This window comes from Roseovarius sp. D0-M9 (genome assembly GCF_037083805.1).
In the GTDB taxonomy this organism is placed as follows: Bacteria; Pseudomonadota; Alphaproteobacteria; order Rhodobacterales; family Rhodobacteraceae; genus Roseovarius.
In genome coordinates, this window is sequence record NZ_JBAPKZ010000011.1 from 55,459 (window position 1) to 112,096 (window position 56,638).

The window sequence follows — 56,638 nt, forward strand, 5'->3', positions numbered from 1 at the left end:
CAACGCGCCACCCCGCACCCCGCGCCTTGTCGAGCAGCATTGGCAGCGTCGTCTCGAGCGGCGCGCGCGTCAGGTGATAGAAATAGGCGGCTCCCATCAGCCCTCCTCGGACATATCCGCAACCAGCCGATTGAGCGCCATCACGCCCCAACCCGTCGCGCCCTTGGGGGCATAATCGGTGTCGGACTTCACCGAGGCGACCCCTGCGATGTCGAGGTGGATCCAAGGCGTGCCCTCCTGAACGAAGCGCTGCAAGAACTGCGCCGCCGTGATGGAGCCTGCGGGGCGCCCGCCTACGTTCTTCATATCGGCGATCTGGCTCTTGATCTGGTCGTCATAGGACTGGCCCATCGGCATGCGCCAGGCGCCCTCACCCTCGGCGCCAGCGGCCTTGAGGAAATCCGCGCAGAGTGCGTCGTCATTGCTGAAAACGCCTGCATTGTCGTGCCCGAGGCCGATGATGATCGCGCCGGTCAGGGTCGCCAGATCGATCATCGCGCGCGGCTTGTAGGTTTCCTGCGCATACCACATCACATCTGCCAGAACGAGGCGGCCCTCGGCGTCGGTGTTGATGACCTCGACCGTATCACCCTTCATCGACGTCACGACATCGCCGGGACGCGTCGCGCGGTCCGAGGGCATGTTCTCGACCAGACCGACGAGGCCGACCACATTGGCGCGTGCCCCGCGCAGCGCCAGCGTACGCATCACGCCCGAGACGACGCCCGCGCCGCCCATGTCCATCGTCATGTCTTCCATCCCGGCGGCGGGCTTGAGGCTGATGCCGCCCGTGTCAAAGACGACGCCCTTGCCAACCAGCGCGAGGGGCGCGTCGCCCTTCTTGCCGCCATTCCACTCCATCACAGCGACCTTCGAGGGGCTGGCACTTCCATGCCCGACGCTCAGAAGGCAGCCCATGCCGAGCTTTTCAAGCGCGTCCTCTTCCAGCACGGAGACCTTCAGGCCAAGGCTTTCCATATCCTTGATGCGCTTGGCGAATTCGGTGGTGGTGAGGTGGTTGGCAGGCTCGCTGACCAGATCACGCGTGAAAAATACGCCCTCCGCTACCGCGCGGGCAGCCTCGGCCTCGGCTTTCACTTCATCTGGTTTCGAGACCATCAGCGTCACCTCGCCAAGGCTCTTTTGATCGCCCGTCTTGCGCGCGGTAAAGCTGTAGGCGCGCAGCACGATGCCCAGCATCAGATCGACGGGGCGGCGCTGCTGCGCGGCCAGAACGGTCATGCCGTCCTCGCCAAGCAGCTTGCCAAGCGCCGCGCCCGCCTTGCGCGCCTCGATCTCTTTCGCGCCGCGCTCGAGGCAGAGCACGTCGACCGCCTCGGCCTTGAGGCCCGCGGGCCAAGCCAAGGTCTTGACCTCGCCCGATTTCATCGCCTCGACCGCACCGCCCTCGATCATCCGCGCCAGCGCGCCGCGCGTCAGCTTGTTGATGCGGCGCGCCGCCTCGCCCAGCTTGCCGTCCTTGCCGATGACGACAGCGATCCGGCCAGTGGCGGAGGCCAAGGTGTCGAGGTCGGTCTGGATGATCCGGGTGGATGCGGGTGCAGTCATGATGCGGCTCCTGAAAGATGTGTGGCGGCGCGCCCAAGCGAGCGGCGCGCGCAGATATGTATCTGACCCGGACTCTGCGCATTTTGAGGGTGAGTGCAATGCCGCGCATTGCCCCCGGCGCATCCTCTTTAGCAGTTTTACCGGACCGCCGTTTCAGGTAGCGTGCACCAGATATTGTGTGAAGGGGATGCGACGTGGCCAGATTCGACAGATACATGCTGTCGCAATTCATGGTGCTCTTCGGCTTTTTCGCATTGGTGCTGGTGTCGATCTTCTGGATCAACAAGGCGGTGCGCATGTTCGACCGCCTCGTCAGCGACGGTCAGTCGTCCTGGGTCTTTGTCGAATTCACCGCGCTCACGCTGCCGGGCGTGATCGGCGTTGTCTTGCCGATCGCCGCCTTTGCGGGCGCCATCTACGTCACCAACCGGTTATCCACCGAGAGCGAATTGACCGTGATGCAGGCCACCGGCTATTCGCCTTGGCGCATGGCGCGCCCCGTGCTCTACTTCGGTGTCATCGTGGCGCTGATGATGTCGCTGCTGTCGCATGTGCTGATCCCGCTCAGCCTTCAGCAACTCGAGACGCGCCGCGCCGAAGTGTCGGGAAACATCACCGCCAAGTTGCTGACCGAGGGCGAGTTTCTACACCCTGCGGCAGGCGTCACCTTCTACATCCGCCAGATCACGCCGCAGGGCGAGTTGCGCGATGTCTTCCTTTCGGACCGGCGCCGGGCCGAGGCGCCGACGACCTACACCTCGTCCAAAGCCTATCTGGTGCAGGAAGGCGGTGGAACCAAGCTGGTGATGCTGAACGGGCTGGCACAGAATATCGCGGCGGATGGGCAGCGCCTCTTTACGACGCATTTCGACGATTTCTCTTACGATATCAGCCGCCTTGTCTCGACCAGCGCGCTCAACCTCGACCGTATTACCTTTGCGACGACGCCCGAGCTGATCCGCAACCCCGGTGCCGTGGCCGAGCGCACGGGCGTAACGCTTGGTGTTGCCGTGACCACATTGCATGCGCGATTTGCCCAGGCGATCCTGTGCATCGTGGCGGCACTGATCGGGTTTGCCACGCTCTTGCAGGGCGGGTTCAGCCGGTTTGGCGTCTGGCGGCAGATTCTGACCGCGTTCATCCTTCTGATCGGGATCAAGCTGATCGAAAGTGTCGTGGCGGGCCCTGTTCTGGCGGCACCGATGATGTGGCCCCTGCTGTATTTGCCATCACTGATCGGCTTTGTTACCGGGTGGATCCTGCTTTACTCTGCGGCACGACCCAGTCTTTTGCGGCGCCTGCGCGGCATCCGTCGCCGCCCTGCCACAGGGATCGCACCATGACGCTGCATTGGTATTTCGCGCGCAAGTTCCTGTGGATGTATCTGGGCATCACCGCCGTCTTCGTGGTCATCCTGGGCCTGATCGACATGGTGGACGAGCTTCAGGATTTTCCTGAGCTGAGCGTCTGGGACGTGGCCGAGATCGTGGCGCTGAACCTGCCCCATGCCAATTACGAGATCCTGCCACTGGTCATCATTCTGGCCTCCGTCGCGCTTTTCGTGCGCCTTGCCCGCTCGTCCGAGATGGTGGTTGTGCGCGCGTCGGGCCTGTCGGGATTGCGCGGGATGAGCGCGCCCGTGCTGATGGCCGCGCTGATCGGGCTTGTCTCGATCACGGTGTTCAACCCGCTGGTGGCGGCCTCGAGCAAGCGCTACCATGAGCTTGTTTCCACCTATAGCGGCTTTGGATCAAACATCCTCGCGCTTTCGTCCGAGGGACTGTGGCTGCGCCAGGGCAGCGCAGAGGGACAGACCGTGATTCACGCCGTCTCCGCCAGCGCGGATGTATCGGTGCTGAATGATGCCACCTTCATATCCTTTGCACCGGGCGGCCAGCCCGTCCGCCGCATCACCGCGCGCCGCGCGGCGCTGGGGGTCGGTGCGTGGGAGTTGGAAGACGTCAAGGTCTGGACCCTGACAACCGAGTTGAATCCCGAAGCCAGCGCGCAGCGGATGGATACGTTGTCCGTGCCCTCCGAGCTGACGCGCGAGGGCATCGTCGACAGCTTTGGCAAGCCCGAATACATACCGATTTGGGATCTGCCGGCTTTCATCGCACAGCTGGAGGCGGCCGGGTTTTCCGCACGCCGCTATGCCGTCTGGTATCAGATGGAGCTGTCACGCCCCATTTTCCTGATGTCTTTGGTGCTGATTGCCGCCGCCTTCACCATGCGCCACGTGCGCACGACAAATACCGGCGTTTCGGTCCTGGTCGCGATCCTGCTGGGCTTTTCATTGCATTACATCCGCAATTTCGCGCAGGTATTGGGTGAAAATGGCCAGATCCCCGTTGTCTTGGCGGCATGGGCGCCGCCGGTCGCATCGCTTATGCTGGCGCTTGGCATCGTTTTGCATATGGAGGACGGATGATCCGCGCGCGCGCCCTCACCACTGGCCTCATTGCAGGGATTGCCGCACTCGCGCTAACGGCCGGCCAGCCGGGCGCGCAAGAGCGGCGTCCCGAGGCGCGTCCGGGGTTCGAGGCGCGCACCGGCACGGAGCAGCCAGAGCCCGCACTCCTCGTCGCAGATGACGTGACGATCGACGGGGACCGCACGTTGACCGCCACGGGCAACGTCGAGGCGATGTTCGACGGCCAGCGTCTCAAGGCGCGCAGCATCACCTACGACCGCACCACCGATCAATTGCAGATCACCGGGCCACTGACGCTGGATGATGGCCAATATACTACCGTGCTGGCTGATGCAGGCCAGCTGGATCGCGACCTGCAAAACGGTATCCTGACGGGTGCGCGGCTGGTGATGGATGACCAGCTTCAACTGGCCGCCAATCAGATCAGCCGCACCGATGGACGCTATTCGCAGCTCTACAAGGCGGCTGTGACCTCCTGCCGGGTGTGCACGGAGGGTGACGCGCCGCTTTGGCAGATCCGTGCGCGCCGGGTGATCCATGACACTGAAACGCGGCAGATTTTCCTTGAAGGCGCGCAGTTTCGCGTCGGCCGCGTGCCGATCGCCTATTTCCCGCGCCTGCGCCTGCCCGATCCGACGGTCGAGCGTCTGACAGGTTTTCTGACGCCGTCGCTCTACAACTCCTCTCTGCTCGGGTTTGGTGTCAAGGTGCCCTATTTCATCCGCATCGGGGATGACAAGGATCTGACGCTGACGCCCTACTACGCGACCCAGACCCGCACACTGGAGTTTCGCTATCGCCAGGAGTTCCGCTCTGGCGGGATCGAATTCGAGGGCGCGATCAGCGACGATGATCTCGCGCGGCGCGACCGGCGGGCCTATATCTTTGGCCGCGGTGTCTTTGAGCTGCCACAGGATTACGTTCTGCAATTCGACATCGAGGCGGTCAAGGATGACGCATATCTGGTGGATTACGGCTATTCCAGCAAAGACCGCCTCGATAGCGAGCTGTCGGTCGAGCGGGTGCGCCGCGACGAGTGGCGCCGCGCGGCGCTGACCTATTTCCACACCCTGCGGCCCGGTGAGATCAACGCGACCCTGCCGACCAGCGTCGGCAACCTCGATTATGAGAAACGCATTTTTCCTGCGCGCCTTGGCGGCGAGCTGCACTTTGCCGCGCAGGCACATGGTCATTACCGCTCGTCCTCGCTGCGCACCGATGGGCCCGATATCGACCGCTTTGCCGACGGGCGCGATGTCGCGCGGCTGACGGCCAGCGCCGATTGGCTGCGCAGCTGGACGCTGGCGGGCGGACTGCGCGCGGCCTTCCAGACGGGCGTTGCGGTCGATCATATCAACGTGCGCGGGGCCGCAGCCACCTCGCGCAGCAATTTTACAGACGCCGTGCCAAGCGCCGCTCTGACGCTGCGCTATCCGCTGGCCAAGACAACGCCGCGCGGCACGGTTCACATGATCGAGCCTGTGGTGCAACTGGCGTGGGTCGGCGGCGGCACACCGAATATCGCCAATGACGAAAGCACGCGAAACGAGTTCGACGAGGGCAATCTTCTGTCCCTGTCGCGCTTTGCCGCCACGGATCGGCGCGAGCGCGGCGCCAGTGCCGCACTCGGCGTCAGTTGGACCCGATTTGCGCCGGGAGGGCTGCGCAGCACGCTCAGCCTGGGGCAGATCGTGCGCGAGAAGGCCCAGCTGGAGACGACCGGCACGCAGAGCTTCTCGGTCTCGTCGGGCCTGCAAGGCTCTACTTCGGATATGCTGATCGCGGGCCAGATCGCGACGCAGAACGGCCTGACCCTGACCGCGCGCAGCCTTTTTGATGGCGCGTTCGAGACGACCAAGGCCGAGGCGCGCGCTGGCTGGCGCAACGACGCGCTGGACCTTGGCGCCACCTACATCTGGCTTCGCTCCGATCCGCAGGAGGAGCGGCCCGGCACGATCTCGGAATGGGCCTTTGATGGCTCCTACCGCCTGTCGCGGCATTGGACAGGCAGCGCCGAATGGCGCTATGACGTGGCCAGCGACCAAAGTGTCAATGCGGGCGTCGGCATCACCTATACGAATGAATGCGTCGATGTTACGCTTTCGGCCTCGCGCCGCTTCACCTCTTCCACTATCCTCGAGCCGTCGACGGACATATCGCTGACTGTCGGCCTTCGCGGCTTCAGCGCCCGCGCCGAGGACAAAAGCTACGTTCGGGAATGCAAGAAATGACCTCACTGATCACGACCCTCCCCCATGCCATGCGTGCCATTGGCCTCGCCTTCGCCCTGTCGCTCGGCGCTTCGGCGACGCTGCCGGGTGCCGCCACGGCTCAAGGCCTCTTTGAACCTGTGGTCAAGGTCAACGGCGCTGCCGTCACGCGCTATGAGCTGAACCAGCGTGCCGAGCTTCTTAAACTTCTGCGCGCACCGGCCGATCCGACCCGCCTGGCACGCCAGCAGCTGATCGAGGACCGTCTCAAGGCCCAGGCCGCCGCAGCCCAAGGCATCACGGTCACGGATGATCAGATTCGCGCCGGGATGGAGAATTTTGCAACCCAAGGCGGCCTGAACGCCGATCAGATGATGGCCCTGCTGGAGCGCGGCGGCGTCAGTGAGCAGACTTTCTCGGATTTCATCCGCGCGGGCCTGATCTGGCGCGAGGTGACGCAAGCGCGCTTCGGCGCGCGCGTCTCGGTCACCGAAGACGATCTGGACCGCGCCCGCGCCGCGATGTCCGATGGCACCGGCGTGCGCGTCCTTCTGTCCGAGATCATCATCCCGTTTGAGGGGCCCGGCGAAGAGCAGGCCATGGCCAAGGCGCGCGAGATCGCCGACATCACCTCGACCGGCGCCTTCAGCGCGCAGGCGCGTCAATTCTCGGCCACCGCCACCCGCGACGAGGGCGGCCTGCTGCCATGGCAGCCCATCACGCAGTTGCCCCCGGTGCTGCGCCCGCTCGTTCTTGGCCTTGCGCCCGGCGAGGTGACCGATCCGCTGCCGCTCGACGGGGCAGTCGCCCTCTTTCAGCTGCGCGACATTCAGGAAACGGACGTGCCCGAGCCGTCCTATAGCGCAATCGAATATGCCGCCTATTACATCCCCGGCGGCCGCTCGCCCGAGGCGCTGGGCCGCGCGGTGCAGATCGGCGAGCAGACCGACACCTGCGACGATCTTTATGGCATCGCGCAAGGCCAACCCGAAAACGTGCTGGAGCGCGGCACAAAGGCACCCAGTGAAATCCCGAACGATATCGCCATCTCGCTTTCGCGCCTTGATCCGGGCGAAGTGTCCTACGATGTCACGCGCGCAGGCGGCCAGACGCTGGTCCTGTTGATGATGTGCGGCCGCAGCGAGACGATCGAAGAAGCGGGCGAGACTGCCGCGCTCCCCGATGACGACAGCATCGATGACGGCACCATCGACGTTGAAGGCGGTGAGGGCGGTGAGGCTGCAGGTGACAATACCGAACAGCTGTCGCAACAGATTGCCGCGCGGCGCCTTGAATCCTTTGCCAACGGATATCTGGAGCAGCTGCGCGCCGAGGCGCGGATCATCGAATACTGATGCCTGCGAGCGTCCCCTTGCCTATCGCCCTCACCTGCGGCGAGCCTGCGGGCGTCGGCCCTGAACTGGCACAAAAGGCGTGGAAAACGCTCGGGGCATCCCTGCCCTTTTTCTGGATCGGCGATCCGTCACACCTACCACAGGGCTGCCCCGTGCAGGTGATCGACCGGCCGGGTCAGGCCGACCCCGCCCAGGGGCTGCCGGTTTTGCCCCAGCCCATGCCAGGATCACTGACGCCCGGCATACCCAATCGGGACCACGCGCAAGGCGTCATTGAGGCCATCGCGCGCGGTGTCGATCTGGTGCGGGATGGTGCGGCGCTGGCGCTGTGCACCGCGCCCATCCACAAGAAGGCGCTTCAGGACGGCGCGGGGTTTGGCCATCCCGGCCATACCGAGTATCTCGCCGCGCTGACCGGGACGCCGCGCGTCGTGATGATGCTGGCGAGCGATCAGCTGCGCGTCGTGCCCGCGACGATCCATATTCCGCTGTCCGAGGTGCCCGGCAAGCTGACGCGCGAGTTGCTTATGGACACGATCCGCATCACCCACGCGGGCCTCAGACGCGATTTCGGCATCAGTGCACCGCGCCTGGCCATGTCGGGTCTGAACCCCCACGCAGGCGAAGGTGGCAAGATGGGGCGAGAAGAGCTGGACCTGATCGCGCCGCTTGTCGCCGAATTGCAGGCCGAGGGCATGAATATCATCGGACCGATGTCCGCCGATACGATGTTTCACGCCGCCGCCCGCAGCCGCTATGACGCGGCAATCGCGATGTATCACGATCAGGCGCTGATCCCGATCAAGACGCTTGATTTCGACCGGGGCGTAAACGTCACGCTCGGCCTTCCGATCGTGCGCACCTCGCCCGACCACGGCACCGCGCTGGATATCGCGGGGCGCGGCATGGCCAATCCCACCTCGCTCATCGAGGCGCTGAAGATGGCGGCGCGCATGGGCGCCGCGCGCCAGTCATGAGCATCGACGCGCTGCCCCCGCTGCGCGAGGTCATTGCCGCGCATGACCTCAGCGCGCGCAAATCGCTGGGCCAGAACTTTCTGCTCGACCTGAACCTGACCGCCAAGATCGCGCGGCTTGCGGGCGACATGAGCGGCTCGGATGTGCTGGAAATCGGCCCCGGCCCCGGCGGTCTGACCCGAGGCCTTCTGGCCGAAGGCGCGCGCAAGGTTCTGGCGATCGAAAAAGACCCGCGCTGCCTGCCCGCACTGGAGGAGATCGCAAGGGCCTATCCCGGCCGCCTGACCGTAATGATCGGTGACGCGCTCAGGATCGATCCGCTGGCGCATCTGACGCCGCCGATCCGCGTTGCCGCCAATCTGCCCTATAATGTGGGGACCGAGCTTTTGGTGCGCTGGCTCACGCCTGACCAATGGCCGCCCTTCTGGGACAGCCTGACCCTCATGTTTCAGCGTGAAGTGGCCGAGCGCATCGTCGCCGCCCCCGGCTCCAAGGCCTACGGGCGGCTGGCCCTGCTGGCCCAATGGCGCGCCGAGCCGCGCATCGTGATGTCCCTGCCGCCCGAGGCATTCAGCCCCGCGCCCAAGGTATCGAGCGCGGTGGTCCACCTGACCGCCCTGCCCCAGCCACGGTTTCCGGCGCAGCCCAAGCTGCTGGAGCGCACCGTTGCCATGGCGTTTGGCCAACGTCGCAAGATGCTGCGCGCGGCGCTCAAGGGGCTGGCCCCGGATATCGAGGACCGCTTGCTGGCCTCCGGCATCCAGCCGACAGACCGCGCCGAGACCATCGGGCTGGAGCAGTTCTGCGCCCTTGCGCGAACGCTGGAGTGACCTGCACCATCCTCCTGCCCGCTGCTGGCACCTCGTCGCGCATGGGCGGGCGTGACAAGCTGGTGGAGGATGTGGACGGCCAGCCCCTTTTGCTGCGCCAGACATTGCGGGCCTTGGCGACCGGCGCCAAGGTGCTGGTGACGACGCGCGCGGACCGCCCTGCGCGGATTGCGGCGCTTGAAGGGACTGGCGCGCATCTGGTCGCGGTCGATGACCCCGCCGAAGGGATCGCGGCATCGTTGCGCGCGGGGCTTGCCGCGCTGCCCGAGCAGACGGGCGCGCTAATGATCGTGCTGCCCGACTTGCCCGACATTGACTCAAACGACATGCAGACAATGCTGGCCGCCCACGCGGCGGCCCCCACCCGCATCCTGCGCGCCGTGGCCGAGGATGGCACGCCGGGCCATCCGACCGTTTTTCCGGCACGGTATTTCGCGCAGCTTGCTCAAGTGACGGGCGATCGGGGAGCTGCGCCGCTGATCCGCAGAGCGGGCTACCATCCCGTTACGCTGCAAGGCGCCCGCGCCATCACTGACCTCGACACGCCCGAGGCCTGGGCCGCCTGGCGCGCGCATCAGGACTGATCGCTAATGTTTCAAGACGAACGAAACAATCCCGGCCTTTCAGCCGGGATTGTCCGATTTTCTGGAACCATGATGGCCCCCGCCACTGGAGTCCAAGGGCCGACCCACCCTTGAAAGGATGGATCGGTCCGGCTGCAAAGGCTTACTTGGTCAGCAAACGCGCTTCATGCTTTTTGAGCGAACGGCGCGCGGCCTGATAGGCTTCGATGCCCTCGAGATCACGCAGTTCCGGGAAAAGTGCATAAATCTCGTCGCGCTGCTCGGTGCCCATTCCGTCAAGCGTCTGCTCGCCGGGCTGGAAGCTTTCGGTCCAGCTGCCATTCGACAAGACAACCTCGTGCTGATCGAACATGAAGTGGATATAGCTGACCGCGTGCGTATCCACCGCATCGACCCCTTCAAGGTCCGTCAGATGCTTGGCCGAGGCCAACACTTCGCGGTCCTCAAAATAGAGCGCCGTTTTCTCGTTGTTGATCAGCACCCTGTGGTTCGGGCTGACCAGCAGGTCACGCTCGGGCAGACCGCGGCCAAGACTACCGGCGCGGATCAGCACGGGCTTCAGATGCGGTGCCTGAAGCAGCTCGGACCCCACCAGATCGCGTCGTCCGATCCAGCGGATTTCCTGAAGACCGTTGTCGCGGGTGATGATGCGGTCACCAACCTGCAAATCCTCCACCAGACGCTCGCCCTTGGGCGTGGCAATCACGGTGCCGGGCGTGAAGCAGGGAATGATCTTCTCGATTTCCCGGAAGGTCATCGAGCCGGTGATCTCGCCGTCGGGACCGTCCCGGAAATTGATCGTGCCGCTGGTCGAGTTGCCATCAGGGTCGTCGGTCTCGTCCACGATCTCAAAATTGCCCACGCCCGTCAGGTCCAGCGTGTCGAAATCGTCACCATCCGAGCCGCCATCGACGACGTCGCCATTGCCATCCGCCGCCTCGTCAATGATGAACGTATCGCGTCCTGTGCCACCTGACATGCTATCCGCACCGGCGCCGCCGATCAGAAGATCGTCGCCGCCCTCGCCCAGCAGGGTGTCATCCCCTTCGCCACCGGTCAGCGTGTCATTGCCAGCCGTAACGACCGGAGATACGTCATAATAGACATCCGTGAACGAAACGCCCGTGGTATTTGGGCCATCCTGGCTGTGCTCGATCGTGATCTCGGACACCGGACCCGGAATATCCACCAGAACGGAATACTCAGCTGATGTTTCAAGCCCTTGGCCACCATTGCTGTCTGCGGTTTCTGCACCGGGGACCGCATCGTTGTCCAAAAGCGTGACATTTTCGCCAGCGGTCAGGTTCACCGTGATCGGGCCATCGGGCCCCATGGCCGTGACCGTTACGACAGCATCGGCGTCCACGTCATTGATGCGGAACGACACGTTCTCGACCGGGCGGGAATAGCCCAGAGAGTACGTGCTGCTGTTCCCTTCTCCTCCCAGAAAACTGTCCAGTGAACTGGTTGGATCGGCAGGCGCACCGTCGGTGTCGATACCGTCCACCAGTTGCGGAACAGTGGCAAAGACGGTCGGATCGTTCATCGTGTTCGTGCTTGAGAAGCTGACGTCGACGGATCCTGTGGTCATGGTGAAGTCGTTCAGAGCATCCTGATTGTCGATGCCGGGTGTGCCGTCTTCGCCATCAGGGTCAGGTGCCTCGCTCCAGCGCAGAACCTCGCGCGACGTTTCATTGTCGCTGGTGTCGCGGTCACCCACCAGCAGGTCGTCGCCCGCGCCGCCGTCCAGCGAATCGTCGCCCGCACCGCCAAAGACCTCATCATTGCCTGCGCCCGCAAAGACGACATCATCGCCGTCCCCGGCATTGACGATGTCATCGTCACCCGTCTCACCTGGAAGGGCGGCGTCACCGCCGTCGATCACATCACCTTCGGGATCATCCGCATAGGTGCTGTCGATCGTGTCGTCTCCGCTCGTTCCATCAACGACGCCTGCACCGGTGTCTGTTCTATCGATACCCATAACTCACTCCTCATATACGACCGTTGCCGGCGCGCCCGCGGATCGCGGTCGTTACAAAATGCCACCAGACGCTGACGCGCACGGACAGCGACCTGCACAAGACCGGCATGATGTGAATGAGGAAGGCGACTGATCGAACAGCATCGCCCCGCGGGAAGACCCCGCGACCGTGAGTTTAATTGCGATACCGCCAAGCAGCAGCGATACGGCGTTCACACGTTTCCACATTCGCAAGAATGCGCGGTTCGTGTGGTCGCCCCCGTGACCACAGACATTGCCCCCCAGTTGGGCAACTTCGTTGTATGCCACCGGCAAGGGGCAACAAAGAGGAATTTGAAGAAAATATGGTTTGACCTTGGTCGAATCCGGTCACATCTGCCCCAGGCAAGGCGCAAAACAGGCGTGAGCGGTTCGTATTGTTTCTTTCCGCGCGTTGCAGTCAGATGCTGCTATCCCTCACAAAACAAGGGACTTTGCACTCATCATGCTGGCGCAGTGGCCAAATTTCGCATTCCGATTGTTTCCCGAATCACATTTTTGCTGCCGCACGGCGGGCATCAATTGTGTCGAACTTCAGGCGCAGCCTCTGTCGCCAAAAGTTGGTCAATCGGCTCAAGTTGAGGGTTTTGACGCGCCGCGGGAAACTCGGCAGTTCGAATCGGTGTCCAGTGATCAAATCCGCAGCGCGTCCAAGTTGGAAAAACCTTGGGCACACAATGCTAACCGGCCCGAGGATGCGCGCAACGCCTGAACTCAGGCGCATGAATTACAGCTGCTGCGCAATCAGCCAATCCTGGAACACGCCGATATCGGGGCTTTCTCTCAAGCTGTCGTATCGAACCAGAAAGAACTTCTGCAACATCGGGATTTCGAACGGAACGGGCGCGATCAGCGCGCCGCTGTCCAGATAGCTTCTGGCAAAACTGCGGCTGACGATAGCCGAGCCATGCCCGGAGGTCAGGATCTGAAGCGCGATCAACGACGAGTCGGCCTTCATCCAATGGATCGGGACCGGCAGATCAAGCCCATGGTAATCCGACAAACGCCCCCAATCGGATTCGGAGCCGACGATCTGCACCACACTGGCGGCTGCCAGACCTGCAATCGACAGGTCCTTGCCCAAGGATGCAGCGTGGTCAGCATGGCACACGACCACCGCATCATCGACCTGAAGCGGCACGATATCACGCTCTGGCCAGTCGCCGTCGCCATACCGGATGTCCAGATCAATACCGGCATCTGTCTGTCGGTCGGACCAGATCGTGGTAAAGAGTTCGATTTCGATCTCGGGATGAAGCGCGCGGAACGCATTGATGCGCGGCGCCAGGACCAGAGCGGCAAAGGAGATTGACGACCGCACACGAATGGTCGACTTGCGCTGCATGCGAAACAGCCCGTCCGTTGCCTTTTCCATCTCGCGAAAGGATGTCCGGATCGGCTGCGCATAGGCCTGCCCGACATCGGTCAGGGCCACACCCTTGGGCAACCGCTTGAACAACTCGGCGCCCAATTGCTTTTCCAGCAGCCGTATCTGCTGACTGACCGCTGCTGGCGTCAGGTGAAGCTCGTCCGCCGCAGCCGTAAATGAGCTGTGACGCGCCGCGGCATCAAATGCACGCAGCCAGGTGGCATGGGGCAGTCTTCGCATTCGTGCGTCCCTTCTCAACTCTCGACATGACCATTCACCCTGCCGCGCTCACGTCTAACGACCCAAAAATTATAAGGTCTCGGCGGTGAAAGTCGTTGTTTGTTAAACTGCCGTTTTTGTCCCTTTATCGCGAAATGTTCAGGCGGGAAATGCAGATGGATGAATTTGACTATATTGTCGTTGGCGCCGGATCCGCCGGCTGCGTGATGGCCGATCGCCTGTCCGCCGATGGACGCCATAGCGTCCTTTTGCTGGAGGCGGGCGGCGGTGACGCGCGCATGTGGATCAAGATCCCTATCGGCTATGCAATGAACTTTGCCAATCCCAAAGTGAATTGGGGCTATGTGACCGAAGAGGACGCTGGTCTTGCTGGCCGCAAGGTCTATTGGCCGCGCGGCCGCGTCATCGGGGGATCAAGCTCGATCAACGCCATGGCCTACGTGCGCGGCCTGCCGCGAGATTTCGACGATTGGGAGGCTGCGGGCGCAACGGGATGGGGCTGGCCCGAGGTGCAAGGGGCCTATGATGGCATGGAGACACGCGCGGGCGCCGACCCTCGGCCGGAGAAAACTGCCAGCGGGCCGGTGTGGGTGCAGGACCTGTCCGATCAGATGCACCCGTTCTCGCAGACTTTTCTGGACGCGGGCCGCTCTGCCGGATTCTCCCAAGTGCACGACATGAACCAGCTCGGCGCCGAGGGACTGGGCTTTTATCACAGCACCGTGCGCGCAGGGAAGCGGTGGTCCGCCGCTGACGCCTTCTTGCGGCCCGCCACCCGGCGAGACAACCTGCATGTTGTCACGAGGGCGCATGTGACCGGGCTGGAGTTCGTCGGCGCGCAGGTGACCGGGCTTTCCTATAGACGCGGTGCACAAATCCGGCGCGTCCGGGCCCGCCGGGAAGTGATTTTGTGTGCCGGGGCCATCAATACACCGCAGTTGCTTCAGTTGTCGGGCATTGGTCCGGCCGATCTGTTGAAGTCACATGGGATCGAAGTGCGGCGAGATTTGCCACATGTCGGACAGGGACTTCAAGATCATCTGGCGGTTGCCTATCAGTTCCGGGCGCGTGTGCCGACGCTGAATTCGCTTTTGGGCACACCCTTTGGGCGGCTGCGCGCCGCGATGCAGTATGCCTTGACCTGCAAGGGCGCGCTTTCTGTTCCCGTCAACCAGGTGGGGGGATTCGTGCGCTCCTCCGCGCAAGAGACGGCACCCGATGTGCAGCTCTTTTGCAATCCGGCCTCATACGAGGTAAACAGCGCCGGCAAGGTGGTTCTGGACAAAGAGCCCGGCTACCTTCTGTCTGCGCAGCCTTGCCGCCCGACCAGCCGAGGGCACGTGCGGATCGCCTCGGCGTCCCACCTCGATGCGCCAATCATCCAGCCCAACTCGCTTGCCACAGAAGAAGACAGGACAGCCGCCGTGAAGGCAAGCAAGGTCATCCGAAGCCTTGCCCGCACCCCGGAGCTGCAAGCGGTGACCGCCGCGCCCAAATGCCCGGAGTTCGACACGATGGATGACGCCGCGCTCCTCGAAGCCTTTCGCAGCCGTGCCTCGACCGTGTATCATCCGTCTTGCACCTGCCGCATGGGGCACGGCCCGCAGGATTCGGTGCTCGACGCCCGCTTGAAGGTGCATGGTGTGCCGGGACTGCGCGTGGTCGATGCCTCGGCCTTTCCCAACATCACGTCGGGCAACATCAATGCCCCGACGATGATGCTGGCGATGCGGGCTGCAGGCATGATCCTGCAAGACGCAAGCTGAGCTTGCCGAACAACGAACGCCAGCCCCGCACCACGGGCGCATCTGCCGCGCGGGGCGAGAATTGACACGTCAATCCACAGAAGGCGCCGGCACATCCGGCGCCGCCAAAGGAGAAACACCATGATCACATTGGACAAGTTCTACATCGACGGAGGCTGGGTCGCCCCTGCCTCGGACGCGACCATGCCGATCCTTTCCCCGGCGACCAACCAAAGGGTCGGCACGCTTTCCATGGGTAACGAGGCAGATGTGGACGCCGCCGTTCAGGCCGCCAAACGCGCCTTCGAGACGTTTTCGATGACCTCTAAGGACGAGCGCCTCGCCCTTCTGCGCCGACTGGCCGAGGTGACGCGGGCACGCATGGACGATCTGGCCCACGCGATGACCACCGAGATGGGCGCGCCTGCCACCATGTCGCGCGAGGTGCAGGCCGATGCGGGCATCGGCCATCTGGAGGCCTTCATCGACGCGCTGGAGGCGCTGGACGAGGAAGAGACCCTGCCAAATGGTGACATCCTGAGCCGCGAGCCGATCGGCGTTTGCGGGCTGATCACCCCTTGGAACTGGCCGATCAACCAGATCGCGCTCAAGGTGGTGCCCGCGCTGGCCGCTGGCGCGACCTGCGTGCTGAAACCATCCGAGCATACGCCGCTATCAGCGCAGGTTTATGCCGAGATCGTGCATGAGGCGGGATACCCGGCAGGGGTCTTCAACCTCGTTCAGGGCGACGGCCCCACGGTGGGTGCGGCGCTGTCGCGTCACCCCGATGTGGCGATGATGTCCTTTACCGGCTCGACGCGCGGCGGAAGTGCGGTGTCTCGCGATGCCGCCGATGACTTCAAACGCGTAACGCTGGAGTTGGGCGGCAAGTCACCGAACCTGATCTTTGCCGATGCCGACCTTGATAAACGCGTGGCCGAAGGCGTGGACGCGTGTTTCTTCAATACCGGCCAGTCGTGCGATGCGCCCACCCGCATGCTGGTCGAGCGCAGCGTTTATTCGCGCGTGCTTGAGCTTGCCGAGGCCGCCGCAAAGGCCACCGTCGTGGGCGATCCCGAGCAGGAGGGCGACCACATCGGGCCCCTCTTTGACGAGATCCAGTATGACCGGGTGCAGGCGATGATCGACAAAGGCATCGACGAGGGCGCGCGCCTTCTTTCGGGCGGCCCGGGCCGCCCCGCGGGTTTGCCCGAGGCATTGCAGGCGGGCTGGTTCGTGCGCCCGACCATATTTTGCGATGTCACCCCCGAGATGGTGATCTGGCGCGAGGAGATCTTTGGCCCGGTGCTGGTCATCACCCCCTTCGACACCGAGGAGGAGGCGATCACGCTGGCAAATGATACCGATTACGGACTGGCCGCCTATATCCAGACCGGCAGCGAGGATCGTGCCCGCCGGGTTGCGCGCCGCCTGCGTGCGGGCGCCCTCCATATAAATGGGCGCGATGCGGATTACGGATCACCCTTCGGCGGGTTCAAGCATTCCGGCAATGGTCGCGAAGGCGGGGTTTACGGCCTCGAGGACTATATGGAAATCAAGGTGCGCCCTCCCTTCGCGGCCTGAAACCCTGCGCTTTTGGCAACGTAACGACGAAACGGCGCGGATCCCTCCGCGCCGTTTTTGTTTATCTTCTGGCCCTGTGGCAGGCTTGGGTATTTGCGCATCAAAGGCTTATGCCCTCAGGCGCGCGCCTGTGCGTCCTCCTCCACGGTCTCGCCGGTATAGCCCTGCTTGGCCAAAACCCGGTAGGTGCTGCGCAGCGCCCCGCGATCCGTATAGCACCCGCGCAGATGGCGGCTGCCGCTGTCGGCCACATAGCCTTCGCGCCCGTGAACGATGCGGTGATTGTCAAAAACCACGCAATTGCCGGCCTCCGAGCGGAAGCGCATCAGGAACCGTTCCTGCTGCATCATGCGGATGAACTTGAGAAACGCTGGGTAATAGCTGTCCAGCACCTCCTGCGGCAGGTCCATGTTGTCCTGCAAGTGCTGGGATATGGTGACGCCCGTCACGTTGCCGTCCAGATTGGTCTCGATCACCCTCTGGTGCGCGCGGTAATCCCAGTTTTCGTGGCGGTAGAAGAACGGAATGTAGTGGCCCGCCAAAAGCGCGAAGGCCTCGGGATCCTCTTCGCGCAAGGCCTCGGCAACGGCGGCACCATCCACGAACAGCGACAGCCCCCCCTCGACGGTGTTCTCCATGCAATGCAGGAACTGAACGCCCGGCGCGGTTTCCTCGCCCGGCAGATCGGTGTGCATTTCCAGCGGACCCGCCGTAAAGGCCAGATTCGTCGGCTCGATCTCGACCCGGACGTCAAAGAACAGCCCTTCCGCCGATGGCGTGATGGGGCCAACGGCCTTCACCAGACGCGGCAGGCTCTCGCTTGAGTTTTCCATGCCGGTGACAATCGCGATACCGTCTTCGATCAGGGCGCGGGTCAGCCTTGCGCAGCCTTCCTTGGTGCCTGTCACGGCGTCCTGACTGACGCGCGTGATATTCGGCAGGTGATCGTTCAGCCACAATTTGCGGGGGATCTCGGCCGGATCATGGGGACGGCCCTGCGCCGCGACTTGCTGCAACAGGGCAAGCGGCACGCGGCTGGCCTGCGCCTCATCCTGCCAGCCGATCACGACCATGTCGTCATCCACCATGGCCGATGTGGCACGCGGCGCTGATGACAGCTCTGACGCGTCGAATACCCGCTCGCGCGTTTGCGGGTCGATACAGGACACGCAGGCGTCGCGCAGCCAGTAGTAATTGAAATAGGTGGCACTGTCGGGTAGCCCGACCACCATGCCATTTTCCTTAAAGTCGAATGTGACATCGTTCATTGGTGCATCATCCTTATGGTATAGAAAGAAAGGTTCAAGGAAGCATCGCCCCCTGCGGGCCGCGCCGCGCGCCCCCGGCGAAATCGGACAGAATGGCAATTCCGCCGCTGCCGGGGACACGCGCGGTGCGAGCGCAGGATGCGAGGCTCTCCATCGGTTCAGCCCGCGACGACAGGCTTTGGGCGGCCGGTGGGAAACACCTCATAGCCGGGCTCTTCGGGTTCATCATCGACAAGTTCGGAGGGGAAGCCGGGCGCCTCGATCGACAGCCCTGTGGCATCCTCTAGTCGACGGATGATGTTGGGCGACAATTCACGCTCGCCATAGCGCGCTATGCCGTCCTCAAAGATACTGACCAACAGCGGGCTGATCTCGAGCGGCACATTCGCCGCGTCTGCGATCTTCTGGAAGAGGCCAATGTCCTTTTTCACCAGATCCATCGTGAAGGAGACGTCCCGCGAGCCATTCAGGATCAGCTGACTTTCGGTTTCATGCACGAACGAGGTGCCCGATGAGATTTTCATCGCCTCGAACGTGGTGTTGAGGTCCATGCCCGCCGCCTTCATCGTTACCAGCGCCTCGCAGCACGACAAGAGGTTCGCGGTCGCCAGATAGTTCGTCATAACCTTCAAAACCGAAGCGGTGCCAATCTCGCCGGTGTGCAACACCCGGCGGCCCAAGGCGGTCAGCACCGGCAACATGCGGTCGAACGTGGCGCGATCGCATCCAGCAAAGATCGAGATGTTGCCGGTATCCGCCCGGTGGCACCCGCCCGAGACCGGGCATTCTATGGCAGACCCACCCTGGGCCGAGACAAGCGCGGCAAGGCGTTTGACTTCGTCGGCGTCCGTGGTCGACATCTCCAGCCAGATCTTGGTGTCATCCACCGCAGGCAGCATCTCGACCACCACCGCGGCAGAGGCCGCCGGCGACGGCAGGCATGTGATCACCGCGTCGCAGGCTTGCATGAGGGCCAATGGTCCCTCGACGGTCTTGGCCCCCTTTTCGACGAAGGAGGCGACCAGTTCACTGTTCAAATCATGAACCGTAAGGTCAAACCCGTTGCGAAGCAGGCTCCCGGCCAGCTTGCCGCCGACATTGCCTAATCCGATAAATCCGATCTTCATTCTCTGGCCTTACACGCTGTGAATTTCTCTACATCCCGCAGCATGGCGTAATCGCATCGGCGCGTAAAACAACGGCTTTGCACCCTAAGGGGCCGGTTCTGTTGACCATGCGCCGTGAAGGCGGCCAGGTATTATTCGAGCGGGGTCGGATCGCTCCACTGGCGCGATCATGGCAATGCCCTGCCCGGCCCTCGGACTTGGTCACGCCGGCTCCGCCAACGGATTGCCGGAGTGGGTGAAACCGCAACGTTCAGGGGGGATCACCGGCGCAGTTGAGGTCTGGCGCAGGCGGAGGTCCGGCACGCGGCGGGCGAGCTGTTATCGCGCTGGGCCACATCCACGACCAAAGGCGCGATCAAACGCCAACCTTTAATTTTCATTCATGAATTTTGGTGGTCCCAGCTGGATTCGAACCAGCGACCTCTCGCTTCGGAGGCGAGCACTCTATCCAGCTGAGCTATGGGACCGCTCTGCCCGCTCATAACCCGCCCCAAAACCAGTGTCCAGAAAAGAAGTTTCGGGCCCGTTTCAGGGGTATTGGCGGCTAGCGAGGATGGATTATGGGACACTTTAGTCGGCGGGCACCCCTAATCCCGCCGCAACCGACATATCCCGCCCTTTCCTACGCGGTGTCAGGCAAAAAGATCGTGGCAAAGCTCCAGAGCATCGACCAGCGCGTCCACTTCGGCCTCGGTGTTATAAACCGCAAAAGACGCCCGGCAGGTCGCCGCAAGGCCCATGTGATCCATCAGGGGCGCCGCGCAATGCTGCCCCGCGCGCACGGCCACGCCCTTTTTGTCCAGAATGGTCGAGATGTCATGCGCATGGCCCGCACCGTCCATGGTAAAGCTGAAAATGGCCGCCTTGTCAGGGGCATGGCCCTGAACCTGCAACCAGTTCAGCCCGCCCAGACGCTCGGCCGTGTAGTCACGCAAGCGATCCTCATGGGCGGCAATATTCTCCATCCCGATGTCCATCATGTAATTCAACGCCACGCCAAGTCCGATCGTCTGCACGATGCCGGGTGTGCCCGCCTCGAACTTCATCGGGGCGTCGTTGTAGGTAACGCTATCCTTGGTGACTTCGCGGATCATGTCGCCGCCGCCCATGAAGGGCCGCATCTCGTCCATCCGATCGCGCCGCACAAAAATTGCGCCCGAGCCGGAGGGGCCATAGAGCTTGTGCCCCGTGATGGCGTAGAAATCACAGCCCAGATCATCCACATCGACGGGCATATGCACAGCCGCCTGACTGCCATCGACCAGCACGGCCACACCCTTGGCCCGCGCCGCGGTGCAAATCGCCTTTACATCAACTTTGGTTCCCAGGACATTGGAAAGATGCGATATTGCCACCAACTTGGTGCGCGGCCCGATGGCGTCGATCACCTTTTGCGGATCAAGCGCACCGTTCATGTCCGTATCGACCCATTTCAGCACGGCCCCCTGCCGCTCGCGCAGAAAGTGCCACGGAACAATGTTTGCGTGATGCTCCATCACGCTCAGCACGACCTCGTCGCCCGGTTCGAACCGCGGCATCGCCCAGCCATAGGCGACCATATTGATCCCCTCGGTCGTGCCGGAATTCAGCACGATCTGGCTTTCGTCTGCGACATTCAGAAAGCGGGCGATGATACCGCGCACGTTCTCATATTTCTCGGTTGCCAGATTGCTCAGATAGTGCAAGCCCCTGTGAACATTCGCATATTCATGGCTGTAGGCCGTGTTAACGGCGTCAATCACGGCCCGCGGCTTTTGCGCCGAGGCGCCATTATCAAGATAGACCAGCGGCTTGCCGTTCACCTCGCGCGACAGGATCGGAAAATCCTCGCGCAGCTTTTCGATATCGAGCATCACGCCCCTCCCATGACCAGCGGGCCAAACACGCTGAGGACGGTCGACAAAGCGACCAACATCCCCAGAAATCCAAGAATGATCACGCCTGCCGCCTTGAAAATATTGCCAAATTCATGCGCCCGGTCGACAAAGATGACCAGGATCACCATGCCCCAGACCGAGGCGACGACCACAAGGATAAGGCCCGCCAGCGGCAGGGCGACCATCAGCACGACCAGCACCAGTTGAACGATCAGCCGCAACATCTGCATCCATGCCACAAGGGCCAGTATGTGGCGCGTCTCGCCCTTGCCGCCCATCTTGCGCCCCACCCACGTCAGGGTCAGAACAGTCAGAATCAGCGCCCCCAACAGGAATGTCGTGAAGAGCAGTGGCGATTGCAGCGCTGCGGGCATCATCATTTCGGGCGCACCCTCCTGAGGGCCGTCACCTACCTGCATCACCAGCGAATAGACGATGCCATTCAGCACCCCCATCAACGCCAGTGCCATCCACAGCCAGTCGCGTGGCAGATCGAGCGCCAGAATGCGGTTCGCGGCCTCGCGCGGCGCGGTCAATGTCTGGCGAAATAGATCAATCGCAAACGCGGTATTCATGTCCGGCCCCATTCCGCCTCTTTCAGCCCCAGCCCCCAGAAGGCGGCAAAGGCGGTAAACCATATCAACCCCACCGCCGTCAGACCCGGCCCCGGACCGATAAATCCCGCGACGAGACCATGAAGCAAGACCAGCGGGCTTGTCGCGAGCAGCGCCCAGAAGAGCGCCATGCGCGCCCCAAATCCGGTGCCGCGCCCCCCGAACAGCCGCGCAATCCAATGGCTGATAAGCGCGATCGCGTAAAGGATAAGTGGCGCGATAAACGCCCAAGCCAAGAGCGCCCCGCCCAAAAGCGGATTAAGCTCCTGCTCGGTCAGATAGGCCTCGCGGGCAAGGCGCGGCCACTGCGCGATGAACATCACGATGCAGCCCGCCATCAGGATTGCCAGCGCGCGATCCTCGCGCTGGCCCATGTCAAGCAAGCGCCGCATCACGGCACGCGGGCCGCGATACGTCGCCGCTATGTCGCGCGTCACAGCCATCAGCCGCGCCGACGCTCCAGCCAGCCTTCCAGCAGTGCCTTGATCTCGTCCTGCAGATCGGTGTCTGCAATCTCGTCCACCGCCTCGGCGAGGAAGGCGAGCGTCAGAAGATCGGTTGCGATGCCCTTGGGCACGCCTCGCGCGCGCAGATAATACATCGCATCCTCGTCGATCGCCCCCGAGGTCGAGCCATGCGAGCAGATGACATCATCGGCATAGATCTCAAGCTCGGGCTTGGCGAGGAACTGGCTGTCCTCGTCCAGCAAAAGAGACTGGCTGATCTGATAGCCATCGGTCTTCTGCGCGCCGGCCTTGACCAGGATCTTGCCCTGAAAGACGCCCGTCGCCCCGTTGCGCAGCACCTTCTTGTAGACTTGGCGGCTTTCGCAGCGCAGCGCGTCATGGGTCACGAAAACGGTATCGTCGTCATGAAAATCGCCATCTCCCATCGAGGCGCCAGCGACATGCGCGGATGCGTCATCGCCCAAAAGCTCGATGATGCATTCATTCCGCGTCAACGCACCGTTGGCGGTCATGGTGAACGACTTGAACGCGCTCTCGGTGCCGAGACGGGCAAAGATATGTGTCGCCGCGCGGCGCTGATGGTCGCGGCCTTGGGTGCGCACATGATGGAAAGCGGCGCCATCGCACACCTCAACCTCGAGCACGTCGTTAAAGCGCGCAGCGGCAGGCCCATTTTCGAGCAGTGTCAACTCGGCGCCTGCATCCAGCTTGATAACATGGTGGAGCATCACATCCGAAGTGTCTGATTCGTGACGATAAATCAGGTTTATGGGCTTGGACGCCTTTCCAGTGACATGGATCAGCACGCCGTCCGTTGCAGCAGCACTGTTCAGCGCCGCCAGAGGACGCTCGACCGGCGATTGCCCGCGTGTTTCAAGCACGCCGTAGAGATCGCGCGCCCAGTGGATATCCGCGCTCGATGCCTCTGCCAGACGCTCGATCTTGACGCCCTCGGCAGCCAGATCGCTGCTCTCCTGCGGATCAAAAACACCATCGACAAATACGATCTTGACCCGGTCGACATCGCCGAAAATCTCTTGCTCATCGGCGTGAAACGCCTCGGCGCGGGGCGCTTCGACGTCGGTCAGCGTATCGGGACGGGTGAATTTCCAATACTCGTCACGGCGCTGGGGCAGGCCCATCGTCTGCACGCGGGCCAACGCATCCTTGCGCGCCGCCGAAATCCAGCCGCCCCCACCGGGCAGCGTCAGCGCGGCAAGCCGCGCATCGGTCACGGTCTGTTTGGGGTTTGACAGCGCCATTACGCCACCTCCGCCAGGATATCCGTATAGCCGTTCTTCTCGACTTCCATGGCCAACTCCGGGCCGCCCGTCTTGATGATGCGGCCATCTGACATGATGTGCACCACGTCCGGCGTGATGTGATCCAGCAGGCGCTGATAGTGTGTGATTACAAGAAAGCCGCGCCCTTCGCTGCGCAATGCGTTGACGCCTTGCGCGACCAGTTTCATCGCATCGACGTCAAGACCCGAGTCGGTCTCGTCAAGGATGCACATCTTGGGCTCAAGTAGAGCCATCTGAAGGATTTCATTGCGCTTTTTCTCACCGCCGGAAAAGCCGACATTGACCGGGCGCTTGAGCATATCAGCGTCGATCTGAAGCTCCTTTGCCTTGGCTCGGATCAATTTGAGGAACTCTGCGGCGCTCATCTCCTCTTCGCCGCGCGCCTTGCGCTGCGAATTGAGGGCGGTGCGCATGAACGTCATGTTGCCCACGCCGGGAATTTCGACCGGGTATTGAAAGGCAAGGAACAGACCGGCCGCCGCGCGCTCTTCGGTCTCCATCGCCAGAATATCCTGACCTTCCAGCGTTGCGGTGCCCTCGGTCACCTTATAGCCATCGCGACCCGACAGAACGTAGCTGAGCGTCGATTTGCCCGACCCGTTCGGCCCCATGATCGCATGAACCTTGCCCGCCTCGACGGTCAGATCGACGCCTTTGAGGATTGTCTTTTCCTCTTCTTCAAGGTCGACACGCAGGTTTTTGATCTCAAGCATTTTTTGTCCTTTCAACTCTATCCTTGATGGGTCCCGTCAGGGCCGCATCATCATCTTTATAATCGGCAGCAGGCGATCAGCCGGAACTGCCATCGGGGCGACCTCGAACTCGGCCATGCGGCCGATCATGTGAGGGCTGCCCAGAAACTCTTCGATCGCGTGGTATCCCGTGCGCCGCTGGTAGTCATCAACCAGCATCACGACAGGCCTTGCGGTGCAAAACGCCGTTGCCATGGCGCAGCCCGAACGAAACCGGCCATCCACAAGCACCACATCAGGCTGCACGAAGTCCTGCTGTTGCCAGATCGCCAGCGGGTAGTCGGGATAGCGGCGCCACGCCCCATCGCCGATCGGACGGCCCCACTCGCCCGTCTTGCCGACATTGGACCAGATCACATCGACTTTCGTGCCACTGCTCGGCGGGTTTTCCGACAGCCAGATTTGCATCATGTCGGCCCAGTTCTTGTCACTCTCCACCGAAAACACACGCTTGTCCCGCATTTCGGACGCCAGCACGGTCGAGCCGCCGCTGCCATACTCCAAGATCACATCCGCCGCATCATACGCCGCACGTACACGCGCGCCCTCGGCCTCGGGAAGGGTCAACTCCGGGCGCTGAACACGGGTCTGGGTCATTGCGGCCCTCCCGCCGCCACCGCGTCCGGTGTCAGCACGTAGTTGCAGTTCTTGCGGCTGTGCCGAACCGTCTGGGCAATGGAGTAGCCCTGCGCCAAGCGCCACGCCTCAAAGGCATTCGCGTTCTCTTCATCGACCTCGATCAGTATCACCGGACGATGCTGTGCAATGGTTTGTCCCAGCCCGGAAAGAACTTTCATTTCCATGCCTTCCACGTCGATCTTGATGAGGTCCGGCGTCTCTCCCTCGAGCAGATCGTCGCCGGCATGGACCTCAAGATCACCCTTGCCCTCAAACATTCTGGTCGCGCCCAGATTGCGGTCGTGCCGCTTCATGCCGTAGCCACTGGCCGAGCGATCAGACAGGCCAACGCCCAGAAGGCCCATGTCGATCACGCCCTCCAACCGGTTCACCAGCACATTTGCCATCAGCGGCGCCATGGCCAGCGGATTGGGCTCGATCACCACGACACGCTCGGCCTTCATCCGGGTCGCAAAGAACAGCGCATGATTTCCAACATTAGCCCCGATATCAATGATATGCGCGCCACTCCTCACGTAATACGCCAACGCTGACAGTTCTTCGCTCTCGAAAAACTCAGCCCTGCGCCACGCGTTCTGAATCGGATCGCGCGCCATGTTCAGGCACAGACTCAGACCCATCTTGGCGACATGCAGCACTTCGAAGGGCGGGAAGGCGACCGGCAGGCCGGACGCCATCGCATCGCGCGCGGCCGCGACGTCGAAGTAGGACGCATCCGTCAACTCGGGCAAGGGCAGCACGACATCTGTCATCGTGCTGCCCCGCCCGTGCGTTTTATGACCGGCCCAGAGCGCAAAGGTCTACCCGACCGAACCTTCGAGCGAGATCGCAACCAGCTGCTGCGCTTCCATGGCGAACTCCATCGGCAACGCCTGAAGCACATCGCGGCAAAAGCCGTTGACGACCAGCGCAACGGCCTCTTCCTCGTCCATGCCGCGCTGGCGGCAATAGAACATCTGGTCGTCATCCACCTTGGATGTCGTCGCCTCATGCTCGACGCGCGAGGAATTATTCTTGACCTCGATGTAAGGCACCGTGTGGGCGCCGCATTTATCGCCGATCAGCAGGCTATCGCACTGGGTATAATTACGCGATTCCTTGGCTTTGGGGTGCATGCTTACCAGACCGCGATAGGTGTTTTGCGCACGCCCCGCACTGATCCCCTTGGACACGATGCGCGACTTGGTGCGCTTGCCCAGATGGATCATCTTGGTGCCGGTGTCGGCCTGCTGCATGTTGTTTGCGATGGCGATCGAATAGAACTCGCCTTGGCTGTCGTCGCCGCGCAGGATGCAGCTGGGATACTTCCACGTCACGGCGCTGCCGGTCTCGACTTGCGTCCACATCACCTTGGCACGGTCGCCGCGGCAATCGGCACGCTTGGTAACAAAGTTGTAGATGCCGCCCTTGCCGTTTTCATCGCCCGGATACCAGTTCTGAACAGTCGAGTATTTCACCTCGGCATCTTCCTCGACAATGATCTCGACGACAGCCGCGTGCAGCTGGCTTTCGTCGCGCTGGGGCGCGGTGCAGCCCTCAAGGTAGCTGACATAACTGCCCTTGTCGGCGATGATCAGCGTGCGCTCGAACTGGCCGGTGTTCTCGGCATTGATGCGGAAATAAGTGCTCAGCTCCATCGGGCAGCGCACGCCGGGCGGCACATAGACGAACGAGCCGTCCGAGAAGACCGCCGAATTGAGCGTTGCATAGAAATTGTCATTCACCGGCACGACCGAGCCGAGGTATTTCTTGACCAGTTCGGGGTGCTCGCGAATGGCCTCGGAGATCGAACAGAAGATCACACCAGCCTCGCGCAGCTCCTTCTGGAATGTCGTGCCGACCGAGACACTGTCAAACACCGCGTCCACAGCCACCTTGCGGGCCTCGGCAGGCATTTCGCCCGCGCCCTCGACACCGGCCAGAACAGCCTGCTCCTTCAGCGGGATACCCAGCTTGCTGTAGGTTGCAAGCAACTTGGGATCGACTTCGTCCAGCGACTTCGGCTTGACCATCATCGACTTGGGACGCGCGTAATAATACTGGTTCTGAAAGTCGATCTCGGGATAATCGACCATCGCCCAGGTCGGCTCCTTCTTGGTCAGCCATGTCTCATAGGCGCCCAGACGCCAGTCGGTCATCCAGCTGGGCTCCTCGTTCTTCTCCGAGATCAGCTTCACGATATCGGGTGTCAGGCCCTTCGGCGCGTATTCCATCTCGATATCGGTCGACCAGCCATGCTTGTAGGCACCGCCGACTTCGCGGACACGGTCCACCGTCTCCTGATCTACGCCCTCCTTGGCCACGTCCTTGTGGGCCGCGGTCGCCTTCGGTGCATCATCAAGTACTGTCATGTCATCGTCTCCCCGTCTCAAAATTCAAAGCGCACCCGTCCGGGCGCGATGTTTGTCCAGATGCGCAAGCCAGACCTCGGCAAAACGCGCAACCTCTTCTTCCGTCGTCTGCGGCCCAAGTGACACGCGAATGGCGCATGCCGCCTCATCCTCGCCATGACCCATCGCCCGAAGCACGGCGCTTGCCCTGACCTTCCCGCTCGAACAGGCCGATCCCGCCGATACGGCAAACCCCGCAAGGTCCATCGCCATCACTTGCGTCTCGCCCTTCCAGCCCGGCGTCAGCATGCATGAGGTGTTGGGCAGGCGCGCAGAGCCTTTCCCGACAAAAATAGTCTTATTCCCAGCGGCTGCAATGGTCTTTTCTAGAATGTTTCTAAGTTTCTCGACACGCGCCATCGCGCCGTCCGCCAAATCACGTGCCGCCGCCTCGGCTGCCGCGCCGAATCCGGCGATGCCAATGATGTTTTCCGTGCCCGAGCGGCGCCCCATTTCCTGCCCGCCGCCCTTGATCTGCGCGGGCACATCCGTGCCGCGCCGCACCACCAGCGCGCCGATGCCTTTCGGCCCGCCCAGCTTGTGCGCCGAGATCAGCGCCATTTGCGCCCCGCTCCAGTTGAAGGCAAGCGGCAGCTTTCCAAAGGCCTGGGTCATGTCACTGACGGCCAGCCCATCCGGCAGCGATTGAACGATGCCGGTCTCGGAATTGGCCAACTGCACCGCGCTCTGCGCCGGATCGGGCGCATGCACCATACCCTCGCGCGACACTTCCAAAGCGCCATCCGTCCAGGCGGCCACGGCCTCATGCTCCACCGCCGCGCCGCTGAGCGCGCGCCCCGCGCAGGCCAGCGCCGCGGCCTCCGTTGCGCCGGACGTAAAGATCACATCGGCCCCATCCGCGCCCATGGCGGCTGCCACCTGTGCCCGCGCGCGCTCGACAAGCCCCTTGGCCGCGCGACCTTCGGAATGCACACTGGATGGATTGCCCATCACATCCATCGCGGCAATCATCGCCTCCCGCGCCTCAGCTCGCAGCGGTGCGGTCGCATTGTAATCGAGATAAACCCGCCGCTTCATTGCGCCCTGCTTTCATTGTTCCAAAAATACTCGCGCCGCAGGCGTCCGAACGGCAGCCACCAGACCGCGGCCCCGTCTTTGAGGCGCGCCCTCATTCCTCGTCCACGACGGCAAATAGCGACGGCACGGCCGGACAGGGCGCAAGGGTGTTGCTGACCACATCGCTCAGCCGCGTCTGGTGCAGATAGACGTAAACCTGCGCGCTGAGCCCCTCCCAGAGCCGGTTGGTCATCGACTGCGCGCGACTGCCCGAGGCGCCGCCAGAGGCGCCTGCCCCCTTGTGCATCGCATCCACCGTCTCATCCACGGCCGCCAGAATCTCGGACACGCGGATCTCTGAGGTGGGCCGCGCGAGGCGATAGCCGCCGCCCGGACCACGGACGGACGTCACCAGATCCGCGCGCCGCAGCTTGACGAAAAGCTGCTCGAGATAAGGCAGCGATATGCTCTGGCGGCGAGACACCTCGCCCAAAGTGACCAGCGTGCCCTCCGGCTGAAGCGCGATATCCGACAGCGCGACCATCGCGTAGCGCCCCTTGGTGCTCAGTTTCATGACGCTCCCTCCTCCGGGTGGCCTTCGAAGACATTGACCTTGAACGCGCCTGCGCTTATCACGCGCCAAGCCCGTCCGGTCGTCCGGCGATGCGCATCCCTGCGACTGGCCGATACTTTAGAATGGTTCTAAGGCGCGCAGGCACTCCCGTCAACGGAGATTGCCACGCCCCCGCGATCCGCGCAGCAAGGAACGCTGAATGCCCGAGGTTATCTTTCCCGGCCCCGAAGGCCGTCTCGAAGGCCGCTATCACCCGCAAAAGGAAAAGGACGCACCGATCGCCATCGTGCTGCATCCGCATCCGCAATTTGGCGGGACGATGAACAACAAGGTTGTCTACAACCTGCACTACGCCTTCTACCGGATGGGCTTTACCGTCCTGCGCTTCAACTTTCGCGGTGTCGGGCGTTCTCAGGGCGAATACGACCAGGGCGTGGGCGAGCTGAGCGATGCTGCCTCGGCGCTTGATTACCTGCAAAGCATGAACGCCAATTCCAAGCATTGCTGGGTCGCGGGCTTCTCATTCGGCGCATGGATCGGGATGCAGCTCCTGATGCGCCGCCCTGAAATCACCGGCTTCATCAGCGTATCGCCCCCGGCGAACATGTATGATTTTTCCTTCCTCGCACCCTGCCCCTCTTCGGGCCTCATCATCAACGGCGCGGCAGACCGCGTGGCGCCCCCTGCCGACACGGTCGCCCTCGTGAACAAGCTGCACGACCAGCAGGGCATCACCGTCCAGCACGACGAGGTCGAGGGTGCCGGACATTTCTTTGAGGATCCGCATATGGATCCGATGATCGAAACGGTCACCGCCTACGTCAAGCGCCGTCTGACCGAAGGCACGCGCTAGGCCATGGGCGTCGCCGAGGATCTGGCCGACCAGTTGGCCATCGATGCGCTGAAGGCCGAAGAGATCACCGGCGACGACCGCATCGTCGACGAGCTTGCGGCCATGATGGGCGCGACCTCGCAAACGGCCGAAGAAGCCTTCCTGACCGCCGTGCGCGTGCGCCGCGCCAATGCCAAGGCGCGCAAGATGCTGACCGAGCGACTGCGCGCCTTCAAGGCAGCCCAGGAGGGTCAGACGCAATCCGAATGAGCGCCTGCGGCGTGCTGGTTTTTTTTGATTGGCGCACTCTGCACGGGATTTGCGTTGGCCGATGGCCTCTGAGAGCTGCACCGCCGGAGCCTCCGGCGGGGATACTTGAGGCAAGAAGAAACACTGCCGATGGAAAGTGAGGCAGGGCCGGTCTGATCCGGCCTATTTTCTATTTGGCGGCCTTGGTTTTGTTCACGGTTTTGTTCACGGCCTTTTGCGCGAGGTCGCGGGCGATGGCGAAAGCGCCCTTGATCTTGTCGCTGTCCTTGGCCCAATCGCGGCGCACGATGATCTTGTTATCCTTGATCTTGGCCAACCCGTTCTGATCCTTGATGAATTCGACCAGCCCTTCGGGTGAGACGAATTTGTCGTTGTGGAACTGGATCGTCGCCCCCTTGGGGCCGCCGTCCAGCTTGGCAATGCCAGCCTTGCGACACATGCCCTTGATGCGCACGACGAGGATGAGCGTGTTGACCTCTTTGGGGAGCGGCCCGAAGCGGTCGATCAACTCGGCGGCGAAACCTTCCAGCTCGACCTTGGTGTCGAGGCTGCTGAGGCGGCGATAGAGACCAAGACGCACGTCGAGATCGGGGACATACGTCTCGGGGATGAGAACCGGCACGCCCAGATTGATCTGCGGCGCCCATTGGCCGTCATCGGAAAGCACGCCATCGGTATCGCCCGCCTTGATCTTGGCCACCGCTTCTTCCAGCATGGATTGGTAGAGTTCATAGCCGACATCGCGCATCTGGCCCGATTGCTCTTCGCCCAGAAGGTTGCCGGCGCCGCGGATATCGAGATCCTGCGAGGCCAGTGTGAAGCCTGCGCCGAGCGTGTCGAGACTGCCCAGAACGCGCAGACGCTTTTCTGCAGCGGGGGTCAGTTTCAGGCGCGGCTTGGTCGTGAGGTAGGCGTAGGCCCGCGTCTTGGAGCGCCCGACCCGGCCGCGGATCTGGTAGAGTTGGCTGAGGCCGAACATATCGGCCCGGTGAATGATCATCGTGTTGGCCGTCGGAATATCGAGGCCCGATTCGACGATGGTCGTCGCGAGCAGCACGTCATACTTTCCGTCGTAGAAGGCGTTCATGCGCGTATCGAGCTCGCCCGCCGCCATCTGGCCATGGGCGACGACATAGCTGACCTCTGGCACCTCATTGTCCAGAAATGCCTCGATTTCCGAGACATCCGAGATACGCGGCACGACGAAGAAGCTTTGACCACCGCGATAATGCTCGCGCAAGAGGGCCTCGCGGATGGTGACGGTGTCAAACTCGCTGACGTAGGTGCGAATCGACAGCCGATCCACCGGAGGCGTACCGATGATACTGAGGTCGCGCACACCCGAAAGGCTGAGCTGCAGCGTGCGCGGGATCGGCGTGGCCGTGAGGGTCAATACATGCACGTCGCTGCGCAGCGCCTTGAGACGTTCCTTGTGCGCGACGCCGAAGCGCTGCTCTTCGTCGATGATGAGCAGGCCCAGATTCTGAAAGCGCACGCCTTTGGCCAAAAGCGCATGGGTGCCGACGACGATGTCGACCTGCCCCTTGCCCAGCCCGTCCCTCGTCGCTGCCGCATCCTTGGCGCTGACAAATCGCGACAGGGGGCGCACGTTGATGGGAAAGCCGCGGAAGCGCTCGGCAAAGCTCTGGTAGTGCTGGCGGGCAAGCAGGGTCGTCGGCGCGATCACGGCCACCTGCATGCCCGACATCGCGGCGGCAAAGGCGGCACGCATGGCCACCTCGGTTTTGCCAAAGCCGACATCGCCGCAGATGAGGCGGTCCATCGGGGTGCCCGCCTGAAGATCGACCATAACGTCCTCGATCGCGCGCAGCTGATCGTCCGTTTCCTCGTATGGGAAGCGGGCCGAGAATTCCTCCCACGCGTGGTGCTCGGGCTCGAGCACGGGGGCCTTGCGCAGCGCACGCTCGGCCGCGATGCGGATCAGGCGGTCCGCCATCTCGCGGATGCGTTCCTTGAGCTTGGCCTTCTTGGCCTGCCACGCCCCGCCGCCCAGCTTGTCCAGCAGCCCCTCTTCGTGGCCATAGCGGCTGAGCAGTTCGACATTCTCGACCGGCAGGTAGAGCTTGGACGCCTCGGCATATTCCAGCACGATACATTCATGCGCCGCGCCAAGCGCGCTGACGACCTCGAGGCCCAGATACCGACCGATGCCGAAATCGACATGGACGATCAGATCGCCGGGGGTCAGGCTGTTGGCCTCGCTCAGAAAATTCTCGGCGCGGCGGCGGCGTTTGGGGGCGCGGATCAGGCGGTCGCCAAGAATGTCCTGCTCGGCGATGACCGTTAGGTGGGATGTGCCCACAGGCCCCTCGAAGCCTGCATCAAGGCCCCAGACGGCCAGATGAAGTCCCGTTTTTCCAATCCGCTCGGCCGAAGTGACGGTGACGGGGCCAATCAGCCCCTCATCTTCCAACAGGCCCTCCATCCGCTCGCGCGCGCCCTCGGAGTAGCTGGCCAGCAGGACGGGGCCTTTGGTCATCCTCGCGTCAATATGATCCTTCAAGGCACCGAAAAGGCTTATTTTCTCCTGTTGGCGTTCGGGAGCAAAATTTCGTCCGATGCGCCCGCCTGCATCCGTCACGCCCGCGCCCGTGGCCTGCGGCAGCGCCCGCAGTTGCACGGCGCGGTGCGGCGCGATCGCCTCATCCCATGCTGCATCGTCTAGGTATAGAAGGCCCGGCTGCACCGGCTTGTAGACGCTGTCGCCGCGCCCCTTTGCGGTCATGGCGTGGCGGCGCGCCTCGTATTGGTCGACGATGCTGTCCCAGCGCGCGGCCCGCGCCGGCGTGATGCCATCATCCATGAGGACAGGCGCGTCCGGCAGATAGTCGAACACCGTTTCCAGCGTCTCGTGAAAGAAGGGCAGCCAATGCTCGGCTCCCTGTGCCTTGCGCCCGGCGCTGATCGCCTCGTAAAGCGGATCGTCCGTGCCCGCCGAGCCAAATTCGATCCGGTAATTCTGGCGAAAGCGCATGACCGCCGCCTCGTCGAGGATCACTTCCGAGACGGGCGCCAGCTCGATCATCTCCAGCTTTTCCGTGGTGCGCTGGGTGACCGGATCGAAATGACGCGCGCCATCCAGAACATCGCCAAAGAGATCGAGGCGCACGGGGCCGCCATCCTCGGTGCTGCCGGTGTTCGAGCTGCGCGGGGGGTAGATGTCGATGATGCCGCCCCGCACGGCGTAATCGCCCGGCTCGGTCACGGTCGGGGTCTGGCTGAATCCCATGCGCACCAGAAAGGCGCGCAGCGCTGCCTCGTCGATGCGCTGGCCGACCTTTGCAGTAAATGCCGACCCCGCCAGCACCTTGCGCGCCGGGATGCGCTGCATTGCCGCGCTCAGCGTGGTGAGCAGGATAAATTGCGACGGCATCCCGTGCGCCAGCCCCGCCAGCGTCGCCATGCGCGCGGCCGAGATGTCGGGATTGGGCGACACGCGATCGAAGGGCAGACAATCCCACGCCGGAAACTGAACGACTGGCATACCGGGTGCGAAGAACGCCAGCGAGGAGGACATGGCCGCCATCCGCTTGTCGTCGCGGGCAATGTGGATCACCGGGCCGGAGGCGCGCTGAACCTCGTCCAGCACGAGACGCGCATCAAAGCCTTCAGGCGCGCCTGCGACGGTGATCGTTTTGGATTGAATTTGAATGGTCATATCATCATTGCTGCCTGTAGTGCGGGGCACCTGCCCCGGCCTCGCGCGCCGCGCCCCTCATGCCATCAGCCAAGGATCGACGATGTCATGTTCTGATACATGCCCCAGATGGCGGTGCAAAAGATCGAGATCATACCGATCACCTGAACCAGCAACCGGTGACGATTGAACTTGGAGATCAGCGCATCGCCGGTCAGCCCCTGCGCGTCGATCTGAGTGGCAGTGCGCACTGAAAGGATCCAGACCAGCGACATGGGCATCAGCATCAGGAAGACCGCCTGCGCAAATTCACGTCCATAGACCCAGCCTAGGAGCAGCGCACCCGTCAGCAGGAAGAAGATCAGCCCCGTCGACAGCAGGCCCGACTCGCGCACGATGTAGAGGATACGGCGGCTGTTGATCGAGGCCAGATGATTCATGTCGTCGATCGCCTGCGGATGGCCCTTGCGCGCCCGCGTGATCATGTCCCACGGCACGCCCAGCAGATAATGGCTGGCAGATGACCACAAGACCGCCAGCGCGATCCAGAACCAAAGGTTGCTGAAACTGCGCATGTCGATCAATTCGAAAACGGTTGAATACCAGTCCACGCCTGCTCCGTCTTGCCAAGTTCGGCCCCTCTTAATGGGTTTGGCCACAAACCGGAAGCGCCCGTTTTCTACCGCGTCAAAGCGCCCCCACGGGGGCAGCGCGGCGGCTTTGAGGCGGTATGCCCGACCCCGACCTGCCGTCTTGAGGTCTTGAGGTCTTGAGGTCTTGAGGTCTTGAGATGGCGCGTCATACGTGCAACCTACCACGCAACATATTCCGAGCCAGGTCATGCCCATGCAGCCCATCCAAGCCCCGTTTCCCGCCGCCCGCGCGCGCCGTATGCGCCGCACGCCCGGCCTGCGCGCGCTGAGCGCCGAAAATTCGCTGTCGGTGGGTGACCTGATCTGGCCGATCTTCGTCCGCGATGGCGAGAACGTCGAAGAGCCGGTCGCCTCGATGCCCGGGGTCAATCGTCTCAGCGTCGACCGCGTCGTGCTGGCCGCGCGCGAGGCTGCGGATCTCGGCATCCCAGCGATCTGCCTTTTTCCCTATACAGGCCCCGAGAAGCGCACCGAAGACTGCGCCGAGGCATGGAACCCCGACAATCTGAGCAACCGCGCCACACGCGCCATCAAGGCGGAGGTCCCCGAGATCGCCGTGATGACCGATGTCGCGCTCGACCCCTATTCCGACAGCGGGCACGACGGCTTCGTGCGCGGCGGAATCATCGTCAACGACGAGACGGTCGAGGCACTGGTGAAACAGGCGCTTGCGCAGGCCGAGGCAGGCGTCGATATCATCGGCCCCTCGGACATGATGGACGGGCGCATCGGCGCGATCCGCAGCGCGCTTGAGGCGGCGGGACATAGCGACGTGATCCTGCTGAGCTATGCCGCGAAATTCGCCAGCGCCTTTTACGGGCCGTTCCGCGATGCGGTGGGCGCGTCGGGCGCGCTCAAGGGCGACAAGCGGACCTACCAGATCGATCCTGCCAATGCGGACGAGGCGATGCGCATGATTGCCCGCGATCTGACCGAGGGCGCCGATGCCATCATGGTCAAGCCGGGCATGCCCTATCTGGATATCTGTCGCCGGGCCAAGGACACCTTCGGCGCGCCGACCTACGCCTATCAGGTCAGCGGCGAATACGCGATGATCGCAGCCGCAGCGCAGAACGGCTGGATCGACGGGGAGCGCGCCATGACCGAGAGTCTGATGGCCTTCAAACGGTCCGGTTGCGATGGCATCTTGACATACTTCGCGCCCACCATGGCGCGCCTGCTGCGCTAGGCGGCGCCTTGCCCCGCGCGATAATTTGCCCATCTTGCGCGCGCGCGCGTGACAATGCGCGGCGCTCCGCCTATAGTTTTGCCAGATCGGCCATCAAAAGGCCGGCGACATTCAGGCAACGGACAGGCATAAATCCATGAGCATTCTCACCAGACGCGGCTTCACCCTGGGCGCGCTCGGCAGCGCCGGGCTTATGACAGCTGCCTGTGGCAACGGCATCGGCAGCCGCGGGCCTCAGGAAATCGATGCGCGCGTTGATACCACCGTGCGCTATCTCTACGACAGCTACCCCGGCACGCAGACGCTCTCCGAAAAAGCGGCCGGCATGCTGGTTATGCCGCTCATCACCGAGGCCAGCCTCGGATTTGGCGGTGGCTATGGGCGCGGGGCATTGCAGATCGACGGTCAGACCGTCGATTACTATTCGGCCACCAAGGGCAGTGTCGGCCTACAGATCGGCGCGCAGCAGTTTGCCCATGTGCTGTTCTTCATGACCGGCGCGGCGCTTGCCAGCTTCCGGCGCTCTTCGGGCTGGGCCGCAGGCGCGGATATCGAATACGTCTTCAAGGACACCGCCGAGAACCTGCGGGCCGAGACGACCACATCGATCTCGCCGGTGATCGCCGTGGTCTTTGGTCAGGCGGGCCTGATGGCGGGCGCCTCGCTGGAAGGCATGAAATACACGCGCATCATTCCATGAATGCCGCGCGCCGGGGGCGCAGACCTCCCCCGGCGCGCACCGCATCAATGCAGGGTGAATTCACCCGTAACGTTGCGCCATTCACCCGGCGAGATCATCTTGCGGTGGGTGAAACGCACCGAATGCAGCGGGCCGTCAATCTCGCGCTGCCAGAATTCGACGAACTGAAACAGACGCGGATGATCGGGGGCGATATCGTAATCCTGCCAGACGTAACTGTTCAAAACGTGGACATAATCGGGAAACCCGTAAAAGAATTCTGCGGTGGTAAGCCCATACCCTTTCAGCATCATTTCCGTCTCGGTCATCGGCATTTTCCATGCTCCTTGCTTGGCTGGAGCGCCGCGCCTTCGACTTGAAACATCAGGAATGGCTTGGCGCGCGCATCGTTCGTCGTTTGCACTGCGCTCCGCCGAAATCCGCGATCAGGCTCTTCGGCGAAACGCCTTGCTGGAATCATCATGCCTCAGGAAAATTACTTTTCAACAAAAACAAGTTGTTAGCAGGCCCGCCGCATGGCTGCCAAATGCCGTGACCATGCGCCATTGCACCCTGTAACGGCGCGGTGATATACCTTTTGCGACAGCATTTAGTTTGACGCGACAGGATGGGCTCCGACTTGACCGATACGCCGCAACCCCCCGAAGACATGGAAGAAAACCGTCCCGAGCGTCCGCCATACGATGGCCCGCGCGTCTCGATCACGGACGAGATGAAGACGTCCTATCTGGACTATGCCATGTCGGTTATCGTCAGCCGCGCGATCCCCGATTTGCGCGACGGGCTGAAGCCTGTGCATCGCCGGATCCTCTATGCGATGTTCGAGGGCGGCAACACACACGACAAACCCTATCGCAAATCGGCGCGCGCGGTCGGCGACGTGATGGGTAAATACCACCCGCACGGCGATAGCGCGATCTACGACGCGCTGGTGCGGATGGCGCAGGACTTCTCGATGTCGCTGCCGCTGCTCGATGGTCAGGGCAACTTCGGCTCGATGGACGGAGATAACGCGGCCGCAATGCGCTATACCGAGGTGCGCATGGACAAGCCTGCGGCCTATATCCTCGCCGATATCGACAAGGATACCGTCAATTTCCAGGACAATTACGATGGCAAGGACCGCGAGCCCACAGTTCTGCCCGCGCGCTTTCCCAACATGCTGGTCAATGGTGCGGGCGGTATTGCCGTCGGTATGGCGACCAACATCCCCCCGCATAACCTGGGTGAGGTGATTGACGCCACGCTTGCCCTGATCGAGGAGCCGGACCTGTCCAGCGAGGACCTGATCGAATATGTGCCCGGACCCGACTTTCCGACCGGGGGCATCATGCTGGGCCGCTCGGGCGCGCGGAAGGCGTATCTGGAGGGGCGCGGCAGCGTCATCGTGCGCGCCAAGACCCGCACCGAGGAAATCCGCAAGGATCGCTGGGCGATCATCATCGACGAGATCCCTTACCAGGTGAACAAGGCCACCATGATCGAGCGCATCGCCGAGGCCGCCCGCGAAAAGCGGATCGAGGGCATCGCGCATGTGCAGGACGAAAGCGACCGCAACGGCGTGCGCGTGGTGGTCGAGCTGAAGCGTGACGCGACCGCCGAAGTCGTGCTGAACCAGCTGTTCCGCTTTACGCCCATGCAGACGTATTTCGGCTGCAACATGCTGGCCCTCAATGGCGGGAGGCCCGAGCAGTTGACGCTGCGCCGCTTCCTGACCTCCTTCATCGACTTCCGCGAGGATGTCGTCGCGCGCCGCACCGCCTATGAGTTGCGCAAGGCGCGCGAGCGCAGTCACATCCTTTGCGGTCTGGCCGTTGCAGTCAGCAATGTGGACGAGGTGGTGGCCACCATCCGCGCCTCTGCCGATGCCGCCGATGCGCGCGCCAAGCTGATGGAGCGTCGCTGGCCTGCGGGCGATATCCTTGAATATATCGCGCTGATCGACGACCCGACCCATACGGCCAATGACGACGGCACCTACAACCTCAGCGAGGCGCAGGCCCGTGCCATTCTGGAACTGCGCCTTCAGCGCCTGACCCAGCTTGGCGTTAAGGAAGTCACGGACGAGCTTCAGGAGCTGGCCGGCAAGATCAAGGAATACCTCGCCATTCTCGCCAGCCGCGAGCGGATCATGCAGATCATCGCCGATGAGCTGACCGAGGTGCGTAACCTTTTTGCCGTGCCCCGTCGCACCCAGATCGTCGACTGGTCCGGTGACATGGACGACGAGGACCTGATCGAGCGTGAGGACATGGTCGTCACCGTCACCTCCGGCGGCTATATCAAGCGCACCGCGTTGGCCGACTTCCGCAGCCAGAAGCGTGGCGGCAAGGGCGTGGGCGGCATGGCGACCAAGGACGAGGATGTGGTCACCACCCTCTTCGTCGCCAATACCCATACGCAGCTGCTCTTCTTCACGACCGATGGCATGGTCTACAAACTCAAGACATGGCGTCTGCCGCAAGGGGGCCGCACATCCAAAGGCAAGGCGATCGTCAATATCCTGCCGATCCCCACCGGCGTCTCCATCGCCGCCATCATGCCGGTCGACCGGGAAGAGGCGGAATGGGACGATTTGCAGGTGGTCTTTGCCACCTCAGCAGGCACCGTGCGCCGCAACAAGCTGTCGGATTTCACCAACGTCCGTTCGAACGGCAAGATTGCCATGCGCTTCGAGGAGGAGAACGCCGGGATCACGCTGATCAACGCGCGCATCGCCTCCAATGATGACGATGTGATGCTGGTGACCTCATCGGGCCGCGCCATACGCTTTCCGGCCACTGATGTGCGCGTCTTCAACAGCCGTGCGTCGCTGGGCGTGCGGGGCATCCGTCTGACGGGCGACGACTCTGTCGTCTCCATGTCCATCATTCCGCATTTCGATGCCTCCTCGGACGAGCGTGCCGCCTATCTCAAGATGCGCCGTGCGATGGCTGGTCTGACCGATGAGGAACTGGAGGCCGCCGATGACGAGGGTGATGCAAACGCCGACATCAGCCAGGAGCGTTATGCAGAAATGGCGGCGGCCGAAACACTGCTTCTGACCATTACGGCGCAGGGCGCGGGCAAGCTCAGCTCGAGCCACGACTACCCCGTGCGCGGGCGCGGCGGCATGGGCGTGGCGGCGATGGACAAGGCAATGCGCGGCGGTGCGCTCGTCGCATCCTTTCCGGTGACACTGGAGGATCAGATCATGCTGGCCACCTCCAAGGGCCAGTCGATCCGAGTGCCGGTGCAGGGCATTTCCTTCCGCTCGCGCAGCGCAGGCGGGGTCAAGGTCTTCAACACCGGAAAGAATGAGATCGTCGTCAGCGTGGCCTGGATCGCAGAACAACCCGAGGATGAAGACGGAGCGCCGGACATCGCGGCGGACGGGGCCGCGCCCGGCGCCGAATGAGCCGGCCCGGTCGTGGCACGATCCTGATCGCGGGGCTGACCAGCGCCGCGATCCTTGCCGTTTCGGGCATTGCCGTCTGGCGCCATCTGGGCGGCGCAGCCGGCGACACCCCGGCGCAACGCAGCGCCGTGATCGCGCCCATTGCGGAGGTGCTCGATGCGGCGCGCGATCATTCTGACAGATGTGCCGCTGAATTTTCGGCCCTGATCACAGCCGCCAGCGCGACCGACGACGCCATGGCCCGGCTGGAGAGTTGTGGCGAGACGGCCCGCGCGCTGGCCGAGCGCGGCTACGTCTCCCTCGATACCGTGCCCCAAGCGGGCGAGGCACCCGATAGCACATCGCCGCGCCGCGCTGAATATCTCGACGCGACTGGATCGCTGCTGAGCATGTATGAACTGCAAGGCGATGATTTCGACGTGGTCTATGACATGATGGCGCGCGCACGCGCCACGGGCGCGACCCTTTCGTCCCTCTCCGCAGATGCAGGGCATGTACTCAACAGCGGTGCACCCGACGTGGAGGCCGCGCGCAAGGAGGCTACCCGCGCCGAGGCGGCCTATCGCAAGGGCGGCTGACGCGCTTCACCCCGCAGGATAAAGCGCGCCGAATTTCTGCTCGAGATAGCGCATCAGCGGCGCCTCGGACGGTTCGAACCCGCAGGCACGCGTGATCAATTCGCGCGGAGTATAAAGCCCGCCGTGCTGCTGCACATTCTCGCGCAGCCAGCCCATCGCGCTGCTCATGTCGCCCTGCGCCAACTGGCTATCGAGATCCGGCACGGCCTTATGCAATGCTTCGGCCAGACAGCCCGCATAGACATTGCCGAGGCTGTAGGTCGGGAAGTAACCAAAGAGGCCGACCGACCAATGCACATCCTGCAAACAGCCCTGCGACGCGCGCGGCACCTCATAGCCGAAATCCCGCAAGAAGCGCGCGTTCCATGCCTCTTCCAGATCGCCGGGCGCCAGATCGCCTGACACCAGCGCTCGCTCCAGATCAAAGCGCATCAGGATATGGAGGTTGTATTGCACCTCATCGGCCTCGGTGCGGATGTATCCGCGGTGCAGGCTGTTGACCGCCGCGTAAAACGCGTCCTCGCCGTCAATGCCGAAATCCCCGAAAGCGTCCGTCATCTGCCCATAGAGCCAGCCGGTAAAGGCGCGGCTGCGCCCCAGCTGGTTCTCGACGATGCGGCTCTGACTTTCATGGACGCCCATCGAGACCCCGGCGCCAAGGGGCGTCAGCGCATAGGCCGGATCAATGGACTGCTCGTAGATCGCATGTCCGGCCTCATGCATGGTCGAATAGATGCAGTTGAAGGGATCATCGTCACTGGTGCGCGTCGTGATCCGCACATCATCCCCTGACCCGCTGGAGAAAGGATGCACCGCCTTGTCGATGCGCCCCCGCGCCATGTCATAGCCGCACACACGCGCCAACTGCCGCGCAAGACGCATCTGCGTCTGAACATCGAATGCCCCTGACACCTTTGGCGCAGCGGCCCCGCCCAAGGCAGACTCCCGCAGGGCGATCAGGCCGGGGCGCAGCGCGCCGAACATCGCATCGAGGTCGGCGGCCTTTGCCCCCGGCTCGTAGTCGTCCAGCATCGCATCATAGACATCGCCGCCATCGGCCAGCGCGGCCCCCTCCTCGAGGCGCAAGGCGACCACTTCGGCCAGGACCGGCGCGAAGGCCGCAAAATCGTCTGCCGCGCGCGCCTCGGCCCAACGGCCCTGACTGAGCGCTGTCAGCCGGGCCAAAGCCGATGCCAGTTCCGAGGGCACACGCTGCGTACGCTCGTAGCTGCGGCGGATATGGCGGAGCTGCGCCTCGCCGGCCTGATCCAGCGCCTCGCCACTTGCCGCCTCGAGCCAGTCGCCAACCCGCGGATCAATGCGCCGCGCATGCAGCACCTCGCTCAGGGCCCCCGCCTCTTCCGAGCGCTGCGCGGCAGCGCCGCGCGGCATCATCGTCTCTCGGTCCCAGCTGAGCCGTCCGGCCACCTGCGCCAATGCCTCGGTCTGGCGCTGATACGTCATCAGCTCTTCAAACGCGCCCATGTTTAGATCCTCTTACAGATTGTGCCTGCGGATAGCCCGCATGGAAACGCGCCCGAATGATGAGTACCCAGAGGATGACCGCCAGGAACTGGTGCAGGATCGCGACTTCCCACGGGGCTGCCAGAACCACCGTCACGATGCCCAAGGCAATCTGCGCAACGACGGCAACAAAGGCCAGCGTGAAGGCACGCTGCGTCGCGACATGCGCGCTGCGCCGACCGCGGATGAGCGCCATCACCGAAAAGGCCAGGAGCGCATAGCCCGTCATGCGGTGCATGAATTGCACCGTTCCCGGATTTTCAAAGAAATTCCGCCACCATGGCTCGAACTGCATCATTTGCTGGGGCCAAAGGCCGCCGCCCATCAGTGGCCATTCGGTATAGGTACGTCCCGCATCGATACCGGCCACCAGCGCGCCAATGAGTATTTGAAGAACAGTGAAATGCATCCATCCTGTGCCAAGGGCAAAGAGCTTGCCCTCACGCGCGCGCCGGGCCTGCATGATCTCGCGCTCGGGGCGCGATAACAGCAGCGCATACCATGTGATCAGGCCAAGGATGACGAAGGCGAGGCCCAGATGCGTCGCCAGCCGGTAAGAGGCCACGTCCAACCGTCCATCGCCGAGGCCGGAATGCACCATCCACCAGCCCACAGCGCCCTGCGCGCCGCCAAGCGCGCCCAAGAGCAACAGGCGCCGCGTCCAGCCCACCGGGATCTGCCGCGCCGCCAGGAAGCCGAAGAACCCGACAGCCCAGACAAGACCAATCACGCGGCCAAGCTGGCGATGTCCCCATTCCCACCAGTAGATCACCTTGAAGTCTTCAAGGCTCATCCAGTTGTTTTGCAGCTGAAATTCCGGGATCTGCTTGTAGAGGTCGAACTCTGCCTGCCAGTCAGCAGTGTTCAGGGGCGGGATCGCGCCCGTGAGCGGGCGCCACTCGGTTATCGAAAGGCCACTATCTGTCAGCCGGGTCAGGCCGCCGACAGCGATCATCACGACGACCAGCGCAAAGAGCGCCATCAGCCAAAGGCGGATGCCCCGCCGCGCGCCGCGCCGTCCCTCGTCGATCATACCGCCACGCGGCTTTGAATCTGGTTCCCCGCTGGCCCGAGCACCCGTTCCACCATCCGTATCGACATCCTGAAAAATGCTGCGTTTTTCAGCCATTTCCGGCGCTCCTCAAGTATTCTTCGCGGTGCAGATTAGTGCCCGCCCCCTGCCCCTTCAAGCGCCGCCGTCCCCGCGATGCTTCCAGCGGACCATCTGCCGCATGATGCCATGCAAAAGCCGCGTGTCGGCCTGTGTGAGGGGCATCCGGCTCCAGAAGTTGCGCAGCGTCTGCCGCATGCTGCCAGACTTGTGATCGGGATAGAAAAAGCCAGCCTCCTCCATCCGGTCCTCATAGTGGGCGGCCAAGGCTTCGATTTCGGTCTGGCTGGCCCATTCAGTGTTATGCATGTGAACGCGCGCCTCGGGCACGGCCGCGGCGGCGCGGCGCCACTCATAGGCGGTCAGCAAGACGCATTGCGCAAGGTTCAGGCTGGGGAAGTCTGGGTTCACCGGCACGGAAATGATCGCATTCGCGCGTACCACGTCCTCGTTTTCAAGGCCCGACCGCTCGGGGCCGAACATCACGGCCACCTTCTGGCCCGAGGCAATGCGGCGCGCGGCATCCTGCATTGCCCCCTCCGGGCTCAGCACCGGCTTGGTCAGCTCGCGCCCCCGGGCGGTCGTCGCATAGACATAGTGGCAATCCTCAAGCGCGGCCGGCAGATTCTCCACCAGTTGCGCCTCGTCCAGCAGGCGCCCCGCCCCGCTTGCCATCGCGCGGGCCGCAGGATTGGGCCAGCCATCGCGCGGCGCGACGACGCGCATCCGATCGAGCCCAAAATTCCACATCGCGCGCGCCGCCGCGCCGATATTCTCGCCCATCTGCGGGCGCACCAGCACAAAGGCGGGCTGGGGTGTGTCCGTGGGCATGGCAAGAACCTCTCAACTGGCGCCTGATACCGCGCTCCCCCCCGCTTGAAAAGGGCTGCGGCTTCATCTTGGTTGAAATACTCCCGCGCGGAGCGCGCCTGCCTTCCCAGCCCTGTGGCGCTGCCCGATCAGCTGCGCTATAGGGTGCGGCCAAGACAGACCGAAGGAGCGCGCCATGAGCGACCAAGAGCAGCCGCAGATCTACCTGATCACACCGCCCGAATTCGAGCTGAGCCAGTTCCCGGACCAGCTGGCCGCGGTGCTTGACGCGCATGAGGTCGCCTGCCTGCGCCTCGCGCTCGCCACCCATGACGAGGACCGCATCGCGCGCGCCGCCGATGCGTGCCGCGAGGTTGCGCATGCACGCGATGTCGCCGTCGTCCTGCAAAGCCACATCGGGCTGGCCGAGCGGCTTGGCCTTGATGGTGTCCACCTGACGGATGGCGCCCGTTCGGTGCGCAAGGCGCGTAAGGCGCTGGGGACCGATGCCATCGTCGGCGCCTATTGTGCCCAGACCCGGCACGAGGGGATCAGCGCAGGCGAGGCTGGCGCCGATTACATCGCCTTTGGCCCGGCGGGCGCCAGCCCTCTCGGTGACGGCGCGCAAGCCGAGGATGATCTGTTTCAGTGGTGGTCCGAGATGATCGAGATCCCGGTCGTTGCCGAAGGGGCGCTCGATGCCACGCGCATCGGCCAATTGGCGGCCTTGACCGATTTCGTCGGGATCGGTGACGAAATCTGGGGCTCAGAGGATCCCGCCGCCGCGCTTGGCGCGCTCATCCGCGCAATGGGCTGATCAGGCCTATCCGCGCCGCTCTGCCGGCATGCCCGTGCGCACGATCCTCTCGGCCTCCTGCGCCAGTGCCTTGCGGTTGGCGAAATCGGCCACTTTCAGCGGCGCATGATAGGTCAGCCGGGCGACACCCCCTCGGCGGGCCGTCAGCACGGCGGCAAAATGCGGTGCGAAATCCATATCTCCGAACCAGCCGTAAAACGCCGGATCCGCCCCCTTGGGGGCATCGTAAACGACAGTCACCGGCTGGATATGCGCCGCTTCACGCAGGCCGGGCGCAAAGAACGCCTCAAAGAGCGTCGCCTTGAACGCAAGAACGCGCAGCCCGTCGGTCGATGTGCCTTCGGGGAAAAACAACAGCGGGTGTCCCGCGCTCAGCCGCGCCCCCAGTGCGGCGGTCTGGGCCTGCGCCTCGCGCGCGGCGCGCCGGATGAAGAGCGTGCCCGCCGCGCGCGCCAAAAAGCCGATCACCGGCCACCCGGCGACCTCGGACTTCGAGATGAAAAACACCCGGTGGCGCGCGTTCAGCACGAAAATATCCAGCCAGGAGGCGTGATTGCCCACCACCGCGCCCGGCAGTGTCATGGGCTTTCCGTGCATTTCGGTTCGGATGCCCAGAACGAAAAGGCAGATGCGAAAGAAGGCTTGTACGACGTAGGGTGAAAAGGGACGTGCCTGGCCGTAAAACACCCGCTCAACCCCGCGCAGCAGCAGTTGCAAGGGCAAGAGCACGGCAAGGGTGCAGATCAATGCGATCATGCGCAGCGCGCCACTAAGGCGCCCTGCCCAGCTCCGCCGCGGCACAGGGATCATGTCGGGGCGCGGCCAGTTCGGAACGTTCACCCGCGGCCCCCGCCATAAAGCGCGCGGTGCCCCACGCTAAGCCGGGCCGTATCCATCATCAAGCAGACATCTACCGTGTTGAACTCATGGTCGATATAGGCCCCATCGCCGACATAGCCGCCAAGGCGCAGATACGCCTTGATCAGCGGCGGCACCTGTAGCATCGCCGCGCGCCGGTCGAGCGCGTCAGGCGCGATCAGGTTCATCGGCTGATGCACCAGCGAGCGCGCGCGCAACTCTGGCGGCGCAAGATACCGATGATGCAAAAGCGACAGGGGCGCCGCCAACGCGCCCGGATCGGTCCCGTGAAAGCTGGCCACACCAAAGAGAACCTCGATGCCGTGATCGGCGACATAGGCCGCCAGCCCCTGCCAAAGATGCAAGAGCGCTTGGCCGCCTCGGTAGCGCACGTCGACGCAGGAGCGCCCAAGCTCCAGCAATGGGCGACCGCTGCTGCGCAGCGCGCTCAGGTCATATTCACCCTCGGAATAGAATTGCCCGGCCCGTGCCGCCTGATCGGCGCGCAGCAGGCGATAGACACCGATCACCTGATCGGCCTCTTCCCCCGGCAGCGCGCGATCGAATAGCAGCAGATGATCGAACCACGCGTCGAACTGATCCACTTCAAGGGCAGCCTCGTGATCGACCATCGGTCCGCCGCCGCCCAGTTCCTCGACAAAGATGCGATAGCGCAACCGCTGTGCTGCGCGCACATCATCCGGACCGACCGCGAGGCGGACGTGGAAGTCGGGGTCTTTGCAGGGTCTGACCCCAGAGAGTGACCCGGATACAGACCCGGATCTGGTCACGGCTGACGGCATGGATCCTCGGCGGGGTTGCGTGGGCATTTTCGGTATCCTGTTCTACGGCTCGCGCAGCGCAATGGCAACAAAAGCCGCCGCACCTGCACAGCAGACGCGACTACACCTCAGGGTTGCGCAGATCCCTAGAGTGGTTAATCATTTCGTAACCATCATCGTGGATCAAAGACAGGCAGCAGCATCACGCGGCTGGTATCGACCACCACCTTTCCGGCATCAGGGAAATTCACAGTGACCTTGCCCCCCACGTTTGATTGCACCTGCCCGACGCCCCAATCGGGCTGGCTGGGTGCCTCCACTCGCATGCCGGGCTCCAGATACTCCGCAAAACCATTCACCTGCGTGCCTCGCTCGAAAGGATCCTCATGACCCAGCCTAACCGCAATCTCGGCGCGCTGATAGGCTCGCGTATCTGCCACGACCTCATCAGCCCCGTTGGTGCCATTTCCAACGGGCTCGAGCTTCTGGGCCTCGCTGGGGCGCCGGACGGACCCGAGATGGCCCTCGTCGCCGATAGCGCGGCCAATGCCAATGCGCGATTGTGCTTTTTTCGGGTGGCTTTCGGTCTTTCGTCTGACGGGCAGAGCATGCCTGAGCGCGAAATCTCCGGCATTCTCGCTGGCGTCTATACGGCCAAGACGCGCTGCGACTGGAGGGTGACAGGCGCCTTGCCGCGCAACATGGCGCAGGCGGCCTTCCTTGGTATCTTGTGCGCCGAGCAGGCGATTCCCTTTGGCGGCGAGATCCGCATCGAAGGAGACGCCGAGGGCCTGCGTGTGACCGCCCGAAGCGCGCGCGTGGACCCAAAGCCCGAGCATTGGAAATGGCTGACCGCGCCTGAGGCCTGCCATGCCAAAGATCTGGACGATCTGCCGGCCGCACAGGTGCAATTCGCCCTTCTTCCCAGCCTGCTGAGCGAGATGAACCGGCGCGCCGACGTGCAGATGAACGGCAGTGTCTCCCTCAGCTTCTAGGGGCGCACCACCCCGTCGCTGCTGACGAGATATTTGAAGCTTGTGAGCTGCGCCGCGCCGACAGGCCCGCGCGCATGCAGCTTGCCGGTGGCGATACCGATTTCGGCGCCCATGCCGAATTCGCCGCCGTCCGCGAACTGCGTTGAGCTGTTGTGCATCAGGATGGCGCTGTCGACCTGTGAAAAGAACGCCTGCACCGCAGCCGGATCCTCGGTAATGATGCAGTCGGTGTGATGCGAGCCGTGCTCTTCGATATGGCCGATGGCAAGACCCAGATCACCCACGACGCGCGCGGCTATAACGCTGTCCAGATATTCATGCCCCCAGTCGGCGTCGGTCGCAGGGACCGTGCCCTCGATCGCGCTCAACGCCGGATCGGCGCGCACCTCGACACCTGCCTCGATCAGGGCTCGCACCAGATCGCTGCCCAGTCCGCCCACCAGATCGCGGTGGATCAAGAGGCACTCGGCCGCGCCGCAGATGCCCGTGCGCCGGGTCTTGGAATTGAGCACGACGCGCATCGCCTTTTCCGCGTCGGCAGAGGCATCGACATAGATATGCACGATCCCCTCCAGATGGGCGAACACCGGCACGCGCGCCTCGCGCTGAACGAGGCCGACCAGTTCCTTGCCGCCGCGCGGCACGATCACGTCGATGCTGCCGGTCATGGTCAGCATCTCTTGCACGGCGGCGCGGTCGCGCGTGGGTACCAGCTGGATCGCCTCCTCGGGCAAGCCCGCCTCGCGCAATCCTTGTTTGAGACAGGCGTGGATGGCGCGGCTGCTATGATAGCTCTCGGAGCCGCCGCGCAAGATGCAGGCATTTCCGGCCTTGAGACAAAGCGCGCCCGCATCCGCCGTCACATTGGGGCGGCTCTCGTAAATGACACCGACAACGCCCAGCGGTGTGCGCACGCGCCGGATGTGGATGCCACTGGGCTGGCTCCATTCGGCCAGCACCTCGCCCACGGGATCGGTCTGATCCGCGATGGCGCGCAGACTGCCGGCAATGGCGCGGATGCGGCCCTCATCCAGCAGCAAGCGGTCGATCATCGCATCGCTCAGCCCCTTGTCGCGGGCCGCTGCCACATCCTTGGCGTTCGATTCTATGATCGCCGCGTGGCGCGCCCAGACGGCATCGGCGGCACTGCGCAGCGCCATGTCCTTGCGGTCTGCGTCAGTCACGGCCAATTCGGTCGCCGCGGCCCGGGCGCAGGCGCCGATGCGGGCCATAAGGGCGGGAATATCGACGGTGTCTGCCATGAGTGTCGCTCCTTGGCGGATAGAGTGAGGGCCGGTTTCGCAGCGGCGTCAGAATGCCATGTCGTCACGGTGAATCAGCGCAGCCCGCGCAGGATAGCCCAGAACAGCCTCGATGGCATCCGAGCGCAGGCCCTTGATGCGAGCGGCATCCGATGCGTCATACCGCGTGAGGCCGAGGCCAAGGATGGCGCCAGACTCGCTCATGATTTCAATGGCATCACCACGCTGAAAACTGCCCAAGACGCCCGTGACCCCGGCGGGCAAAAGGCTGCTGCCTCTTTCAATGGCGCGCGCGGCGCCCGCATCGACGGTGAGGCGGCCCTTGGCCTTCATTGCGCCGATCCACGCCTTGCGGCGCTGCTGAGGCGTGCCTTGGGCCGTGAACCATGTAGCATTCGCCCCCGCCTCCAGCGCGGCGAGTGGGCGCAGCACATCGCCTTGGGTGATCGCCATGTCACAGCCTGCGGCCATCGCCGCGCGGGCGGCCATCAGCTTGGTCTTCATCCCCCCCTTGCTGAGGCCCGAGACGGGATCGCCTGCCATCGCCTCGATCTCGGGGGTGATCGCATCGATCGTGTCATAGCGGTGCGCGCCCGCGTCCAGCGCAGGGTTGCCTGAATAGAAGCCGTCCACATCGCTGAGCAGGATCAGTTGATCCGCGCCCGCCGTCACTGCCACCTGCGCGGCCAGCCTGTCGTTGTCGCCATAGCGGATCTCGTCAGTGGCGACGGTGTCATTCTCATTGACGATGGGCACCGCGCCGAGGCGCAGCAACTGCTCCAGCGTTGCGCGGGTGTTGAGGTATCGCCGCCGATCCGCGCTATCCTCGAGCGTCAGCAGCACTTGCGCTGCGGTCAGCCCGCGTGCCGCCAGCGCAGCCTCATAGGCGCCCGCCAGCCGGATCTGACCCACCGAGGCGGCAGCCTGGCTTTGCTCCAGCGTCAGCGCCCCGGCGGGAAGATTCAGCGTGCCCCGCCCCAGCGCGATGGAGCCGGAGGAGACCAGCACCACATCCGTGCCCCGCGCCCGCAGCCGTGCGACATCATCGCACAAACCTTCGAGCCAGCCCGCGCGCAAAGCGCCCGTGCCGCGCTCGACCAGAAGAGCCGAGCCGATCTTGACGACAACGCGGCGCGCCTCGCTCAGGGCCGCCACGGCTCGGGCTCGTCTTCGCCGGCCTTGCGATGACGCAGGCGGTCATCGTCGATCTCGCTGCGCAAAGCGCGCAGGACATCCGTCACGCCATCGCCGGAAACGCCGGACATCGTCATGACGGGGCCACCTGATGCCTCCTCCAGCGCCGCCTTCGCCTCGGCCAGCGCGTCCGCATCTAGCGCGTCGATCTTGTTCAGGACGGTCAGCCGCGGCTTGGACGCCAGAGGGCCATCATAGGCCTCGATCTCGGTGATGATGGTCTGGTAATCCTCTGCCACGGTCTGAGACGTGCCGTCGACAAGGTGCAAGAGGATCGCGCAACGCTCGACATGGCCAAGGAACAGATCGCCCAGCCCCCTGCCCTCACTTGCGCCGTCGATCAGACCCGGAATATCGGCCACGACGAATTCCACGTTGTCGACACCGACCACGCCCAGGTTGGGATGCAGCGTGGTAAAGGGGTAATCCGCGATCTTGGGCCGCGCATTGGAGGTCGCGGCCAGAAAGGTGGATTTGCCTGCATTGGGCATGCCCAGAAGGCCGACGTCCGCGATCAGTTTCAGCCGCAGCCAGATGGTCCGCTCGACACCTTCCTGACCGGGATTGGCGCGGCGCGGCGCCTGGTTGGTCGAGGATTTGAAATGCAGGTTGCCAAAGCCGCCATTGCCGCCGCGCGCCAACTCGACGCGCTGTCCCAGCTCGGTCATGTCGGCGATCACCGTCTCCTGATCCTCGTCGAGGATCTCGGTGCCGACCGGCACGCGCAGCACGATGTCGTCGCCGTCCTTGCCGGTGCGCTGGCGCCCCATGCCGGGCTGTCCGGAGCGGGCGAAGAAATGCTGCTGATAGCGAAAGTCGATCAGCGTGTTCAGCCCATCGACCGCCTCGGCATAGACCGAGCCGCCATCGCCACCGTCGCCACCGTCAGGCCCGCCGAACTCGATATATTTCTCGCGGCGAAAGCTGACGCAGCCGCCACCGCCGCCGCCGGAACGGATGTAGACCTTGGCGAGATCCAGAAATTTCATGGAATGGCTCCTGCAATACGGGCGGGCGGGCAATACGGGCGGGCGCGGCTGCCCTTGCATAGGCAAAGGCCGCGTCCGCCTCAATCGAGTTTTCGGCTATAGGTCCAGGTGGGCACGGCAAAGCCGCGCGCCAGGCAGTAGGTTTCGGCATCGCCCAGATAGGCAAAGCCGCTGTTGGTCAGCACGCGCGCCGAGGCCGGATTATCCTGCTGGACGGTGGCAAAGATGGTCCGGCACCCTTGCGGGTTTGCCCCAATCAAGGCTGTGACCGCGGCCGAGGCAACACCCAAATTCCAAAAGACCGGCGCGACCCAATATCCGATTTCGGACTGGCCGATATCGAGACGCGTCAGGCTGATGACGCCCAGAACCTCGCCCATACCGGCACGAGTGCCGTCGATGGCCCAGGCGTCCTCGGTCCGGTCTTCGGCCATGCACCGCGCGATGAACGCCTCGGTCGTGCCGGGCGGCAGCGGATGGGGGATCGACGAGGTCGCCTGCGCAACGCGCAGATCGCCTGTATAGAGCGCGATCAGACCGGCATCCGAGGGCCGCACGGGGCGCAGGTCATACGCCCCGGCCGGAATGCTGGCTTGTGCGTCTTGATACGAAAGGGTCGGCTGTTCGAAAGTCATGAAGTGCCCCTTTTCAGAGGAAGGGATAGATCGGCATCGACCTGTCGCGGCGCGCGTCAGGGCGGATTGGCACGAGCCGCTATGGCAGAGCGGGCGAACCTGTCAGGCGGACGGACCGCAAAGAATTATGAAAGTCAAAAAGGACCGGCGGTATCCGCCGATCCTTTCCATGACGAACCCCGAAGGATGCATCGATTACTCAGCGGCGTCCTGAAGGGGGGTCACCGAAATGAACTTGCGTCCCTTGAGGCCGGTGTGGAACTTCACATGGCCTTCGACCGTGGCGAAGATCGTATGATCCTTGCCAAGGCCAACGCCCGTTCCTGGCCACATCTTGGTGCCGCGCTGGCGCATGATGATGTTGCCGGGGATGACGCTTTCGCCACCGTATTTCTTGACGCCGAGGCGACGGCCCGCGCTGTCGCGGCCGTTACGGGATGAACCGCCTGCTTTTTTATGTGCCATTTGGTCTCTCCTTAACCTTTGGTCAGTTCTTTGGCCTGGTCGATCCAGCCCTCACGCTCGATCCGGCCCTTGAACGACAGTTTCTCGTCCATCTCTGCCACGTCGGCATCGGTCCATGCAGCGATCTGTGCAAAGCTGGTCACACCGGCTTCATGCAGCTTCTTCTCCAGCGCGGGACCAACGCCCGAAAGCTGCTTGAGATCATCGCCGCCCTTGGCCGCTGCCTTCTTGGGCGCAGCTTTCTTCTCGGCCGACTTCTCGTCCGACTTCTCGTCCGCCTGACCTTCGGCCACGCGCTTCTTCATCTCGGCCTGCTGCGTCTTGTTCTGGGCATATTGCCCGTCCGAGACGACAGCCGAACCCGAAACCGAGCCGGCGCCGATCGCGGCCTTGATGCCGGACTTATCGGCGCCCTTGTCCAAGATGTCTGTCACGCGCAGAAGCGTCAACTGCTGGCGGTGGCCCCGCGTCCGCTGCGAGCCGTGCTTACGGCGGCGCTTGACGAAGTGAATGACCTTGTCACCCTTGACCTGATCGATGACCTCGGCCTGAACGCAGGCCCCTTCGATCATGGGCGCGCCCACGACCGGGCTGTCGCCGCCCAGCATGAGAATCTCGTTGAATTGTACTTTTTCGCCAGCCGCAGCGGCCAGCTTCTCGACACGCAGCATATCGCCGGACTTGACCCGGTACTGCTTGCCCCCGGTTTTGAGAACCGCAAACATCTGTCTTTCCTTCACTTTTCCGCGTCCGCCGGTCCCCTTGTCGGGTGTTCGCGGCCTCATGGCCACCTTGGACAGCGCGCCTCATTGGCGTCATACATTATATCCCGGTGTCAGAGCTCGCCTCTGCCGGGATGGGGGCTTATCAGGTGCCGGGCGCTTTGTGTCAAGCAGGTTTTGCCGCCTTTCCCACCGGTTTTGCGTGGCCACGAGCCGCCGGTTTCCGCCCCCGCCCGGCCTCCGCCAAGCCACTGCCGGAACAGAAAATCCCTCCGCGGCACAGGATTTTGCGCCGAAATCCATCATGCCCCCTTGCGAGCCCTCGAAATCCATTCTAGGACGCCGCCACCAGACCCCCGCGGAGAGGTGCCGGAGTGGTCGAACGGGGCGGTCTCGAAAACCGTTGAGGATGCAAGTCCTCCCAGGGTTCGAATCCCTGTCTCTCCGCCACTAAACTACTGATATCATTGTATTTTGCAATCCAACGCCGTGAGGCCCTTAACAGCCCTGCAACGACAAAGTCGGCATACTATGCCGTCTTTCTGCCTCACCGCATGCACCGACTACGCCGTGTCGCCACCAAATTGGCGCCCGCGAGCACCCGATTGACCGCCCCCAGAACGACAAAACCCCGCCGTTTCAGGCGGGGCTATGATCGGCCGGGATGAGTCTGCGTCAGAGACCGACATTACCATCGGCGTTGGCGATCTCCTGCTGCTCCTGAGAGAGGTAGCGGAAGTAGTATCGTTCAGTGGTCTTCACGGAACCGTGCCCGATGTATCGCTGCACCCGGTAGACCGACCAGCCATCCTTCAGCCGCTCGATCGCGAACTTGTGCCGCAGGTCATGCATCCGGGCGCCGAAGTCGACTTCCTGCGCATAATCCCAAAACAGGTTGGCGGCAGACCTGTAGTAGCCGTCCTCAGTCTTGTTCCAAAAGACATAAGGAGACCGGTTAGACTGCGGGATCTGCAACAGGATGTCGATGGCCTGCTGGCGAAGCCTGATTGTCCGAACTTTTCCGCCCTTGGTATTCTGCAAAGTGAGCGTCACATTTCCCTCGACGGGCCGCTCCATGCCAGATACGTCGCTCCACTTGGTCATCGCCATTTCCGTAATCCGCCCGCCGGTTTCATTCAGAAAGCCGGGGAAGTAGGTCAGCGTCCCTGGCGCACGCTCTGCCAGCCGTGCGATAGCCTCCTCTGCAGGAAGAACGATCGGAGGCAGCTTCTCACGCATACCCTGCTTCTCGAAGAGCTGAACAGGGTTCACCTCGATCCACCCTTTGTTCTTTATGTGGGTCATCAGATGATTGAACGCAGTCAGGTCGCGATTGATGGTGGCCAAGGATACACCGGCATCTTTGCGCAACGAGACGAATTCGGTGATCTCGGCCAGTCCGATTTCCCAGGCCGCTGCGTCCAAGATGTCCTCGTTCCGCTCGTCGAAAAGCTCCTTTAGAGTACGTCCGATCTGGAGGAGGCTGGTGCGATAGCGATTGCATGTCGAGGCGGCCCAAGCGGCCTGCTCGGGTATGCCGTGCATTCTTGTCCAACCTGTCCGTCTGATCAGATTGAGCTGTTCTCTTTGCTCTGTTCGACAGGCAGCGCTCTCCATGGCGATCTCGCTCTCAGAAATCGCCTTGGGAAGCGCTGCGGTGCCTTTCGTACTCGGTATCGTTTGGTAGTCACACGGCCGTCCATTCTCGCCCGTCTCGCAAGGCTGTCGGACGGTCGGTTCGCACTTAAAAGAACCGCCCGTCCGACAGCCGTAAGATTTTTTTGTCTCACACCAACTTTCCACAAGTAAACCACGGAGCCGGCACGAGCTTCAGCAAGGCGCAGGAAGCTGACCGCGCAAAGTTTCGAACTATGGACGTCCTTTCAGACGTGACCGGCCCGTTGCGGACCTCCGTCTCACCGTCAATCGCCGCGTTGTAGCTTCACCAGACCGGCCATTCACCGCAGGCGCACTATCGGAGACAGGCGAGCAGCAACACGCGGGATTATGCAACCTGTTGTCTGGAAGTTCTGCTGAGAGCGGGGCATGCATCCAAGCATTCCGACCTGATGCAGGCCTTGGTGCCGGAGGGCCCATTGCTCGTCGATCTCGACCAGCGTGGCGCTGCCGCGGCGCGGCAGGCCTGCCGTCGCCAGCGTGATGGGCGCACTCCGTCGAGCCCCGCATTGGTCCGGATCACTGCCGCAAAAAACCGTGCACCCGGGGGAAAAATCGCTGAAGCAGGCACCGAAAGATTGCAGTCAGCGGACTGCACGTTCAGTCCAGCAATTTCCGAAGNCCGCAAAAAACCGTGCACCCGGGGGAAAAATCGCTGAAGCAGGCACCGAAAGATTGCAGTCAGCGGACTGCACGTTCAGTCCAGCAATTTCCGAAGTTCGCGGTTCAGGGCGGACCTGCCGAACGGTTTCGCCAACCAGCCCAGTTCAGCAAAATTGGTCATTTCGGCAGTCAGGACTGGGTCCGCATGCCCGGACATCAGGACAATCTTGAGCGTCTTGTCTGCGGATCGCGCCAATTTGGCCAACGCCACACCTGTCTTGTCGCGATCCAACATGATGTCGCTGAGTAGCAGGTCGACCTTGGGCCCTTCCTGGAGGACCTCCTGAGCCTCGGGTACACTGGCTGCACTTCGGACCTGGTATCCAAGACTCTTCAACTGGTCGGTTACTGTAGAGCGCACGTCGGCCGCGTTCTCAACCAGCAGTATGGTCTCACCCTTGCTGCTGGCCGTCCTGTCGGACCTTTTCTCCATGAGGCTTGCCGGGTCCTCGTGGCTGGCTGGCGTCAGATACATCTTGACGGTCGTGCCCAGTCCGTCGGCGCTTGTGATCATCAGATGGCTTTGCCATGCCTGCATGCTATCGTGCAGTGTGGTCAGGCCGAGACCGGTCCCCTTGCCCACCGGTTTCGTGGTGAAGAACGGCTCCAGTACCTTTTTCATGTTATGTTTCGATATGCCGTGGCCCGTATCCCGCACCGAAACAGTAACGTAGTCGCCTGGCGGTACGGTCCAATGGTCTTCGGATAGCTGGGACTCTACCCGTTCGGACGCTGTTTCCAGCACGACATCCCCGCCTTTTGGCATGGCGTCGCGCGCATTGACGATCAGGTTCAACAGGATGTTGTCAAACTTGCCGGGCTCAGCCATCACTGCGGGCAATCCCTCGGACAGGTTACAGCACAGCGAGATATTCTCGCCCGCGGCCAGGTTCAGCAACGGGGTCAGTTCCCGTGCGATCTGGTTGACGTCCACAGGCTTAGAGCGCAAATGGCCCTGCCGGGAAAAGACGAGCATGCGCTGCGTCAATCCGCCGGCCTTTTCGGCCGCGATCATGGCGTTGGCGAGATGTTTACGCGCAGGATGCTCCTGCGGGAGAGTGTCCTCGCTCAACTCCATAGAACCCATCACGACCATCAGCATGTTGTTGAAGTCATGCGCCATTACCGTTGCAAATTGGCCGATGGCTTCAAGTCGCTGTGTCCGCGTGGCGACTTCGCGCAGCCACGCCTGCTTTCTTAGTTCGGCCCTGATCAGCAGATAGATGACAAGTGCCGAGAGAGACACAAAGACAGCGCCCTTTATCGTCTGGATCACTCCGGCGCTGCTGTTCGCGAAAAGATGCTCGACCAGCCAATCCGACAGGAATATGTAGGCCAAGCTGAGACCCGCGTAGACCAGTGCGATCCTGAGGGCCGGTTCATTACGCATACGACGTCTCGCGGTGTATTGGTTGCCATGGCCGACGCCGCGAAGCAGCCGGAGTGCAGATTGCCAGCACGAACATTGACTCGACTCTTAATGTTCGCCTACTGACCGTAGCTTTCAAATCCGTGCGGCGCAACGAGTCTGCGCAACCGACTGAACCGGGAATTCCCGGATCGATTGCTTTACTGAGTTGCGTCGACGATTTCAGATCATCGGCAGTGGCAAAGTATTCGATCAGTGCATGCGCACAGGTGGCACGCGGCTGAAGATCAGGCCAATCCGAGTGTTCCTCTCGATAACCGGAAAGATAATTCTCGATTGAAGCCGAATGGCCGCTTCTCTATCGCGGCCTATGTCAAGAGAGGGTGGTCATGTCATGTTGTATTCCTTTGCGTTATTGATCTGCCTTGTCGATGTGCCGCCACGGGGCTCGTGCTTCTCTTTGAGGTCGGCGTGTGGCCGCGTCATGATGGGGTAAGAAGGATGGCGTGGCTCAATCTTTCGGGCGCCCTTACTGCAAG

At 62.9% G+C, this 56,638-nt stretch carries 52 protein-coding genes and 2 tRNA genes (1 of these 54 cut by a window edge); 20 read left to right on the plus strand and 34 right to left on the minus strand.

Features of this window, described 5'->3' with window-relative positions:
- On the minus strand, window positions 1-97 hold the beginning of the coding sequence (locus V8352_RS09330) for a DNA polymerase III subunit chi (protein WP_336424014.1). 383 nt of this gene lie to the left of the window's left edge; 97 of the gene's 480 nt are visible here — the first part of the coding sequence; it begins with the start codon at window positions 95-97; its stop codon lies beyond the left edge, outside the window.
- On the minus strand, window positions 97-1,569 hold the full coding sequence (locus V8352_RS09335; RefSeq protein WP_336424015.1) for a leucyl aminopeptidase: 1,473 nt from the start codon (window positions 1,567-1,569) through the stop codon (window positions 97-99). Before V8352_RS09335 ends, V8352_RS09330 begins: the two co-directional genes overlap by 1 nt.
- A gap of 215 nt (window positions 1,570-1,784) precedes the next feature.
- Between V8352_RS09335 and lptF the strand changes: the two genes are divergently transcribed.
- From lptF to V8352_RS09370, 7 genes are read left to right on the plus strand one after another with little or no spacing between them, the layout of a single operon-like run.
- Entirely contained in the window at window positions 1,785-2,912 is a 1,128-nt protein-coding gene (lptF, locus tag V8352_RS09340; protein WP_336424069.1) for an LPS export ABC transporter permease LptF, read from the plus strand.
- Window positions 2,909-4,000 carry an LPS export ABC transporter permease LptG gene (lptG, locus tag V8352_RS09345; RefSeq protein ID WP_336424016.1) on the plus strand — a complete coding sequence of 364 codons (1,092 nt, stop codon included), beginning with the start codon at window positions 2,909-2,911 and terminating at the stop codon, window positions 3,998-4,000. The genes lptF and lptG overlap by 4 nt, the downstream gene beginning before the upstream one ends.
- Window positions 3,997-6,234 (plus strand): LPS-assembly protein LptD, encoded by a 2,238-nt coding sequence (locus V8352_RS09350; RefSeq protein WP_336424017.1) that lies wholly within the window; start codon window positions 3,997-3,999, stop codon window positions 6,232-6,234. The genes lptG and V8352_RS09350 overlap by 4 nt, the downstream gene beginning before the upstream one ends.
- Entirely contained in the window at window positions 6,231-7,568 is a 1,338-nt protein-coding gene (locus V8352_RS09355) for a peptidylprolyl isomerase (RefSeq protein ID WP_336424018.1), read from the plus strand. Before V8352_RS09350 ends, V8352_RS09355 begins: the two co-directional genes overlap by 4 nt.
- Window positions 7,568-8,545 (plus strand): 4-hydroxythreonine-4-phosphate dehydrogenase PdxA, encoded by a 978-nt coding sequence (gene pdxA, locus V8352_RS09360; protein WP_336424019.1) that lies wholly within the window; start codon window positions 7,568-7,570, stop codon window positions 8,543-8,545. Before V8352_RS09355 ends, pdxA begins: the two co-directional genes overlap by 1 nt.
- The gene (gene rsmA, locus V8352_RS09365) at window positions 8,542-9,375 is read left to right on the plus strand and encodes a 16S rRNA (adenine(1518)-N(6)/adenine(1519)-N(6))-dimethyltransferase RsmA (RefSeq protein ID WP_336424020.1); all 834 of its coding nucleotides are present in this window, start codon (window positions 8,542-8,544) and stop codon (window positions 9,373-9,375) included. The genes pdxA and rsmA overlap by 4 nt, the downstream gene beginning before the upstream one ends.
- Window positions 9,372-9,959 (plus strand): nucleotidyltransferase family protein, encoded by a 588-nt coding sequence (locus V8352_RS09370; RefSeq protein ID WP_336424021.1) that lies wholly within the window; start codon window positions 9,372-9,374, stop codon window positions 9,957-9,959. Before rsmA ends, V8352_RS09370 begins: the two co-directional genes overlap by 4 nt.
- 142 nt (window positions 9,960-10,101) lie before the next feature.
- Here the strand turns inward: V8352_RS09370 and V8352_RS09375 are convergent, their stop codons facing one another.
- Window positions 10,102-11,943 (minus strand): Hint domain-containing protein, encoded by a 1,842-nt coding sequence (locus tag V8352_RS09375; protein WP_336424022.1) that lies wholly within the window; start codon window positions 11,941-11,943, stop codon window positions 10,102-10,104.
- Window positions 11,944-12,427: 484 nt separating this feature from the next.
- On the opposite strand from V8352_RS09375, the gene V8352_RS09380 reads away from it, so the two are divergent.
- Window positions 12,428-12,694, plus strand: coding sequence for a hypothetical protein (locus tag V8352_RS09380; RefSeq protein ID WP_336424023.1), 267 nt, complete (start codon window positions 12,428-12,430; stop codon window positions 12,692-12,694).
- A gap of 15 nt (window positions 12,695-12,709) precedes the next feature.
- Here the strand turns inward: V8352_RS09380 and V8352_RS09385 are convergent, their stop codons facing one another.
- Entirely contained in the window at window positions 12,710-13,591 is an 882-nt protein-coding gene (locus tag V8352_RS09385) for a LysR substrate-binding domain-containing protein (protein WP_336424024.1), read from the minus strand.
- A gap of 155 nt (window positions 13,592-13,746) precedes the next feature.
- Here V8352_RS09385 and V8352_RS09390 point away from each other — a divergent pair, with 155 nt between their 5' ends.
- Together V8352_RS09390 and V8352_RS09395 are read left to right on the plus strand one after the other, a co-directional pair.
- On the plus strand, window positions 13,747-15,357 hold the full coding sequence (locus V8352_RS09390; protein ID WP_336424025.1) for a GMC family oxidoreductase: 1,611 nt from the start codon (window positions 13,747-13,749) through the stop codon (window positions 15,355-15,357).
- A 120-nt stretch (window positions 15,358-15,477) separates the two neighbouring features.
- Complete coding sequence (locus V8352_RS09395) at window positions 15,478-16,920, plus strand: aldehyde dehydrogenase family protein (protein ID WP_336424026.1); 1,443 nt, start codon at window positions 15,478-15,480, stop codon at window positions 16,918-16,920.
- 116 nt (window positions 16,921-17,036) lie between these two features.
- Here the strand turns inward: V8352_RS09395 and V8352_RS09400 are convergent, their stop codons facing one another.
- From V8352_RS09400 to V8352_RS09460, 13 genes are all read right to left on the minus strand, one after another.
- Window positions 17,037-18,188 carry a TauD/TfdA family dioxygenase gene (locus V8352_RS09400; RefSeq protein ID WP_336424027.1) on the minus strand — a complete coding sequence of 384 codons (1,152 nt, stop codon included), beginning with the start codon at window positions 18,186-18,188 and terminating at the stop codon, window positions 17,037-17,039.
- Between the two features lie 158 nt (window positions 18,189-18,346).
- Window positions 18,347-19,315: an NAD(P)-dependent oxidoreductase gene (locus tag V8352_RS09405; RefSeq protein WP_336424028.1), complete on the minus strand. Its 969-nt coding sequence runs from the start codon at window positions 19,313-19,315 to the stop codon at window positions 18,347-18,349.
- 390 nt (window positions 19,316-19,705) lie between these two features.
- Window positions 19,706-19,782: transfer RNA gene (locus V8352_RS09410), tRNA-Arg, on the minus strand.
- Window positions 19,783-19,947: 165 nt separating this feature from the next.
- Window positions 19,948-21,168 (minus strand): cysteine desulfurase, encoded by a 1,221-nt coding sequence (locus tag V8352_RS09415; protein ID WP_336424029.1) that lies wholly within the window; start codon window positions 21,166-21,168, stop codon window positions 19,948-19,950.
- Window positions 21,168-21,767, minus strand: coding sequence for a YIP1 family protein (locus V8352_RS09420; RefSeq protein ID WP_336424030.1), 600 nt, complete (start codon window positions 21,765-21,767; stop codon window positions 21,168-21,170). The genes V8352_RS09415 and V8352_RS09420 overlap by 1 nt, the downstream gene beginning before the upstream one ends.
- The gene (locus V8352_RS09425; RefSeq protein WP_336424031.1) at window positions 21,764-22,249 is read right to left on the minus strand and encodes a YIP1 family protein; all 486 of its coding nucleotides are present in this window, start codon (window positions 22,247-22,249) and stop codon (window positions 21,764-21,766) included. Before V8352_RS09425 ends, V8352_RS09420 begins: the two co-directional genes overlap by 4 nt.
- Window positions 22,249-23,535, minus strand: coding sequence for a SufB/SufD family protein (locus V8352_RS09430; protein WP_336424032.1), 1,287 nt, complete (start codon window positions 23,533-23,535; stop codon window positions 22,249-22,251). Before V8352_RS09430 ends, V8352_RS09425 begins: the two co-directional genes overlap by 1 nt.
- Window positions 23,535-24,290: a Fe-S cluster assembly ATPase SufC gene (sufC, locus tag V8352_RS09435; RefSeq protein ID WP_336424033.1), complete on the minus strand. Its 756-nt coding sequence runs from the start codon at window positions 24,288-24,290 to the stop codon at window positions 23,535-23,537. The genes V8352_RS09430 and sufC overlap by 1 nt, the downstream gene beginning before the upstream one ends.
- Before the next feature lie 36 nt (window positions 24,291-24,326).
- Window positions 24,327-24,926, minus strand: coding sequence for a hypothetical protein (locus V8352_RS09440; RefSeq protein WP_336424034.1), 600 nt, complete (start codon window positions 24,924-24,926; stop codon window positions 24,327-24,329).
- Window positions 24,923-25,720, minus strand: coding sequence for an FkbM family methyltransferase (locus tag V8352_RS09445; RefSeq protein WP_336424035.1), 798 nt, complete (start codon window positions 25,718-25,720; stop codon window positions 24,923-24,925). Before V8352_RS09445 ends, V8352_RS09440 begins: the two co-directional genes overlap by 4 nt.
- Before the next feature lie 48 nt (window positions 25,721-25,768).
- A complete protein-coding gene (gene sufB, locus V8352_RS09450) occupies window positions 25,769-27,319 on the minus strand; it encodes a Fe-S cluster assembly protein SufB (RefSeq protein ID WP_336424036.1) in 1,551 nt (516 codons plus the stop codon).
- A gap of 24 nt (window positions 27,320-27,343) precedes the next feature.
- Window positions 27,344-28,396 carry a cysteine desulfurase family protein gene (locus tag V8352_RS09455; protein WP_336424037.1) on the minus strand — a complete coding sequence of 351 codons (1,053 nt, stop codon included), beginning with the start codon at window positions 28,394-28,396 and terminating at the stop codon, window positions 27,344-27,346.
- A 91-nt stretch (window positions 28,397-28,487) separates the two neighbouring features.
- A complete protein-coding gene (locus V8352_RS09460; RefSeq protein ID WP_336424038.1) occupies window positions 28,488-28,949 on the minus strand; it encodes an Rrf2 family transcriptional regulator in 462 nt (153 codons plus the stop codon).
- Between the two features lie 199 nt (window positions 28,950-29,148).
- Here V8352_RS09460 and V8352_RS09465 point away from each other — a divergent pair, with 199 nt between their 5' ends.
- Window positions 29,149-29,802: an alpha/beta hydrolase gene (locus V8352_RS09465; protein WP_336424039.1), complete on the plus strand. Its 654-nt coding sequence runs from the start codon at window positions 29,149-29,151 to the stop codon at window positions 29,800-29,802.
- A 3-nt stretch (window positions 29,803-29,805) separates the two neighbouring features.
- A complete protein-coding gene (locus V8352_RS09470; protein ID WP_336424040.1) occupies window positions 29,806-30,051 on the plus strand; it encodes a hypothetical protein in 246 nt (81 codons plus the stop codon).
- Between the two features lie 169 nt (window positions 30,052-30,220).
- On the opposite strand, the gene mfd is transcribed toward V8352_RS09470, so the two are convergent.
- Window positions 30,221-33,730, minus strand: a complete 3,510-nt coding sequence (gene mfd, locus V8352_RS09475; protein WP_336424041.1) for a transcription-repair coupling factor — start codon at window positions 33,728-33,730, stop codon at window positions 30,221-30,223.
- Between the two features lie 65 nt (window positions 33,731-33,795).
- Complete coding sequence (locus tag V8352_RS09480) at window positions 33,796-34,320, minus strand: component of SufBCD complex (protein ID WP_336424042.1); 525 nt, start codon at window positions 34,318-34,320, stop codon at window positions 33,796-33,798.
- Between the two features lie 235 nt (window positions 34,321-34,555).
- Here V8352_RS09480 and hemB point away from each other — a divergent pair, with 235 nt between their 5' ends.
- Window positions 34,556-35,551, plus strand: coding sequence for a porphobilinogen synthase (gene hemB, locus V8352_RS09485; RefSeq protein ID WP_336424043.1), 996 nt, complete (start codon window positions 34,556-34,558; stop codon window positions 35,549-35,551).
- Window positions 35,552-35,687: 136 nt separating this feature from the next.
- Window positions 35,688-36,251 carry a YSC84-related protein gene (locus tag V8352_RS09490; RefSeq protein WP_336424044.1) on the plus strand — a complete coding sequence of 188 codons (564 nt, stop codon included), beginning with the start codon at window positions 35,688-35,690 and terminating at the stop codon, window positions 36,249-36,251.
- A 44-nt stretch (window positions 36,252-36,295) separates the two neighbouring features.
- On the opposite strand, the gene V8352_RS09495 is transcribed toward V8352_RS09490, so the two are convergent.
- On the minus strand, window positions 36,296-36,565 hold the full coding sequence (locus V8352_RS09495) for an usg protein (RefSeq protein ID WP_336424045.1): 270 nt from the start codon (window positions 36,563-36,565) through the stop codon (window positions 36,296-36,298).
- Window positions 36,566-36,570: 5 nt separating this feature from the next.
- Between V8352_RS09495 and V8352_RS09500 the strand changes: the two genes are divergently transcribed.
- From V8352_RS09500 to V8352_RS09510, 3 genes are all read left to right on the plus strand, one after another.
- Complete coding sequence (locus tag V8352_RS09500; RefSeq protein ID WP_336424046.1) at window positions 36,571-36,786, plus strand: hypothetical protein; 216 nt, start codon at window positions 36,571-36,573, stop codon at window positions 36,784-36,786.
- A 114-nt stretch (window positions 36,787-36,900) separates the two neighbouring features.
- Window positions 36,901-39,648 (plus strand): DNA gyrase subunit A, encoded by a 2,748-nt coding sequence (gyrA, locus tag V8352_RS09505; protein ID WP_336424070.1) that lies wholly within the window; start codon window positions 36,901-36,903, stop codon window positions 39,646-39,648.
- Window positions 39,645-40,226, plus strand: coding sequence for a hypothetical protein (locus V8352_RS09510; protein WP_336424047.1), 582 nt, complete (start codon window positions 39,645-39,647; stop codon window positions 40,224-40,226). Before gyrA ends, V8352_RS09510 begins: the two co-directional genes overlap by 4 nt.
- A 6-nt stretch (window positions 40,227-40,232) precedes the next feature.
- Here V8352_RS09510 and V8352_RS09515 read toward each other — a convergent pair whose 3' ends face one another.
- From V8352_RS09515 to V8352_RS09525, 3 genes are read right to left on the minus strand one after another with little or no spacing between them, the layout of a single operon-like run.
- Entirely contained in the window at window positions 40,233-41,711 is a 1,479-nt protein-coding gene (locus V8352_RS09515; RefSeq protein WP_336424048.1) for a carboxypeptidase M32, read from the minus strand.
- On the minus strand, window positions 41,698-42,879 hold the full coding sequence (gene ctaA, locus V8352_RS09520; RefSeq protein ID WP_336424049.1) for a heme A synthase: 1,182 nt from the start codon (window positions 42,877-42,879) through the stop codon (window positions 41,698-41,700). The genes V8352_RS09515 and ctaA overlap by 14 nt, the downstream gene beginning before the upstream one ends.
- Before the next feature lie 57 nt (window positions 42,880-42,936).
- On the minus strand, window positions 42,937-43,692 hold the full coding sequence (locus tag V8352_RS09525) for an RNA methyltransferase (protein ID WP_336424050.1): 756 nt from the start codon (window positions 43,690-43,692) through the stop codon (window positions 42,937-42,939).
- Window positions 43,693-43,867: 175 nt separating this feature from the next.
- Between V8352_RS09525 and V8352_RS09530 the strand changes: the two genes are divergently transcribed.
- Complete coding sequence (locus V8352_RS09530) at window positions 43,868-44,488, plus strand: thiamine phosphate synthase (protein ID WP_336424051.1); 621 nt, start codon at window positions 43,868-43,870, stop codon at window positions 44,486-44,488.
- Between the two features lie 6 nt (window positions 44,489-44,494).
- On the opposite strand, the gene V8352_RS09535 is transcribed toward V8352_RS09530, so the two are convergent.
- From V8352_RS09535 to V8352_RS09545, 3 genes are all read right to left on the minus strand, one after another.
- Window positions 44,495-45,298, minus strand: a complete 804-nt coding sequence (locus V8352_RS09535) for a lysophospholipid acyltransferase family protein (RefSeq protein ID WP_442971006.1) — start codon at window positions 45,296-45,298, stop codon at window positions 44,495-44,497.
- Between the two features lie 26 nt (window positions 45,299-45,324).
- Window positions 45,325-46,176 carry a GNAT family N-acetyltransferase gene (locus tag V8352_RS09540; RefSeq protein WP_336424053.1) on the minus strand — a complete coding sequence of 284 codons (852 nt, stop codon included), beginning with the start codon at window positions 46,174-46,176 and terminating at the stop codon, window positions 45,325-45,327.
- A 125-nt stretch (window positions 46,177-46,301) separates the two neighbouring features.
- Entirely contained in the window at window positions 46,302-46,454 is a 153-nt protein-coding gene (locus V8352_RS09545; RefSeq protein ID WP_336424071.1) for a DUF3553 domain-containing protein, read from the minus strand.
- Between the two features lie 60 nt (window positions 46,455-46,514).
- Here V8352_RS09545 and V8352_RS09550 point away from each other — a divergent pair, with 60 nt between their 5' ends.
- The gene (locus tag V8352_RS09550; RefSeq protein ID WP_336424054.1) at window positions 46,515-47,123 is read left to right on the plus strand and encodes a histidine phosphotransferase family protein; all 609 of its coding nucleotides are present in this window, start codon (window positions 46,515-46,517) and stop codon (window positions 47,121-47,123) included.
- Here V8352_RS09550 and V8352_RS09555 read toward each other — a convergent pair.
- From V8352_RS09555 to V8352_RS09580, 6 genes are all read right to left on the minus strand, one after another.
- Entirely contained in the window at window positions 47,120-48,385 is a 1,266-nt protein-coding gene (locus V8352_RS09555; protein ID WP_336424055.1) for a glutamate-5-semialdehyde dehydrogenase, read from the minus strand. The two genes, V8352_RS09550 and V8352_RS09555, sit on opposite strands and share 4 nt — an antisense overlap.
- Window positions 48,386-48,433: 48 nt before the next feature.
- Window positions 48,434-49,540 carry a glutamate 5-kinase gene (proB, locus tag V8352_RS09560; protein WP_336424056.1) on the minus strand — a complete coding sequence of 369 codons (1,107 nt, stop codon included), beginning with the start codon at window positions 49,538-49,540 and terminating at the stop codon, window positions 48,434-48,436.
- Window positions 49,528-50,568, minus strand: coding sequence for a GTPase ObgE (gene obgE / locus V8352_RS09565; protein ID WP_336424057.1), 1,041 nt, complete (start codon window positions 50,566-50,568; stop codon window positions 49,528-49,530). The genes proB and obgE overlap by 13 nt, the downstream gene beginning before the upstream one ends.
- Before the next feature lie 80 nt (window positions 50,569-50,648).
- Window positions 50,649-51,203, minus strand: coding sequence for a GNAT family N-acetyltransferase (locus V8352_RS09570; protein WP_336424058.1), 555 nt, complete (start codon window positions 51,201-51,203; stop codon window positions 50,649-50,651).
- A 195-nt stretch (window positions 51,204-51,398) separates the two neighbouring features.
- Entirely contained in the window at window positions 51,399-51,668 is a 270-nt protein-coding gene (gene rpmA / locus V8352_RS09575; protein WP_336424059.1) for a 50S ribosomal protein L27, read from the minus strand.
- 11 nt (window positions 51,669-51,679) lie between these two features.
- Window positions 51,680-52,393 carry a 50S ribosomal protein L21 gene (locus tag V8352_RS09580; protein ID WP_336424060.1) on the minus strand — a complete coding sequence of 238 codons (714 nt, stop codon included), beginning with the start codon at window positions 52,391-52,393 and terminating at the stop codon, window positions 51,680-51,682.
- 357 nt (window positions 52,394-52,750) lie between these two features.
- Here V8352_RS09580 and V8352_RS09585 point away from each other — a divergent pair.
- A tRNA-Ser gene (locus V8352_RS09585) sits at window positions 52,751-52,840 on the plus strand.
- 225 nt (window positions 52,841-53,065) lie between these two features.
- Here the strand turns inward: V8352_RS09585 and V8352_RS09590 are convergent.
- Both V8352_RS09590 and V8352_RS09595 read right to left on the minus strand, forming a co-directional pair.
- Window positions 53,066-53,935, minus strand: a complete 870-nt coding sequence (locus V8352_RS09590) for a tyrosine-type recombinase/integrase (RefSeq protein ID WP_336424061.1) — start codon at window positions 53,933-53,935, stop codon at window positions 53,066-53,068.
- Window positions 53,936-54,764: 829 nt separating this feature from the next.
- Window positions 54,765-56,120, minus strand: coding sequence for an ATP-binding protein (locus V8352_RS09595; protein ID WP_336424062.1), 1,356 nt, complete (start codon window positions 56,118-56,120; stop codon window positions 54,765-54,767).
- Window positions 56,121-56,638 lie beyond the last annotated feature (518 nt).

What these genes read in the sequence shown, in the direction of transcription:
- sufC (WP_336424033.1), bottom strand. Translation starts at nt 24,290, where the DNA reads ATGCTTGAGATCAAAAACCTGCGTGTCGACCTTGAAGAAGAGGAAAAG.
- V8352_RS09465 (WP_336424039.1), top strand. Translation starts at nt 29,149, where the DNA reads ATGCCCGAGGTTATCTTTCCCGGCCCCGAAGGCCGTCTCGAAGGCCGC.
- V8352_RS09590 (WP_336424061.1), bottom strand. Translation starts at nt 53,935, where the DNA reads ATGCACGGCATACCCGAGCAGGCCGCTTGGGCCGCCTCGACATGCAAT.
- pdxA (WP_336424019.1), top strand. Translation starts at nt 7,568, where the DNA reads ATGCCTGCGAGCGTCCCCTTGCCTATCGCCCTCACCTGCGGCGAGCCT.
- V8352_RS09390 (WP_336424025.1), top strand. Translation starts at nt 13,747, where the DNA reads ATGGATGAATTTGACTATATTGTCGTTGGCGCCGGATCCGCCGGCTGC.
- V8352_RS09460 (WP_336424038.1), bottom strand. Translation starts at nt 28,949, where the DNA reads ATGAAACTGAGCACCAAGGGGCGCTACGCGATGGTCGCGCTGTCGGAT.
- V8352_RS09595 (WP_336424062.1), bottom strand. Translation starts at nt 56,120, where the DNA reads ATGCGTAATGAACCGGCCCTCAGGATCGCACTGGTCTACGCGGGTCTC.
- gyrA (WP_336424070.1), top strand. Translation starts at nt 36,901, where the DNA reads ATGGAAGAAAACCGTCCCGAGCGTCCGCCATACGATGGCCCGCGCGTC.
- V8352_RS09490 (WP_336424044.1), top strand. Translation starts at nt 35,688, where the DNA reads ATGAGCATTCTCACCAGACGCGGCTTCACCCTGGGCGCGCTCGGCAGC.
- ctaA (WP_336424049.1), bottom strand. Translation starts at nt 42,879, where the DNA reads ATGGCTGAAAAACGCAGCATTTTTCAGGATGTCGATACGGATGGTGGA.
- lptG (WP_336424016.1), top strand. Translation starts at nt 2,909, where the DNA reads ATGACGCTGCATTGGTATTTCGCGCGCAAGTTCCTGTGGATGTATCTG.
- V8352_RS09555 (WP_336424055.1), bottom strand. Translation starts at nt 48,385, where the DNA reads ATGGCAGACACCGTCGATATTCCCGCCCTTATGGCCCGCATCGGCGCC.
- V8352_RS09395 (WP_336424026.1), top strand. Translation starts at nt 15,478, where the DNA reads ATGATCACATTGGACAAGTTCTACATCGACGGAGGCTGGGTCGCCCCT.
- V8352_RS09570 (WP_336424058.1), bottom strand. Translation starts at nt 51,203, where the DNA reads ATGACTTTCGAACAGCCGACCCTTTCGTATCAAGACGCACAAGCCAGC.
- V8352_RS09470 (WP_336424040.1), top strand. Translation starts at nt 29,806, where the DNA reads ATGGGCGTCGCCGAGGATCTGGCCGACCAGTTGGCCATCGATGCGCTG.
- hemB (WP_336424043.1), top strand. Translation starts at nt 34,556, where the DNA reads ATGCAGCCCATCCAAGCCCCGTTTCCCGCCGCCCGCGCGCGCCGTATG.
- V8352_RS09500 (WP_336424046.1), top strand. Translation starts at nt 36,571, where the DNA reads ATGCTCCTTGCTTGGCTGGAGCGCCGCGCCTTCGACTTGAAACATCAG.
- V8352_RS09335 (WP_336424015.1), bottom strand. Translation starts at nt 1,569, where the DNA reads ATGACTGCACCCGCATCCACCCGGATCATCCAGACCGACCTCGACACC.
- lptF (WP_336424069.1), top strand. Translation starts at nt 1,785, where the DNA reads ATGCTGTCGCAATTCATGGTGCTCTTCGGCTTTTTCGCATTGGTGCTG.
- V8352_RS09425 (WP_336424031.1), bottom strand. Translation starts at nt 22,249, where the DNA reads ATGGCTGTGACGCGCGACATAGCGGCGACGTATCGCGGCCCGCGTGCC.
- V8352_RS09355 (WP_336424018.1), top strand. Translation starts at nt 6,231, where the DNA reads ATGACCTCACTGATCACGACCCTCCCCCATGCCATGCGTGCCATTGGC.
- V8352_RS09455 (WP_336424037.1), bottom strand. Translation starts at nt 28,396, where the DNA reads ATGAAGCGGCGGGTTTATCTCGATTACAATGCGACCGCACCGCTGCGA.
- rpmA (WP_336424059.1), bottom strand. Translation starts at nt 51,668, where the DNA reads ATGGCACATAAAAAAGCAGGCGGTTCATCCCGTAACGGCCGCGACAGC.
- V8352_RS09380 (WP_336424023.1), top strand. Translation starts at nt 12,428, where the DNA reads ATGCTGGCGCAGTGGCCAAATTTCGCATTCCGATTGTTTCCCGAATCA.
- V8352_RS09525 (WP_336424050.1), bottom strand. Translation starts at nt 43,692, where the DNA reads ATGCCCACGGACACACCCCAGCCCGCCTTTGTGCTGGTGCGCCCGCAG.
- V8352_RS09400 (WP_336424027.1), bottom strand. Translation starts at nt 18,188, where the DNA reads ATGAACGATGTCACATTCGACTTTAAGGAAAATGGCATGGTGGTCGGG.
- V8352_RS09385 (WP_336424024.1), bottom strand. Translation starts at nt 13,591, where the DNA reads ATGCGAAGACTGCCCCATGCCACCTGGCTGCGTGCATTTGATGCCGCG.
- obgE (WP_336424057.1), bottom strand. Translation starts at nt 50,568, where the DNA reads ATGAAATTTCTGGATCTCGCCAAGGTCTACATCCGTTCCGGCGGCGGC.
- V8352_RS09530 (WP_336424051.1), top strand. Translation starts at nt 43,868, where the DNA reads ATGAGCGACCAAGAGCAGCCGCAGATCTACCTGATCACACCGCCCGAA.
- mfd (WP_336424041.1), bottom strand. Translation starts at nt 33,730, where the DNA reads ATGACCATTCAAATTCAATCCAAAACGATCACCGTCGCAGGCGCGCCT.
- V8352_RS09405 (WP_336424028.1), bottom strand. Translation starts at nt 19,315, where the DNA reads ATGAAGATCGGATTTATCGGATTAGGCAATGTCGGCGGCAAGCTGGCC.
- sufB (WP_336424036.1), bottom strand. Translation starts at nt 27,319, where the DNA reads ATGACAGTACTTGATGATGCACCGAAGGCGACCGCGGCCCACAAGGAC.
- V8352_RS09510 (WP_336424047.1), top strand. Translation starts at nt 39,645, where the DNA reads ATGAGCCGGCCCGGTCGTGGCACGATCCTGATCGCGGGGCTGACCAGC.
- V8352_RS09445 (WP_336424035.1), bottom strand. Translation starts at nt 25,720, where the DNA reads ATGACAGATGTCGTGCTGCCCTTGCCCGAGTTGACGGATGCGTCCTAC.
- V8352_RS09440 (WP_336424034.1), bottom strand. Translation starts at nt 24,926, where the DNA reads ATGACCCAGACCCGTGTTCAGCGCCCGGAGTTGACCCTTCCCGAGGCC.
- V8352_RS09515 (WP_336424048.1), bottom strand. Translation starts at nt 41,711, where the DNA reads ATGGGCGCGTTTGAAGAGCTGATGACGTATCAGCGCCAGACCGAGGCA.
- V8352_RS09580 (WP_336424060.1), bottom strand. Translation starts at nt 52,393, where the DNA reads ATGTTTGCGGTTCTCAAAACCGGGGGCAAGCAGTACCGGGTCAAGTCC.
- V8352_RS09550 (WP_336424054.1), top strand. Translation starts at nt 46,515, where the DNA reads ATGACCCAGCCTAACCGCAATCTCGGCGCGCTGATAGGCTCGCGTATC.
- rsmA (WP_336424020.1), top strand. Translation starts at nt 8,542, where the DNA reads ATGAGCATCGACGCGCTGCCCCCGCTGCGCGAGGTCATTGCCGCGCAT.
- V8352_RS09420 (WP_336424030.1), bottom strand. Translation starts at nt 21,767, where the DNA reads ATGAATACCGCGTTTGCGATTGATCTATTTCGCCAGACATTGACCGCG.
- V8352_RS09415 (WP_336424029.1), bottom strand. Translation starts at nt 21,168, where the DNA reads ATGCTCGATATCGAAAAGCTGCGCGAGGATTTTCCGATCCTGTCGCGC.
- V8352_RS09375 (WP_336424022.1), bottom strand. Translation starts at nt 11,943, where the DNA reads ATGGGTATCGATAGAACAGACACCGGTGCAGGCGTCGTTGATGGAACG.
- V8352_RS09430 (WP_336424032.1), bottom strand. Translation starts at nt 23,535, where the DNA reads ATGGCGCTGTCAAACCCCAAACAGACCGTGACCGATGCGCGGCTTGCC.
- V8352_RS09545 (WP_336424071.1), bottom strand. Translation starts at nt 46,454, where the DNA reads ATGCGAGTGGAGGCACCCAGCCAGCCCGATTGGGGCGTCGGGCAGGTG.
- V8352_RS09540 (WP_336424053.1), bottom strand. Translation starts at nt 46,176, where the DNA reads ATGCCCACGCAACCCCGCCGAGGATCCATGCCGTCAGCCGTGACCAGA.
- V8352_RS09535 (WP_442971006.1), bottom strand. Translation starts at nt 45,298, where the DNA reads ATGATCCCTGTGCCGCGGCGGAGCTGGGCAGGGCGCCTTAGTGGCGCG.
- V8352_RS09350 (WP_336424017.1), top strand. Translation starts at nt 3,997, where the DNA reads ATGATCCGCGCGCGCGCCCTCACCACTGGCCTCATTGCAGGGATTGCC.
- V8352_RS09495 (WP_336424045.1), bottom strand. Translation starts at nt 36,565, where the DNA reads ATGCCGATGACCGAGACGGAAATGATGCTGAAAGGGTATGGGCTTACC.